This window comes from Pseudomonas sp. KH_021 (assembly GCF_057838865.1).
In genome coordinates, this window is the sequence record NZ_CM174477.1 from 6,073,604 (window position 1) to 6,130,368 (window position 56,765).

Here is a 56,765-nt window from a genome sequence, read left to right on the forward strand (position 1 = left end):
ATCGCGCCTGTCGAATTGGGGAGAGCATCCATGTCGCGCCACTTGCTGCTGTCGTTTTTCCTGCTGTTGCCGCAGGCGTATGCCGATGAAAAAGCAGCCACGCCAAGTTCTCGGGACTTGGCTTACAGCCTCGGTGCAAGCCTTGGCGAACGCCTTCGCCAAGAGGTCCCGGACCTGCAATTGATGGCCTTGATCGAAGGTCTTCAGGCGGCCTATCAGAACAAGCCATTGCGCCTGAGCGATGCACGCATCGGGCAGATCCTCAAGGATCATGAAGCCCAGGCCAATCAGTTGGCGGTTGATGCGCAAACTGAAAAAGCACTGAGTGAAGAACATCACTTCATGGCCAGCGAACGCGCGCATGCGGGTGTGCATGAATTGCCCAACGGCATCCTCATGACCGAGCTACGGGCAGGTCAGGGATCGCTGCCAAATGCAGATGGCCGAGTGCAAGTGCGTTATGTGGGCAAGCGTCCCGACGGCAGCATTTTTGACCAGAGTACTCAGCCGCAATGGTTCCGCCTGGACAGCGTCATCGACGGTTGGCAGACAGCCCTGATGCAGATGCCAGTGGGAGCAAAATGGAAGCTGGTGATTCCTTCCGCGCAAGCCTATGGCGCTGAAGGGGCGGGCGATCTGATCGCGCCGTTCACACCGTTGGTGTTCGAAATTGAATTACTGGGAGTCGCCGAGTGAGGCGAGGGGACGCGCTACGGTCAACCGAACCGTAGCGCCAAGGATCAGGCCAGCTCGTTAGCCTCTTCCTTGTGGGCGTTGTGCAGGACTTCGATCAGGTAGTTTTCCAGTTTGAAGCGCTCCTCAAGCAGCTCTTCCAACTTGCGCAGCTCGGTCGTAAACCGCTCGGAGCTCTTGCACTTACCCTCCGCGCATTCATCATTGAAGGCCAAGGCGTTTTCAGTGATTTCATCAATGCGTGGATAAATTTCTTCAGCCAGCCTCAAAGCATCCTTGTCATTGAAAGCCTTGGCTTCGTTGACCAACTGCTCGTAGACCTCGAAGTGCCAGGCCGACACGTAGTCGACGAGGATTTCACAGAAGCGTTGGTGCTTGGACTTGTCGGAGAACGTGAGGCCTTCCTTGCGCAGTGCCTGGAGTGCCTGGAGGGCCGTCACCAGATCTTTGCGCTCAGCCAGCCAGCGATCAATCAGCTTGTGAACTCCACCCCAACGTTCCTGAGCATTCTGACAACTTTCTAGCATGATCTTCTCTTCCCTTCTGGGTCATGCCGCTGACTAGCCGCTCCAGAAATTCCTGGAACAAGGGCTCACCAGCAAGTCGGCATTGAGTAGCCTGTTTTCATGAGTGCGTGGAGGGAGATTATGCCCCCACGCTGATGGCTTCAAGGTACTCAGACGACAAGTTTCATACAAGCGTTTAAACCCGACGGCGCCATGAACCGGCGTAGCCAGGCTTGCCGGAATGCCGGGCCACCGCGATGGCCTCACCGCGATATGCCAGGTACACCGCGGTGAGGCCATCGCGACCAAGGGCTAGGCGCCCCCGGCTAGGCGCCCCCGTCGCTCCTACATCCAAGGTAGGAGCCAGCCTTGGCTGCGATGGTCGCACCGCGAGCAAGTCGAAGCGCCGAACCGTCAGTTCGGGTGGGCGGCGTCGGGCAGGGGCAGCGCCAGCAGGCGTGCGTCTAGCATGCCAAGGCCTTCCTGGAACAGGTGATTGCTGCGTTCGGTGTCGCCTAGCCGCGCTAACAGGCGTGCAAGTTCGGCGCAGGCTTCCGGGTTACGCTCAAAACGCAGGCTGCTTTCCAGGTAATCCCGAGCTTTGCCCCACAGGCGATTCTGCAGACTCAGGCGGCCCAGCGTCAGCAGCAGGCTTGGGTCTTCAGGATGCTGCTTGAGCCAGCCTTCGGCCATTTGCAGTTGTCGCGCCGGGTCAGCGCCGCGAACCAGTCCATAGAGCCTGGCCAGATGGCTGTCGTAGCTACGCTTGAGGGCGGTGCGCAAGGCGTCTTCAGCCTTTGCTTCGGCGCCCAATTGACGCAATTGCTCAGCATAGGCCGCCACCAGCGCTGGCTCTTGGCGCTGTGCGGCCGTCAGCTGTTGCCAGGCGCGCTCCAGGGACTGTTGGCCGGCTTCGCTTTCGGTTTCACGCTGGGCTGCCAATGCCAGGTTTTCACCCCAGGCGCGACGCTCCAGCTCAGCCAGTTGTGACGCCGGCAGGGCCTTGTTCTTGCGCAACTCGGGCATCAGGCGGATCAGCGCCGGCCAGTCATTACGCTGCTGATGGGCCCGGTGCAACAGACGCAACACTTGAACGTTGTGCGGGTGACGCTCATGCATGGCCTGCAGGGTGACCAGGGCACCTTCGGTGTCCCCACGGTCCATTTGCAATTGCGCATGGCTCAGGGCGATTGCCAGCTCCGCGTGGGGTTGGCGATCCAGGGCTCGCTCCAGCAGGGCATCACATTCTTCAGTCTTGCCCTGCTCGTTTGCCGCACGGGCGGCACCCAGGTAGTACAGCAATGGCTGGCGCTCGGCTTCGGCGGCACGCTGCAAATGGCGTTGGGCACTGGCCCAGCGACCTTCAGCGAGGTCGAGCTGGCCCTGCTCGATTGCCAATTGCACGCGTCGGCTGCGATTGCGCCGCGACCAGGGATTGACCACGCCACCCGAGGTGGTCATGAGGCTGATCAGCACTCGCACCGCATACACCAGCAACCAGATCACCGCCAGCAGGGCCAGGGTGGCCCACAGGCTGGACTCGTAGCGGAAGCTGTCATAGGCAATCAACACGTAGCCTGAGTGCCTGGCGATGGCAATGCCAATCACCGCTGCCACGGCAATGGCGATGACCAGAAGGATATAGGCCTTCTTCATGGCTGCGCCTCCTCGCCCGCCGGGGCAGGAGTGTTTTCAGCTGGTAGGTGGCGACGCTCCAGGTAAGCCTGGACCGCGCTCAGACTTGAGGCCAGGTCCGGGGTCACCACTGAAACCGGTTGTTGCTTGAGCGCGTCAATGCGCTCAAGCATGACTTTGCTCTGGGCGTCATCGGGGTTGAAGTTGCCCAGCAGGACACTGCGTGCCTCATCCAGCGCCTGGACATAGACTTTTGCCTCACCATTGAGCGCCGCCCACTGGGCCTGCTCAAGCGTCAGATTCAGCGCCAGGCGTACCTGGTTCAAAGCCTGCCCCGCCAACAGTGGTTTTACATTTTTGTCCGCATTGAAATCGATGCGAATGTAATGGGAAATCTTCTCCCACCACTCGGACCAGCGACTAGCGCCATCACCCTCGGACGTCAGGCCAAACAGCGAGTCGCCCTTGTCCTTGTATTCCGGCGTCGTGGCGTTGAGCTGGACCACCTGTTCACGCAGGGCCGCCAATTGCAGGTAAAGGCCGGTGCGATCCGGTTGTTCGACGCTGTGCAGCGCCGCCATGCTCTTGGCCAACTGTTCACGGGCAGCGAACGAGCCGGGGTCATTCTGCTCGCGCAGGATTTCGTCGGCGCCCTGAACCAGCGCGCGAGCGCTGTCGATGTCCTGCAGCGCAGACAGGCGCAGGCTGGCAAGACGCAGCAGATGCTCGGCCTCGGCCAGGCGCCAGTCCTTGCGGCTGGCCCCCAGTACAGTTTCCAGACGCTGGTTCAATCGTTGCTGGTCGCCTTGCAGTTGTGCGACCAGACGACGGCGCTCTTCCAGTTCATCCGCCGCCGGCAGACGCGACAGGCTGGAGGTCAGTTGCTGTTCGCCCTGTTTGATGATCTGGGTCTGGGCGCTCAGGGCTTCCAGTTGACTGGACTGGGCCTGGTGACTCGCTTGCAGGTGACGCACCTGCCACACACCCCAGCCAGCAGCGGCAATACCCACCACGCCGACCAGCAGGGCAACCACCGCAAGCCCGTTGCCGCCTTTACGCGGAGCAGGGGCTGGCACAGCTTCAGTAGGCGCCTCGGGCGCGGTTGCAAGATCATCTTTGGGCAAGGCTGTTTCGCTCACGTATCCATCCTTTGCTTTACGACGCTTCACCCCTATGGGGCCACGTCTTGGAGGGCAGGTGCGGGCGTGTCCCGCAACGCTGCCAGCAGGGCCGCGGCACTGGCACCGCGACAATCCACAACATTCAGTGCGCCGGCCTGGCGCGCCATCTGGGCAACCCGAGGGCTTGGAACGAACAGCGGCAACTGCGCCAACCGGGGCCATTGGTTCGAGGCCAGGTGGAGCAGGTGTTCAAAACCCTGCCCACTGCTGACCACCAGCCCATTCAAGCGTTCCGCCTGGACGCGCTGCAACAGGGCCCCGGGAGGATATTCCGGCAGGCACCGCCGATACAATTCCAGATAGTCGACCCTAGCACCGCGCACGCGCAAGCGCTCTGCCAGCAGCTCGCGACCGCCCTGCCCGCGCAGGATCAGCACGCGCGCATCCGGCCGGTCGATGGCCTGTTCAAGGGCATTGAGGTGCAGCAAGGCTTCACTGTCATCGCCTTCGCTTGGGCAATGAACGGTGAGGCCATAGTCATCGAGAATCTGCGCGGTCGCCGCCCCCACCGTGAACCAGTCCTGCAGGGGCGGTTGCGGCCAATAGGTGTCGATCAACTCAAGCCCCAGGCGGGCGGCCGGCTTGCTGACACAAATGACCGCGCTGTAATGGGCAAGGCCCAGCACCTGGGTCACCATAGCCGCTTCGATCGGCAATGGCTCGATCGCAAGCATCGGCATGGCGCTGCTGAACACATTGGCGTCGCGCAGGTTATCGGCCAGGGCCTGGCATTCGTCCTGCGGCCGGGTCAGCAGCAGACGCCAGCCGTTCACGGATGGCCATCCTCGCCGTAAACCGCCTTGAGGATATCGCCTGCTCCCTGAGCCAGCAGGTCTTCGGCCACCTGGATGCCCAGCCCTTCGGCGTCGCTTCGCAGGCTGCGGCCTTCAGCGTGGAGTAGCACACCACCGTCGGGATCACCCACCAGGCCGCGCAGCCACACCTGATCGCCTTCCAGCACGGCATAACAGGCGATCGGCACCTGGCAGCCACCATTGAGGTGCTTGTTCATGGCCCGCTCAGCCGTCACACACACAGCGGTGTCGGCATGATGAAGCGGGGCAAGCAAGGTGTGGATATCACGGTCGGCACTGCGGCATTCAATGCCCACTGCGCCCTGTCCGCCGGCAGGCAAGCTGTCTTCGGCACTGATCGCACTACGGATGCGATCTTCGAAACCCAGGCGGATCAGGCCGGCAGCGGCCAGGATAATGGCGTCATACTCACCCGCATCGAGCTTGGCCAACCGGGTGTTGACGTTGCCACGCAAAAAGCGGATTTCCAGGTCTGGACGACGGGCCAGCAGTTGGGTCTGGCGGCGCAGGCTGGAGGTGCCCACGATCGCACCCAGGGGCAAGGCCTCAAGGCTTTCGTAGGTATTGGAGACAAAGGCATCACGCGGATCTTCGCGCTTGCAGATGCAATACAGCCCGAGGCCTTCGGGGAAATCCATCGGCACATCCTTCATCGAATGCACGGCGATGTCAGCCTCGTTCTCCAGCAGGGCTGTTTCCAGTTCCTTGACGAACAGGCCCTTACCGCCGATTTTCGACAACGGCGAGTCGAGTAGCTTGTCGCCACGACTGACCATCGGGACCAGGTTTACCCGTAGCCCAGGATGGGCTTGCTCCAAACGAGCCTTGACGTATTCGGCCTGCCAAAGGGCCAGGGCGCTTTTTCGGGTGGCAATGCGAATTTCGCGAGAAGACATGGATCAATCCGTACTCAATAGATTGGACGGATAATAACAGTTCAACCGAGGCTGCTCGCACTTCTGTATCAGTGAAGTGGGCCTACCCTGGCCCGTAGTCGCTCCCTCTTCCCGCCCTAAAGCTGCTGCATCATTTTGCGCACGCCCGCCACATGGCGCCGGCTGACGATCAGCGCGTCGCCATTGAGGCCTTTGAGGTAGAGCTGAAAGTGCCCAAGCGGCGTGCGCTGCAGGCGTTCGATACGATTGCGCGCCACCAGTGCATTGCGGTGGATGCGCACGAAGCGTTCGCCAAACTCGTCTTCCAGGGCCTTGAGCGGCTCATCGAGCAAGACTTCGCCGCTTTCATGGCGCAAGGTCACGTATTTATGGTCCGCAATGAAATAGACCACCTGATCCAGCGGGATCAGCTCAATGCCTTTGCGGGTGCGGGCGCTGATATGGCTGCGCGGGCCGCTGCCACTTTCGGCGGCCGGCCGGGTCAGGGCTGCCAGTTGCACACGGTTAGGGCGCTCGGCCTTTTTCAGGGCCTGGAGTAAGTCTTCAGCGCGGACAGGCTTGACCAGATAGCCCGCAGTACTGGCGTCGAACGCGTCCAAGGGGAAGTCATCCCCGGCAGTACAAAAGACCACTGCTGGCGGCGCTTCCCGTTCGCACAGGCGACCAGCCACCTGAAGCCCATCCAGGCCAGGCATGCGGATATCGAGCAGGACAATGTCCGGCTTGAGGCTGTCAATCAGGGCCAAGGCTTCCTCACCATTGGTGGCGCTGGGCTCCAGGACAGAGTATCCCTCGAGTTCGCTGACCAATCGGCTCATGCGCTCGCGGGCTAGGGGTTCGTCATCAACGATCAGGACATTCATATTGCGCTGGATTCCTGCGTGAGTCTCGCACATAGATAGCGTAGACAGGTGAAGTGACGACCGTCACGGCGATCCACGCTCAGACTCGCGTGAGGGCCAAAAAGTGCCGCACGTCGGGCGCCGATATTTCTCAGTGCCTGCTCAATACCGCTCAAAGCCTGTTGAATCAGGGCTTCATCGTAGGGATTGCTGACGCACAATATGAACACTCCCCTTTCATAGGGTCGGCTTTGACCGTGACCATTCCACCCTCGACACGAACGAGGATGCTTAACCAACAATGTTTGTAAGGTTAGCTGCGGATTCGCCACCCGATCAGGAATTGTGGAGAACCTCTGTGCAACTGTAGACGCTCGCCGCAACGATATTGCTCAATTGACAACAAATTCCGCCGACCACTGTGCTCCGACGGGTCTGGCAACCCTGTTATCATCTGCGCACTTTCCCGAAAACGCCTTCTACGAGCGATTCCATGAGCACTGACAAGACCAACCAGTCCTGGGGCGGCCGTTTCAGTGAACCTGTCGACGCCTTCGTCGCCCGCTTCACTGCCTCCGTCACCTTCGACCAGCGCCTGTACCGCCACGACATCATGGGCTCGATTGCCCACGCCACGATGCTGGCCAAGGTCGGCGTGCTGACCGATGCCGAGCGCGACACGATCATCGATGGCTTGACCACCCTCCAGGCAGAAATCGAAGCCGGCAACTTTGACTGGCGCGTCGACCTGGAAGACGTGCACATGAACATCGAAGCTCGCCTGACCGACCGTATCGGCATCACCGGCAAGAAGCTGCACACCGGCCGCAGCCGTAATGACCAAGTGGCAACCGATATCCGCCTGTGGCTGCGCGACGAGATCGACCTGATCCTGGCCGAGATCACCCGCCTGCAAAAGGGCCTGCTGGAGCAGGCCGCGCGTGAAGCCGAGACCATCATGCCGGGCTTCACCCACCTGCAGACCGCGCAACCGGTGACTTTCGGCCACCACCTGATGGCCTGGTTCGAAATGCTCAGCCGTGACTACGAGCGCCTGGTGGACTGCCGCAAGCGCACCAATCGCATGCCGTTGGGCAGCGCCGCACTGGCAGGCACCACCTACCCGATCGACCGCGAGCTGACCTGCCAGTTGCTGGGTTTCGAAGCCATCGGTGGCAACTCGCTGGACAGCGTTTCGGATCGCGACTTTGCCATCGAGTTCTGCGCAGCGGCGAGCGTTGCCATGATGCACCTGTCGCGCTTCTCCGAAGAGCTGGTGCTGTGGACCAGCGCCCAGTTCCAGTTCATCGACCTGCCAGACCGTTTCTGCACCGGCAGTTCGATCATGCCGCAAAAGAAAAACCCCGACGTGCCGGAGCTGGTACGTGGCAAGACCGGCCGCGTGTACGGTGCGCTGACCGCACTGCTGACCTTGATGAAAGGCCAGCCGCTGGCCTACAACAAGGACAACCAGGAAGACAAAGAACCCCTGTTCGACGCCGCCGACACCCTGCGCGACTCGCTGCGCGCGTTTGCCGACATGATCCCGGCCATCAAGCCACGCCACGCCGTGATGCGTGAAGCAGCCCTGCGCGGCTTCTCCACCGCTACCGACCTGGCCGATTACCTGGTTCGCCGCGGCCTGCCGTTCCGTGATTGCCACGAAATCGTCGGCCATGCCGTGAAATATGGCGTGGAATCGGGCAAAGACTTGGCCGAGATGAGCCTGGATGAACTGCGCCAGTTCAGCGACCAAATCGAGCAGGACGTGTTTGCAGTGCTGACCCTGGAAGGTTCGGTCAATGCCCGTAACCACATCGGCGGCACCGCCCCTGCCCAGGTCAAGGCCGCGGTAGCGCGCGGCGAGGCACTCCTAGCCGCCCGCTGACCTGGACGCGGTCTTCCTGATACACCGGTAGGAGCAGACCTTGGTCGCGATTGCATCACCGCGGTGTCCCCGGCATACCGCGGTGAGGCCATCGCAGCCAAGGCTGGCTCCTACCTTGGATGTAGGAGCAGAGCTTGCTCGCGATGGTATCTCCGCGGTGTCCCTGGCATATCGCGGTGAGGCCATCGCAGCCAAGGCTGGCTCCTACATATACACAAAGCGTCGGTTCAGTTGACGGTTTGGACTCGAGCCAAGAAGGCGGGTAGCTCGGCCTGTTGATCTTGCGCCACCGTGCGCACATGGGGCCGGGCTTTGAGGCGCTCAAGCAACTGCCTCGCAGCTGGCAGCTGTTCCAGATAATCCACCTGGAACAGCTTGCGGCCCACCTCGCAGGCCAGCTCAACGCTGTAGAGAAAATACAGGTCTGCCACGCTCAAATGCTCGCCCGCCACATAGGGGGCGAATTCCCCGCGTTTGGCCAAGGCTGCAAAGCCCTTTTCCAGATCTCGCCTGGCCTTGGCCTTCAATGCCTCTGGCGTGGGGCGCCCGCCAAAAAACACTTCGACATAGCAATAGCGCGCCGGAAGTTCGATATAGAGTTCGATTTCCTTGGCCAGCGCTCGCACCTGTGCCCTGGCAAATGGCTCTGCAGGCAATAAGGGCGAGCTCGGCTGAGTTTCCTCGAGGTAATCGAGAATGGCATCGGTCTCGCTGATAAACCCCTGCTCTGTCTCCAGTACCGGGATCTTGCCGCGCGGGCTGACATTGAGCACATCAGGATTTTGGCAGCCGTGAAAAGGCACGACCGTGAATGACAGGTTCTTTTCCAGTAAGGCCAACTTGACCATGTTGAAGTAGTTACTGGCAGCAAATCCGTAGAGTTTAAGCATTGCAGGCCTCCAGGCCTCTAAAAAGACCATTGGGAAGCTATGGTCTTTTTAGGGGGCCGCGAACCAGATAATGCTTCGCCTTAGCGTAGGAAGTGGGCTACAGATTTTGTAAACCTTTCCTCAAGACAGACCTCAGTCATCGCTTGACGGTGCGCACCATGTCAAGAAACGCTGGCATCTGCGCCTCTTTATCGGCGGCAATCTTCTTGGCATGTTCTGATTGCTGCAGACGTTCCAGCAGCGCCTTGGCCTGGGGGAAATCCTTAAGCAGGTCTACTTCAAAGACACTCTTGCCGACAGCACAGGCCAGGTCGACGCTGTAGCAGAAGAAGATGTCGGCAATGGTCAGGCTGAAGCCCGCCACATAAGGCTCAAACTTACCGTGACGTTTCAAGGTGGCAATGCCGGCCTGCAGTTCAGCCAGCGACTTGTCAAGTATCGCCTGCGGCACTTCAGCGCCGAAGAACGCCTTCGGGTAGCACGCACGCGCCGGCAGCTCGATATACAGCTCCATCTCCTTGATCAGCTCACGTACTGCGGCCCGTGCAAAGGGATCTTTGGGCAGCAATGCCTGGCCCGGTTGGGTTTGCTCGATATAGTCGAGGATCACTTCGGTTTCACTCAGAAAGCCGTGCTCGGTTTCCAGCACCGGGACCTTGCCCCGCGGGCTGATCTCCAATGCTTCGGGGCTCTGCCCCCCGAAGAACAGTTTCTCCTCGAAGGGCACGCCCTTCTCCAACAGTGCCCGCTTGACCATGTTGTAGTAATTGCTGACCGCGAATCCATGAAGTTTGAGCATCAGGCGGCCTCCAGGCCGAAAAGGGTTGGCCGGACTTTTATAGACCCTTCACCGGTAACTGGCCAGATGTATCGGGCGGCTGAATACCAACACAGCAATGCGAGCACTGGCGTGGCAAACTGAGCGCTCATTCAAAGGAGCCTGCCATGAGCGAACCCACCCCTACCGAAAACAGCGACGAAGAAGAATTCGCCGAGGCCACCCTCACCCAGGCCATCGAGAATCAGATCGAAAGTGACAACCCACCTGCTGCCAAGGCCACCTTCAACAAGCTGACCCTGGTGGGCTATGAACGTGAGGACATTCTCAACCTGATGGCCCACGTGCTGGCGATCGAAATCGACGCCATGCTCGATGAGGACCGGGCGTTCAATACCGAGTGGTACGAAGCGGCATTGCGCGCCCTGCCAGAGCTGCCGCCAGAAGAAAAACAACAATAGAAAAGTAACGGCGCAAACCGCCCGCGACGTGACTACACTGCAAGAGCCCTGCTGCCGGAACACCCTCGGGGCCGCTATGCCATACGCCTTCATCAGGTGTGTTGTCGTCCATTTCAAGAAAGTCTGGAGTCTCTATGTCGTATACCCCTGAGCTGGTTGCCGAACTTGAAATCCTTGCACTCTTCAATCTGGACAGCTCCCAGGAGGGCCTAAAAGTACATGGAACCGCGTCGCCGCAAGCGATTGCCGCGGCCAAACGCCTGTTTGAAAAAGAACTGACTGACCAGCCCGACGGCGGCTACCTGACCAGCCTGGGTCGGGATGCTGCGCAGCACGCACAAACCCTTCTGACCATTCTTAAGGCCGACTCGAAAGAAACCGCATGATTCCTCCGCGCTTGAGGCTGCAGGAAGGCAGCCTCAAGTTTTGCCGTATCTGTGCGAACTTATTTTGACGTCAAACATCAAACTGCACTTAAACCCGCCCCGGCTTGCGCAGTAAACTGCTCAATGTTTGGTCTTTCCCTTTGGCGGGTCCGGCCGGTCCGAGTCTGATATGACGTTTAGCCGTGAAATTCGCCCTGACATGGATGAGGGCATTGATCGCAAGGAGCTCGGCCAACTGCGCGGGCGATTCTTGCAACTCAATCAAGGCCGCCTGGCGCGCACTCGCGAAGGCCTGTCGACGCGACAACAGACCGTCCTGAACCTGATCCCCCTGCTGTTCCACGTCAACCACCCGATGTTGCCGGGCTACGTCTCAGGCACCACGCCTGCCGGTGTTTCCCACTACGAACCCGACGCCCTGGCGATAGCCGAAGCGCAACGCCTGACACGTTCGTTTTCCCACAAGCCGCGCCAAGGCAACGCTGCGCGACCCATTCATGGATTGTTCCTGATGGGCAGCCTGGGGACGCTGGCCCAAGCCGAGCAAAGCGACATGGATGTCTGGGTCTGCCACGCCCCGGGCCTTGAGCTCGATGCCCTGCAGCAGTTACGCAAGAAATCCCAGGCTCTCGAAGCCTGGGCCGCCAGCCTGGGCACCGAAGCACACTTTTTCCTGATCGACCCGCAACGCTACGCCAGGGGCGAACGTGACAGTCAGCTCAGTTCCGACGACTGTGGTACTACCCAGCATTACTTGTTATTGGATGAGTTCTACCGGACGGCTATCTGGCTTGCCGGCCGCACGCCCCTTTGGTGGCTGGTGCCGGCTTATGAAGAGTCACGCTACGAGGCTTACACACAAGCGCTGGTCTCAAAGCGTTTTGTGGCGGCCGAAGAAGTGCTCGACCTTGGCCACCTGGCGCATATTCCAGCGGACGAGTTTATCGGGGCCGGGTTGTGGCAACTGTTCAAGGGCATCGAATCGCCCTACAAGTCATTGCTCAAGCTGCTGCTGATCGAGGTGTATGCCAGTGAATACCCTCAAGTCCAGTGCCTGAGCCTGCGCTTGAAACAGGCTGTTTATGCTAACCACCTGAACCTCGACGATCTCGACCCCTACGTGATGGTGTATCGACGTATCGAGGAGTACCTCAATGCCCGTACTGAGCGCGAGCGCCTGGAGCTGGTACGGCGCAGTCTGTACCTTAAGGTGAATAGAAAGCTTGGCAGCGTACCGCGCCAAATCGACCGCGGCTGGCAACGTCCGCTGCTTGAGCAGCTGGCCAGCGAGTGGGGGTGGGACGAACGACAACTGGCGCTGCTCGACAGCCGCAGCCAGTGGAAAGTCCGCCAGGTCAGCACCGAACGCCGTGCCGTGGTCAACGAACTGAACTACAGCTACCGGTTTCTGACTCGCTTTGACAGCCATCAGAATGCCTCCAGCCAAATAGACAAGCGTGACCTCAATATCCTGGGCCGACGCCTCTATGCAGCCTTCGAGCGCAAGGCCGGCAAGGTCGAGCGCATCAACCCCGGCATTGCCCCGGACCTTGCCGAAGACACGGTGACGTTGCTGCAGTCACCGATCCTCAACGAACCCAGCCAGGCTCACTGGGGTCTGTATAGCGCAAACCTGACCGCCCAGGAATGCACGCACTTTGCCCCCCTCAAACGCAGCCGCGGGCTGGTTGAGCTGCTGGCATGGAGTCATTGCAACGGCGTGATCGACAGCCGTACCCGCATCGCACTGCATCCCGGCGGCAGCGATCTGGGAGAGCACGAGCTCCTCAATCTGCTGGCCAGCCTGCAGAAAAACCTCCCCGTGCCACTGGCAGCGGCCAGCGACGATGACCTGCTCCGCCCTGCGATCCCCAGGACCGTGCTGATGCTGATCAACACAAGCCTGGACCCGCTCAAGCAATATCGCGACCTGGCACGTGCCGTCAGCGGTGAGCACACAGACTCCCTGAGCTTTGGCAGCCATCGGGAAAACCTTGCGCAGACGCTGGACCTGGTCATGCTCAACAGCTGGAATGAAGTGCAGGTCCAGCGCTATGACGGCGTGCATGGTTTACTCGACGGCTTGCGCGACTGTCTCAGCGCCCTGCCCTGCGAAGCCCCTGCAGCCACCCTGCGAGTGCATTGCTTCGGCAACCCGCGAGCCCGGTCGATTGCCCAGCGCGTGGAACGAGTGCTGGCCACCGCGCAAGCCTTGCTGGCGCAAAACGCTCATTACCGTTACCTGCTGCACATCGGACAGCGTTATCACGCCCTGGAGCTTGAACCTGGCAATGTTTGCCATGTAGCGCTCGATGATATGCACGCGGTGTTCGAGTACCTCGGGCAGGAACGCAATCACTACAGCCCGGTGTACCTGGACGGTCAGGCCCTGCAAGACCACGATTTGGCCATGCTGCTGCCACAGGGTCGGCCGGGCTGCATTCAGGTGTTCTACCGGGTCGGCCAAAACACGGCGCAGCTATACGTGCTGGATGAATTCAATGCGCTATGGCAACAACAGCTGCCCTATCACGATGAGCACAGCCTGCTGGCGCCGCTGCAACGGTTTTTCCATTCGATCGTATTCCGGCGCGTGAGCAAGATGACGCTGGACAGCCTGCCGGTCGCAGAGGGGCCACCGGTGTTTTATTACCAGCTATTGGCCGATGGTGACACCAGGGCCTACCGAGTCGAGCCCCGTCCCAGCCCGCAGAGCCAGGCAGACAAACCTTTCTATGCCGTCCAGGCGATCATCGAGCGGGCCGTTGGCGGACAGATGCATACCGCCCTGTATTGCAATCAGCAGGAATTTGCCGAGTTTGACCATGGCGACCAGCTGTTTTTCAAGGTGGCCGAACAAATCGTCAGCCAGCGCCGAGAGGCACAGCGCTACCGCTGCTACATCACAGACCTGGACCTGTCCGGGCTGATCGGGGATGGGCCGGGCTCGACCGGCCTGTACCTGCGCTACAAGGCTGAACTGGAACGCGCCTTGAACCATGCGCTGGCAGCGATCTAATACGCCTTACAGGTCGAAATCGCCGGCAGCTTCAGGCTGGTATTCGATTTCCAGCAACGTGAGCTTGAGGGTCTTGCCACCGGGAGCGGGCCAATCTATTTGCTCACCGACGCGCAAGCCCAGCAGAGCACAACCGATAGGAGCCAGGATCGAAACCTTACCTTCAGGGCCGGCATCCTTGGGGTAAACCAGGGTCAGGTGATAGTCCTTGCCGCTGCTTTCTTCGCGGCAATGCACCCGCGAATTCATGGTCACGACACCGGCTGGCACTTCCTCGTGCCCGACCACGTGTTCGGCGCGATCCAGCTCGGCTTGCAGGGCAGCAACCCCTGGTAAGTCTTCATCCAGGCCTTCGAGCAAACGCTCCAGGCGCTGAACATCCAGGCGAGTCAGGGTGAGGGAAGGGGCAGTGCTCATGATCCAGTCAGGCTCCTTTTTTAATGGGCTAAATAAAGCAAAACCCCGCCCAAAGAGGCGGGGTTTTGACAGCAAACTAACTGGACACTACCACAGACAGGCAAATACTCAAGCGGGCGGGTGGTTTCCTGCCGCACGGCGTTGATCTGCCTCACGACAGATCTGTCGACGCTGCTCATCATCGGCCGAGCGCCAGGCACGAATGTCCTCCACATGCCGGAAACAGCCCAGGCACACCCGCGCTTCATCCAGACGGCAAAGGCTGATGCACGGTGACTTCACCGCCGGGCTGACGTTGCTATAGAGCGGTTTGGCAGGCCGAGGAGCGGTCACGTTCAAATCTCGTCGAAGTCGAGCTCGATGCCCGCCTGTTCTTCGACCAGACGCGCCAGCATCTCGCCCAACTGCTCATCGGATTTATCGCACATCCACTTCTTGCTGTCTTCGTCGTAGTCGAAATGGAAACCACCGGAGCGAGCTGCCAGCCATAACTGGCGCAGTGGTTCCTGGCGACTGAAAATCAGCTGGGTGCCGTTCTCGAATTTCACGGTCAGGACGCCGGCGGACTTTTCCACATCCAGGTCCAGATCGCTTTCATCGAACAGATCCTCCAATGCCTCTTGGGTGGCATCGACCAGATCGTGAAAGCGGGCTTCGGACAAACTCATTGCAAGAACCTCGAAAAGTGACTGTTCACGCTTAAGCGCGGGAAGATACGAGGCTGGGGCGCTTAATGCAAAGATTACTGACCAGCCACAAGCCCACAAGACGGGCTGCATAGGCAAGCCGTCGGGTGGTCGGTATACTCGGGCACAATTACTGCTTACCCAAGGATTTCGCCATGAAGCGCCTGATTTCCTCTCTTGCTGCGCTCGTCGCGGTCGCCTGCCTTGTCTCCGCGTGTGGCCAAAAAGGCCCGCTGTATCTCCCCGATGACAGCAAATCGCCCGAAGACCAAGCCAAGTCGCAACAGCACAAGCACTACTAAGGGAACACCATGGACGCTTTTGACTACCGCGACGGTACGCTGTTCGCGGAAGGTGTGGCATTGCCTTCTATCGCCGAGCGATTCGGCACGCCCACCTACGTGTATTCCCGCGCCCACATCGAAGCGCAGTACCGCGCCTATGCCGACGCCCTGGAAGGCGTTGACAGCCTGGTTTGCTTCGCCGTCAAGGCCAACTCCAACCTCGCCGTCCTGAACGTCCTGGCCCGCCTGGGCGCAGGTTTCGACATCGTTTCCGGTGGCGAGCTGGAGCGCGTATTGGCGGCCGGTGGCCGCGCCGACCGCATTGTGTTCTCCGGTGTCGGCAAGACCCGCAACGACATGCGCCGCGCCCTGGAAGTGGGCGTGCACTGCTTTAATATCGAGTCGACCGACGAGCTTGAACGCCTGCAGGAAGTAGCTGCCGAGATGGGCAAATATGCCCCCGTCTCCCTGCGCGTCAACCCGGACGTGGACGCCGGCACCCACCCGTATATTTCCACCGGTCTCAAAGAGAACAAGTTCGGTATCGCCATTGCCGATGCCGAGGCGGTCTACGTGCGCGCCGCGCAGTTGCCGAACCTGGAAATCATCGGTGTCGACTGCCACATCGGCTCGCAACTGACCACGGTCGAGCCGTTCCTCGATGCACTTGATCGCCTGCTCGACCTGGTCGAACGCCTGAGCGAATGCGGCATCTACCTGCGTCACCTGGACCTGGGCGGCGGTGTCGGCGTGCGTTATCGCGATGAAGAGCCACCGCAAGTAGCCGACTACATCAAGGCAGTGCGCGAGCGTACCGAGGGCCTGGGCCTGGCACTGGTTTTCGAGCCGGGCCGCTTTATCGTCGCCAACGCCGGCGTGCTGCTGACCCGCGTCGAGTATCTCAAGCACACCGAAGACAAGGATTTCGCCATCGTCGATGCGGCCATGAACGACTTGATCCGCCCAGCCCTCTACCAGGCCTGGATGGACGTCAAGGCCGTGCAACCTCGCGACGAGTCCGCTCGCACCTACGACATCGTCGGGCCGATCTGCGAAACCGGTGACTTCCTGGCCAAGGAGCGCGAACTGGCGCTGGCCGAGGGCGACTTGCTGGCCGTGCAGTCCGCGGGCGCCTATGGTTTTGTCATGAGTTCGAACTACAACACCCGTGGCCGTTGCGCCGAAGTGCTGGTTGATGGTGAACAGGCTTTTGAAGTCCGTCGCCGGGAAACCGTGGCCGAGCTGTATGCAGGCGAAAGCCTGTTGCCGGAGTAAGCCCATGCTGCTGCGTTTTACCAAAATGCATGGGTTGGGCAATGACTTCATGGTCCTGGACCTGGTCAGCCAACACGCGCACATTCTGCCCAAACATGCCAAGCAATGGGGCGATCGTCATACGGGGATCGGTTTCGATCAACTACTGATCGTCGAGGCGCCGAGCAACCCGGACGTGGACTTTCGCTACCGGATCTTCAACGCCGACGGCTCGGAAGTCGAACAGTGCGGCAACGGCGCGCGCTGCTTTGCCCGCTTCGTGCTGGACAAGCGCCTGACCGCTAAAAAACTCATCCGGGTTGAAACCAAAAGCGGCATCATCGAACTGGACATCCGCAACGACGGTCAGATCTGCGTCGACATGGGGCCGCCCCGCCTGGTGCCGGAGCAGATTCCGTTCCAGGCCGACGAGCAAGCCCTGAGCTATGAGCTTGATGTCGACGGCCTGAGCGTTCAACTGGCCGCCGTGTCCATGGGCAACCCGCATGCGGTGCTGCGCGTAGAAGAGATCAACCAGGCGCCCGTGCATGAGCTGGGGCCGAAAATCGAAAACCACCCGCGCTTCCCACAGCGGGTTAACGTCGGTTTTCTCCATGTGGTCGATCGCCACCGCGCGCAACTGCGTGTATGGGAGCGCGGCGCCGGGGAAACCCAGGCCTGCGGTACCGGGGCTTGTGCAGCGGCTGTCGCGGCTATTAGCCAAGGCTGGATGGATTCGCCATTGTTGATCGACTTGCCCGGCGGGCGGTTGTCTATCGAGTGGGGTGGCCCTGGCCAGCCAGTACTGATGACAGGCCCAGCCGTACGGGTTTACGAAGGACAGGTTCGTTTATGAGTGAGCACAGACAATGACTGACCAGCCTCAGGTTCCAGCCGACAAGCCCAGCGAGCAACCCTCTGAAAGCTTTACGCCAGCCCTTGAGGCTGAAGCTGTCGCCGCTTACCTGCGCGAACATCCCGAGTTCTTCGCCCAGCACGATGACCTGCTGGTGGAAATGCGCATCCCCCACGAGCGCGGCGACGCCGTCTCGCTGGTGGAGCGCCAGCTCAAACTGCTGCGCGAACGCAATATCGAGATGCGCCATCGCTTGTCCCAACTGATGGACGTCGCCCGGGACAACGACCGGTTGTTCGAGAAAACACGCCGCTTGATCCTGGACCTGCTGGATGCAACCAGTCTGGAAGACGTGGTGATCACGGTCGAAGACAGCTTGCGCCAGGAGTTCCAGGTGCCCTTTGTCAGCCTGATCCTGTTCAGCGACATTGCCACCCCTGTCGGCCGCTGGGTCAACGGCGCCGAAGCCCAGCAAGCCATCGGCGGCCTGCTGTCGGGCGGCAAGACCGTCAGCGGAACCCTGCGTGAGCATGAGCTGGACTTTTTGTTCGGTGAAGAACAGCGCAAACAGGTCGGTTCAACGGCTGTTGTCGCACTGAGCCACCAGGGCCTGCATGGGGTATTGGCGATCGGTAGCCGAGACCCACAGCACTACAAAAGCTCAGTGGGTACTCTGTTTCTCAGCTACATCGCCGAAGTGCTGGCGCGCATTGTGCCCCGCTTCACCACCACCCTGCGCCCGGTGCGCTGAACATGCTCGCCGCCCTGGACGCTTACTGCACGCACCTGCGCAGCGAGCGCCAGGTCTCGCCGCACACTTTGCAAGCCTATCGCCGCGATCTCGACACGGTGCTTGGCTACTGCACCAAGGAGCAGGTCCCAAGCTGGGATGCACTGCAAATCCAACACCTGCGCCGCCTGGTGGCTCGCCTGCACCAAGAGGGGAAATCCTCTCGCAGCCTGGCGCGGCTGCTGTCGGCAGTGCGCGGTTTCTATCGCTACCTGAACCGCGAAGGCCTCTGCAGCCACGACCCGGCCAATGGCCTGTCGCCGCCCAAGGGTGAACGCAAACTGCCCAAGACGCTGGACACTGATCGTGCCCTGCAACTGCTGGAAGGTGGCGTCGAGGATGATTTTCTGGCCCGTCGCGACCAGGCTATTCTCGAATTGTTCTACTCCTCCGGCCTTCGCCTGTCCGAGCTGACGGGCCTGAATCTCGACCAACTGGACCTCGGCGCAGGGCTGGTGCAAGTCCATGGCAAGGGCAGCAAGACCCGCGTACTGCCAGTGGGTCGCAAGGCCCGCGAAGCACTGGAGTTGTGGCTGGACATGCGCCTGATGAGCAACCCGGTGGATGATGCCGTGTTCGTCAGCCAAAAAGGCCGCAGGCTGGGCCCTCGGGCCATTCAAGTGCGGGTCAAGTCTGCTGGCGAGCGCGAGCTGGGCCAGCACTTGCACCCCCACATGCTGCGGCACTCGTTTGCCAGCCACCTGCTGGAATCCTCACAAGACCTGCGCGCCGTGCAGGAAATGCTCGGGCATGCCGATATTGCCACCACCCAGATTTACACCCACCTCGATTTCCAGCACCTGGCCACGGTGTACGATAGCGCTCACCCACGAGCCAAACGCAGCAAGAGCAGCGACTCATGACCATTAAGCTGATCACTTTCGACCTCGACGACACCTTGTGGGACACCGCGCCCGTGATTGTCAGCGCCGAGGCCACCCTGCGTGACTGGCTGGCCGAGCACGCCAGCAAACTGGGGCCAATTCCGGTCGAGCACCTGTATGCCATCCGCGAGCGCCTGGTGCAGGCCGAGCCCGAAATGAAGCACCGCATCAGCGCCTTGCGCCGCCGCGTGCTGTTCCACGCCCTGGAAGATGCCGGCTACGGCCATGCAGAAGCGCAAGAGATGGCCGACACGGCCTTTGAAGTGTTTTTGCAGGCGCGCCACCAGATCCAGGTCTTTCCCGAAGTCCAGCCGCTGCTTGAAGTGCTGTGCCAGCACTACACGCTGGGGGTGCTCACCAACGGCAACGCCGATGTGCGCCGCCTGGGCCTGGCCGACTATTTCAAGTTCACGCTGTGCGCCGAGGACCTGGGGGTCGGCAAACCCGACCCGCGCCCATTCGCTGAAGCCTTGCGCCGCGGCGGTGCCGATGCCCGCAGTGCTGTGCATATCGGTGACCACCCCGGTGATGACATTGCCGGGGCCCAGCAAGCTGGCTTACGCGCGATCTGGTTCAACCCTCAAGGTAAGGTCTGGGAGGCGGACAACCGCCCCGATGCCGAGATTCGCAACTTGACCGAACTTCCCGCACTGCTCAAGCGCTGGGCCTGAACGCCAGGCATGAAAAAGCCCGCAGCGGGCTGAGGTGATTCGTGATGTCTAGAGGGATTTCGGATCGACAGAAAGCAAAAACCCCGCATTTGGCGGGGTTCTTACTCAGGGTACAAGGGCACGACCAATAATGGAAAACCCCTGTTTCGACGCAAATACTATTGAAATAAAACAAGAGTGGCAAGGGGCTTCATGCTGAACCATCTTACCAAGCCTCGACTTACAACCGTTGAAAGCTTCTTCCGGACGAGAAGCGATGCTGAGCTGCTGGGATGCTACGCCTGGTCCCAGGCTGTTGGGGCCAGCTTGCTCCCGATTCTAGGTGACTTCGAGGTTAGCCTTAGAAACGCTCTGCATCGCGGGCTCTCTCAATACTACGGCCAAGTAGATAATTTTGACTGGATGTTGAAGACCAGGCCGAATGCGGCGAAGCTGAAGAATCCTGCCGCGCCTGATCTGGCTTGGCACCGCCTGACGACACAGACACACGATGAAATACAAAGAGCGGTAGCCAAAATCAACGGTCGAAAAAAGACCAGCTCAGCGTCAATTGATGACATCGTGGCGAAGCTCTCGTTTGGTTTTTGGGAGACGGTCATACGAGGCATGAACCACAGCAGCCATCCGGCCGATTTGAAAGGCAGAGTACTCACTGTTGCGTTTCCTAATGCACCAGATCTAGCAACTATCCCATACGCAGATGCTGCCTTCATTCGAAGGTTGAGTAATCTTCTATATCAGGTGCGGGATGTGAGGAACCGGATCGGCCACCACGACCAAATTTGGAAGACACCCGAATTCGACTCCCACGGACGGTTAGGTTTTATTCCAAGAAGGCCAAGACACACCATTAAAAGCCTTCGTATGCTCTGCGACCGAATTTCTTGGCTTGCAGGGTGGATTGATGCAGGAATCAACGCTTATATCAGGTCATCTGATCACTGGTGGTCCATGCAGACTCTGTTGAGTCAAGAAGCTCTAGCCGTGTACAGGAAGAATGGAGGGCAGATTGGTACTTACGACGCTATCATCCGAACTGCACCATCACATGGATTCGTGGCTTGGCCCAGACATCAGTTTGGAACTCCTATGAAAGCGCAACAAATCAACAATCGAATCATCACCAAACGATTCCACTTCTGATAGTCCAGCACTTGCGCGTTACGTTGTAGCCGGGGGCTCACGTTTAGGAGACGCATATTTAGCGACATACAGAATAAAAAAGGTTCTTCACGGAATCCTGGGAAATAGACAAAAAAGAACGGCGATTTGACCGATGATGTTCGTGCGAGCAAACCCATCAACCAAACCGCCGTTCTCATGCCAGATATTAATACGATCCTGCCTTTTTGGGATGGATTTTCTGTGGCTTCCGCCCAAGTCGTTGGCGGCTCTCTCCAGATCAACCTAACCCCTCGACCTAATCAGATTCCTCTTTGCAGCGGCTGCCTCAAGCCCTGCCTTGCTGTCCACGACCAGTCAGAGCGATCCATTCGGGATCTGCCAATTCTTGGCCACCCTGTCACGCTTACCGCTGTTTTTAGACGCCTGCGTTGCCTGGACTGCGGGACTCGGATGGAGTCGGTCAGTTGGCTTGATCGGTACGCCAGGCTTAGCGCAAGGCTTTGCCAAGCGGTCATCAAAGCCTGTCGCCAGATGGCAACGCTCCATGTCGCTCAACTCTTTGGCCTGCACTGGGAAACAGTGCGCGTCCTGGAGCGTCGCGCGCTTGAGCAAACATTGCATGAACTACCCGAGGCCGAGCCCAAGCGCTTGGTGATGGATGAGTTCGCCTTGTTCAAGGGGCATCGCTACGCCAGCGTGATCTTGGATGCCGATACGCGTCGCGTTTTGTGGGTGGGTGAAGGGCGCAGCCGGATAGCTATACGCTCGTTTTTCGAGGATCTGGGGCCAGAGCGGTGTTCACAAATCGAAGCGGTCGCCATGGATATGAATACGGCCTTCGATCTGGAAGTGAAACATCACTGCCGCAATGCGCGAGTGGTCTACGACCTGTTTCATGTCATCGCCAAATACGGTCGTGAAGTCATCGACAGGGTACGAGTCGACGAGGCTAACCGACTGCGCCATGACAAACCGGCGAGAAAGGTGGTCAAGCAGGCCCGCTGGCTCTTGCTGCGCAACCCCGAAAATCTGAAGAGCCAAGAGCAGCAGGTACATCTGCAGGATTTATTGGATGCCAATCAGTCGCTGATGACGGTCTATATCATGAAGGCTGAGCTCAAAGCGCTATGGTCGAGCGAAACAGCGTGGGAATGGCGTAGGGCGTGGAAACAATGGATGGGGCATGCCAAGCAGAGCGGCATTCCTTCGTTGATCCAGTTCGCGAAAAGGCTGAGCGGTTACTGGCGAGGCATTTTGAGCAGAGTTCGATGGCCAATGCACACAGGCCAACTAGAGGGGATCAACAATCGGATCAAGGTCATCAAGCGAATGGCTTACGGCTACCGGGACAGCGCATTTTTCTTCTTGAAGATCAAATGCGCTTTTCCCGGCAATCCGTGAAGAACCATAAAAAAGCCCGCAGCGACGGCGGGCTTTTTCAAAAAGCGCGGGCAATCAGATAGGGCGGCTGCCGTATTTGTTGTCGGGCTTCTTGGGTGGATCAGCCACCACATTGGCCTCGACCTCTTGCACCTTACCGCCTCGAGACAGGAACTCTTCCATGGCGCGGGCAAGCGCATCGCGCTCTTTGTTTTTAGCTTCTACGCTGGGTAGGTCGTCGACCGAGACCGCAGCCTTGGCCTTGCCCTTGGCCGTCGGGGCAGGTACATCACTGCCATCATCTTCCGCGACATCTTCAGCGGCAGCTTCAAGACCTTCTTCGGTGTCGTCCTCGTCACCTACTTCCAGGTCGTCGTTTTCCAGATCGTCGTCGCTCATGTTCAACCTCATGACTTTCGAAAAGCAGATTAGTTATAGCCCAGCCACGCCTTCTTATAGAAGATCGCCAGGGAAAATTCAAAATCCGCTGCCAGGCAGCGGCTCAAGCACCCTCGCCGTACAAGGTGACGAGGACCTTGCGAACACCGCCATGATCGCGATGTTCGCCCAAATAGACACCTTGCCAGCTACCTAACGCCAATCGCCCTGCCGTTACCGGCAGGCTCAATTGACAGCCTAGCAAACTGGCCTTGAAGTGTGCGGGCAGGTCATCTTCACCTTCGTCGTTGTGTTCGTAACCGGTCGATCCTTGTGGGACCAGCCGGTTGAAAAACCGTTCGAAGTCACGACGCACCGCCGGATCGGCGTTCTCGTTGATGGTCAGCGACGCCGAAGTATGTTGCAACCACAAATGCAGCAAGCCAATGCGACAGCCACGCAACTGTGGCAGGCCGGCAAGCAATTCGTCGGTTACCAGATGAAAGCCCCGGGGCCGAGCCCGCAGGGTGATCAGGGTCTGTTGCCACATACCGTTCTCCACACCTTCGGCGCGCATTCTAGCGCGCTATGGAAAAAAGCAAAGACCTATTAAACACTCCGTGTTGTAAGTCTTTGACCTACCTTCGCGGCGCGTGGCGACTGGCCCGAAATCGTCGATGAAAAATCGTTTGCGCCTGTACGAACTGACAAAACGCAGACAAAAAAATGCCCGGCGAACCGGGCATAGATTACTGACAAATCAGCAGCAGATCTCAATTGTAGCCGCTGCCGACAGGCTGCGATCGACCGCACAGCGGGCGCAGGATGTTAAAACCGCATAGGCGCCCCTGACGGGCCGCATCGCAGCCTTCGGCAGCGGCTACAGGGTTTGTCAGCAATCTATGCCCGGCGAACCGGGCCATTTTTTGCGGCGACGGCTTACAGGTTGTAGCCACGCTCGTTGTGTTGCGCCAGATCGAGGCCGACGGATTCTTCTTCTTCGTTGACCCGCAGGCCCATGACCGCATCCAGCACCTTGAGGATGATGTAGGTCACGATTGCGGTGTAGATCACGGTGAAACCGACGCCTTTGCACTGAATCCAGACTTGGGCTGCGATATCTTCAACCGTGCCGAAGCCGCCGAGTGCCGGAGCTGCGAATACGCCGGTCAGGATCGCGCCGACAATACCGCCGATCCCATGCACACCGAAGGCATCCAGGGAGTCGTCGTAGCCCATCTTGCGCTTGAGGCTGGTTGCGCAGAAGTAGCAGACCACACCGGACACCAGGCCAATCACCAGGGCCCCCATCGGGCCGACGGTGCCAGCTGCCGGCGTAATGGCAACCAGGCCTGCCACCACGCCCGAAGCGATACCCAGGGCGCTTGGCTTACCGTGGGTGATCCACTCGGCGAACATCCAGCCCAGGGCTGCAGCCGCGGTGGCAATCTGAGTCACCAGCATGGCCATGCCAGCGGTGCCGTTGGCGGCAGCGGCCGAGCCTGCGTTGAAGCCGAACCAGCCGATCCACAGCATGGCCGCGCCCATCAGGGTGTAACCCAGGTTGTGCGGGGCCATTGGGGTGGTCGGGAAGCCTTTGCGCTTGCCCAGCACCAGGCACGCCACCAGGCCTGCGATACCGGCATTGATATGCACCACGGTACCGCCAGCGAAGTCCAGCACGCCCCAGTCCCACATCAGGCCGCCGTTACCGCTCCAGACCATGTGAGCAATAGGGGCGTAGACCAGGGTGAACCAGATGGCCATGAAAATCAGCATCGCGGAGAACTTCATCCGCTCGGCGAAGGCACCGACGATCAGCGCCGGAGTGATGATCGCGAAGGTCATCTGGAAGGTAATGAACACGGCTTCCGGGAACAGCGCGGTGGCTGACGTCAAGCTGGCAGGCGTTACACCGGCGAGAAAAGCCTTGGAGAAACCACCAATGAACGAGTTGACGTTAACGACGCCCTGTTCCATGCCCGTGGTGTCGAAAGCGATGCTGTAGCCGTAGATAACCCACAGCACACTGATCAAGCCTGTGATCGCAAAGCACTGCATCATCACCGACAGAATGTTCTTGGAGCGCACCATGCCGCCGTAGAACAGGGCAAGGCCGGGGATGGTCATGAACAGCACCAACGCCGTCGAGGTCAACATCCAGGCGGTGTCGCCGGAGTTGAGTACAGGGGCTGCCGCCTCTTCTGCCATGGCCATGCCAGGCATTATGAGGGACAAAAGGGCTCCTAGCCCTGCGAAACGACGCAGAGTCATGTTGTTATCTCCTGGGGCGTTGGGTTTGGGGCTACTTTTTAGATCGCGTCGGTATCGGTTTCGCCGGTACGGATGCGGATGGCCTGTTCCAGATTGACCACGAAAATCTTGCCGTCACCGATCTTGCCGGTGTTGGCCGCCTTGGTGATCGCTTCGATGACCCGATCCAGATCCTTGTCATCGATAGCGACGTCGATCTTCACCTTGGGCAGAAAATCGACCACGTATTCCGCACCACGATACAGCTCGGTGTGTCCCTTCTGCCGACCGAAGCCTTTGACTTCAGTGACGGTAATGCCCTGTACGCCGATTTCAGACAGCGACTCGCGCACGTCGTCCAACTTGAACGGCTTGATGATGGCAGTGACTAGCTTCATGAAACTCTCTCCCGAATTGGTGGACTTGCCCCAGGAAAACAAACCCGTCTCAAGTCTAAGCGCAAGTGTCTGGCTTTGTAACGCTCCGTCGGCCTCACATCCCCCGACCAACACCAGAAACCCCATGACAAACACTTCTCGCGGCGCCAATGCACTGCTTCATCACAGTGACTGCATCAGTGCATGAGTTATGTTCGTATAAGCAGAAACCTTGCCAGCTCCAGCAAACGCTTGAATTTCAGCAGCTTGCTAACAAAATGCCACCTATGCCTGTAATCGGGGCACGCTTGACGCACAATTACGGTGCACACCGCCCGTTAGCAGTGCTCAAAAAACGTGCAGCCTTGCAGTGCTCCAGACACCGGTATTGCGCGTGATACACTCGTCCCCATTCTGTTTTCTGGACAACCCCACCATGCTCGCCCCCAAAGCCTTTCTCGATGCCCTGAGCGATCAAGCCTCGCGTCTGTTCAGCAGCGACACCTCCCAGCCTCGCAACGAACTGGAAAGCCAGTTCAAGGCCCTTTTGCAGAGCGGCTTCAGCAAGCTGGAGCTGGTCAGCCGTGAAGAGTTCGACAGCCAGATGGTTGTCCTGGCCCGCACCCGCGCCCGCCTTGAGAGCCTGGAAGCCAAGGTCGCGGAAATGGAAAGCCGCTTGAACGCAACGGCCGAGTAAGGCCAGGCGGTATTATCTGGACGGCGCTACCGGCGCCTTCCTACACTGCCTTGGCAGACATGGGCGAAAAGGCAGGTAGGGATGAACCGCAATGAGCTGCGCAAGGCTGACATCAATCTGATGGTGGTCTTTGAAACACTGATGCAGGAACGCAACGTCACCCGGGCCGCAGAAAAGCTGTTTCTAGGCCAGCCCACCATCAGTGCCGCACTCAATCGCCTGCGTAATATGTTCAATGACCCCTTGTTCATTCGCGTCGGCCACCGCATGGAACCGACGGCGCGCGCCGAAGAACTCATCCGCCATCTTTCCCCGGCACTGGACGCCATGTCCGTCGCCCTGAGCCTGACCCACGACTTCAACCCCGCCGAAAGCACCATGACCTTCCGCATCGGCCTGTCCGATGATGTGGAATTCGGCCTGCTGCCGCCGACCCTGCGCGCCTTGCGCCAGGAAGCCCCGCACGTGGTCTTCGTGGTCCAGCATGTGGATTACTGGCGCATCCCCGACCTGCTCGCCAGCGGCGACATTACCGTGGGCATCACCCAGACCCGCGGCCTGCCAGCCAACGCCAAGCGCAAACTGCTGCGACGCATCCATCCGCGCGTGCTGCGAGCCGATGCATCCGATACGCCCCTGACCCTGGACGAGTTCTGCGCCCGCCCGCATGTGCAGGTGTCACACACCGCCAACACCAGCGGCGTGGTCGACGAATGGCTGCAAGAGATCGGCCGCAAGCGCCACGTGGTGTTGTCTGTCCCGCAATTCAGCTCCCTGCCTGCATTGCTCGCGGGTACCGACCTGCTCGCCGGCCTACCGGACTACGCCGCCGATGCCATGGCGACCACGGGCTTGGTGTTTGCCGAGCCGCTGCCGTTCGATACGCCCACGCTCGACCTGTCGATGGTGTGGTTGAGCATTCTGGATACCGACCCTGCGGAGCGGTGGTTGCGGTCGCGGTTGGAAGCACATATGAGTGATCGCAAACGCTAACCCTGTAGGAGCCGACCTTGGTCGCGATAGCATCACCGCGGTTCCGCTCTAGTATCGCGGTGAGCCCATCGCGACCAAGGTCGGCTCCTACATTAGGTAATTGCCGGCCCGAAACAAGCAGTCGCACATACCCCCTCCCTCATCTTCACATCCGCTCTATCGTTACCCAGCCGCAGGAAGCGGCTCACGGTCACTCATGGAGCGAACATGTCCCTTGCCATCGTCCACAGCCGCGCCCAGGTTGGCGTGGGGGCCCCGGCGGTCACCGTCGAAGCGCATTTGGCCAACGGCCTGCCTTCGCTGACGCTGGTCGGCTTGCCCGAGACCACGGTCAAGGAGAGCAAGGACCGGGTCCGCAGCGCCATTCTCAACTCCCGGCTTGAGTTTCCCGCCCGGCGTATCACCCTCAATCTGGCCCCGGCTGATTTGCCCAAGGACGGCGGTCGTTTCGATCTGGCCATTGCCTTGGGCATTCTTGCCGCCAATGGGCAAATGCCGATAGCGGCGCTGAATGATGTGGAATGCCTGGGCGAACTGGCGCTTTCCGGGGCGCTCAGGCCCGTACAAGGTGTGCTGCCCGCTGCACTGGCCGCACGCGAAGCCGGCCGCAGCCTGATCGTGCCGAAAGCCAATGCCGAGGAAGCATGCCTGGCCTCTGGCCTGAAAGTGTATGCGGTGGATCACTTGCTGGAGCTGGTCGCGCATTTCAATGCTCAACCTGAGCTCAGCCCTTACAAGGCCAACGGTCTGCTGCTGATCAGCAAGCCTTACCCTGACTTGAGCGAGGTCCAGGGCCAACTGGCCGCCAAACGCGCCTTGCTGGTGGCAGCGGCGGGCGCCCATAACTTGCTGTTCAGCGGCCCACCCGGTACTGGCAAGACTTTGCTCGCCAGCCGCCTGCCCGGCCTGCTGCCACCACTGGATGAATATGAAGCGCTGGAAGTAGCAGCGATTCATTCAGTGGCCAGCCACGTGCCGCTCGACAGCTGGCCACAGCGTCCCTTTCGCCATCCTCACCATTCGGCATCCGGCGCGGCGCTTGTCGGCGGTGGCAGCCGACCACAACCGGGTGAAATCACCCTGGCTCATCATGGCGTACTGTTTCTGGATGAGCTTCCCGAATTTGATCGCAAGGTACTGGAGGTACTGCGCGAACCCCTCGAATCCGGCGAGATCGTGATTGCCAGGGCGCGGGACAAGGTTCGCTTTCCCGCCCGCTTCCAATTGGTAGCCGCGATGAACCCCTGCCCTTGCGGCTATCTGGGCGATTCCACCGGCCGTTGTCGTTGCGGCAGCGACCAGATCCAACGTTATCGCAACAAACTCTCCGGCCCCCTGCTCGACCGCATTGATCTGCACCTGACCGTCGCCCGTGAGGCCACAGCCCTTAGCCCGCCTCGCGCAGCCGAAGAAACCAGTGCCGATGCGGCAGCGCTGGTCGCCCAAGCACGCTGCACACAGCTCCAGCGCCAAGGCTGCGCCAATGCCTTTCTCGACTTACCCGGCCTGCGCACCCATTGCCGGCTTGACCCAGAAGATGAGAAGTGGCTGGAAACAGCCTGTGAACGGCTGACCCTTTCACTGCGTTCAGCCCACCGGTTGTTGAAGGTCGCGCGCACCCTGGCCGACCTTGAGCATTGTGAATCCATAGCGCGGGGGCATCTGGCCGAAGCATTGCAATACCGCCCTAACAGCCCGCAATAGGCCGTCCGAAACGCTATTCTCCAATGAATACAAGGCCTTCGTGGCCTTACAAACAACCCGTATTACATATATACGTGGTACGTACCACAGTACTAAATCGATACGGAGACTGCATGCTCACCCTTATTCAAGACCATCCTCTGGCGATTGGTGCGGGCCTGCTGGCTCTGGATTTGTTGATCTGGCGCGCTTTAACGGACAGCCAGAAACCGCTGCGGATTTTTACCCGCCTACTCGCCTTCCTGCTGTTCAGCTGGGTATTGATCAGCGCAGGCATGAGCCCGCTGCAACCGGCGCCTTGGGTCGAAGATGTATCGCGCAACTTGCTAGCGACGGTGCTGGAGATTTTCTGGTGGCTGTTTGCGGCGCGAACACTGACGGTGGTGCTGGGACTGATGCTGATTTCCCGTGCCGGGCACACTGGGCGGCTGCTTCAGGATGTGATGGGCGCGGTGATTTTCCTGATCGCCATCGTGGCCGCCGCAGCCTATGTGATGCAGCTGCCGGTAAAGGGTTTGCTGGCGACTTCCGGGGCGATGGCGATCATCGTCGGCCTGGCACTGCAGAGCACTTTGAGCGACGTGTTTTCCGGGATTGTGCTGAACACCACCAAGCCCTATCAAATCGATGACGTTATCTCCATCGATGGCACCGAGGGCAAGGTGACCGATATCGATTGGCGCGCCACCCGCCTCTTGACCAACAACGGCAGCATGGCCGTTATCCCCAACTCGGTGGCCGCCAAGGCCAAGATCCTCAATTTCAGTCGGCCGAGCAATATCCACGGCGTATCGATCAGCGTGGTAGTGCCGTCCCAGGTCCGACCGCGCAAGGTACTCGATGCGCTGGAAAAAACCTTGCAGGGCACCAGCGCCCTGCTGTCTGTGCCCGCCCCCAGGGCCAGTATCAAATCCACGTCACTTGAATCCACCGAGTATGAGGCCACCGGTTTCGTCGCCAGCATGGATCAGAAAGGCAGCGTGCGTAATCACCTGTTTGACCTCGCCCACCGGCACCTGGAAGCCAGTGGCGTGGCCTGGAGTGCCGACCTTGCGGCTCGCCCCTGGACCCGTCAGCGCGGCCTTCTGGAAGACGTAAAAATCTTTCGCTCCCTCAGCAACGAGGAAAAGGATCAGCTCGCCCAGAACATGACGCCCATCGAGTACCCGGCCAACCAGGTCATTCTCGGCGTCGGTGAGTCCGCCGAATACCTGCTGGTGATTGGTACTGGCGTGGTGTCCGCTTCGATTCAAAAGGGTACTGAATTAGTGGAAGCCGGGCGCATGGGCCCTGGGGAGATTCTCGGCTCCGAAAATTTTGTCGAAGGCGAAACGTCGAGCGCCGAATTCAAAACGCTAACCAGTTGCGTGCTGTTCCGTGTCGACAAAGAAGTCGTGCGCAGTTGCCTTGAGAGCCGCGGTGAGGTCAAGAATGCACTGACCAAACTGCATCGTTTCCGCCAACAGGCCAGCCAGTCGCTGCTGCTGCAAAAACCGGCAGCCATCAAGAAAGCAGGCTTTCTCGACTGGCTGCACCGCAAGGTTTAAAGCACGACGCGCAGGCACTGCCCAGCGTGATACAACGAAAACCCGGTCTCGTAGAAGCCGGTACGCAGCGAAGCGACTGACACAGGCTTCATCGGCGAGAACGGAATCGGCAAATCATCGGGCTTGTCTTCGATCAGATAGCGCGCAAAGGCTTTGCCTATGACGGTACCGGTGGTGTTGCCACGGCCGTTGTAGCCGGTGACCGCAACGATGCCCGGAGCCGGTTCGAACAGGCGCATCAAATGGTCCGGCGTGAAGTCGATGCAACCTGTCCAGTGCATCTCCCAGTCGATCTTGCCCAACTGTGGAAAATAGTGGTGCTGGATTCGGTCTGCCCAGCTGCGGATAAACCAGGCCGGCTTGTTATCCACCCGCCCAAGACTACCCAGCAACAGGCGGCCCTCATCATCACGGCGAATGCTACTCAGCACCGTGCGGGTATCCCATGAGCCCTGGCCATGCTTGAGCACGTTGTCGGCCGCAGCACCGCTCAGGGGCTTGGAAGCGACCTGATAGTAATAGCCACGGAAGTAGTTACGCTGCAGATCAGTCCAGTCGCCTTCGGTATAAGCACCCGTCGAGATCACCACCTTATCGGCCAGCACGGCACCTTGGGCGGTGACGACCTGCCAGCCTGCACCCTGTCGCTGCAATCCGGTCACGGCGGACTGCTGATAGATCCTGCCGCCCAGACGGATAACAGCAGCCGCCAGGCCTTGGGTGTAGGCCATGGGGTTGATGGTGCCGGCGCGGCGATCAAGCAGCGCAGCGGAGATTTTGTCGGTACCGCAATACTCCTGGCAGCGGGCACCGGTCAGCAGTTCTACATCGGCGCCGCGACGGCTCCATTGCGACTGGCGGGCCTCGAGGTCAGCCACGCCACTGGCGTTGTGCGCCATGTGCAAAGTGCCCTGGTTGTGTGCCTGGCAGTCGATGCCCAGGCGCTCAATCATGGCGAAGACTTCTGCCGGGGCTTCACCCAGCAGCTTGTTCAAGCGACTGCCCTGAGCCTGACCCAAGGTTGCCTCGACATCGTCGGGGCGAATCCAGGTGCCGGCGTTGACCAGCCCGACGTTACGACCCGAACCGCCATGACCCAGCTTCCAGGCTTCCAGCAATACGACGCTTTTGCCCTGCTCGAGCAAATGAATCGCAGTGGACAGGCCGGTGATACCACCACCGATCACACACACGTCAGCCTTTTGCGCTGACGTGAGGACCTCCACGTTTGCCTGGGGTGGCGTTACGTGTTCCCACAGACACTCTCGACGCAATTCAGTCATGGCAGGCGTTACTCCATCAAATCACTCTGTCCTTTCGGGACGACACACCGCCCTGTAGGAGCAGACCTTGGTCGCGATGGGGGCAACACAGTCCTCAATGATCGCGGAGCCCCCATCGCGACCAAGGGCTAGGCGCCCCCGTCGCTCCTACAAGCAAATCAGATCATCAATCGAAAACGATGCCCTGGGCCAGTGGCAGCTCGCGAGAATAGTTCACGGTGTTGGTCTGACGACGCATGTAAGCCTTCCAGGAATCAGACCCGGACTCACGACCACCGCCCGTTTCTTTTTCACCCCCGAACGCCCCCCCAATTTCAGCGCCACTGGTGCCGATGTTGACGTTGGCAATGCCGCAGTCACTGCCAGCCGCGCTCTGGAAGCGCTCGGCTTCACGCAGGTCGGTGGTGAAAATGCACGATGACAGGCCTTGTGGCACTTCGTTGTTCAGGCGCAGGGCTTCTTCGAAATCGTCATAGGCCAGCACGTAGAGGATCGGCGCGAAGGTTTCGTGACGCACCACTTCCGACTGCGCAGGCATCTCGACGATGGCCGGGGTCACGTAGTAGGCGTTGGGGTACTGGTCTTGCAACTGGCGCTCGCCGCCGAAGACGTTGCCACCTTCATCACGGGCGTGAGCCAGGGCATTTTGCATGGCGTCGAAGGAGTGTTTGTCGATCAGCGGGCCGACCAGATTGTCCTGGCGTGGGTCGCCGATACGCACCTTGGCGTAGGCAGCCTTGACCCGGGCAACCACTTCATCCTTGACCGAGCGATGAGCAATCAGGCGGCGCAAGGTGGTGCAACGCTGGCCGGCGGTGCCGACGGCGCTGAACAAAATGCCGCGCACGGCCAAGTCCAGGTCGGCACTCGGGGCCAGGATCATGGCGTTGTTGCCGCCCAGTTCCAGGATAGTGCGACCAAAGCGAGCGGCAACACGCGGGCCAACTTCACGCCCCATGCGGGTACTGCCGGTGGCGCTGATCAGGGCAACGCGAGGGTCATCGACCAAGGCTTCGCCGGCATCGCGATCACCGATGATCAGTTGGCTCAAGCCCGCCGGAGCATCAGCGAATTTGGCCAAGGCTTTTTCGAACAGCGCCTGGCAAGCCAGTGCGGTGAGCGGGGTCTTTTCCGAAGGTTTCCACAGCACGGCGTTACCGCACACCAGCGCCAGGGTGGTGTTCCACGCCCAGACAGCCACCGGGAAGTTGAAGGCGCTGATCACGCCGACCAAACCCAGCGGGTGCCAGGTTTCACGCATGTGGTGGCCAGGGCGCTCGGAGGCGATGGTCAGGCCGTACAGCTGGCGCGACAAGCCGACGGCGAAGTCGCAGATGTCGATCATTTCCTGCACTTCGCCCAGGCCTTCCTGAGTGATTTTGCCCGCTTCAATGGAGACCAGTTCGCCCAGCTCAGCCTTGTACTCACGCAGCACTTCACCGAACAGGCGAATCAGCTCGCCACGGCGCGGCGCCGGTACGTTACGCCAGGCCTGGAAGGCTTTGTCGGCCGCTTCGATCTTGGCCAGCACCTGGCCCTTGCCTTCGAGGGTGACGGAGGCAATGGCACTGCCATCGATTGGGGTATGAACGGGATGGTTACCGCCGGTGAATGCATTTGCCGAGACACCGAGTTTTTTAAGCAGTCCATCAACCATTTTCTTCTCCTGCAGCCGATCAGTGATTGAAATTAGGGTGTGGATCAGTATTAATCCGATGACTACCCGGCAACAAACGACCTTTATTCAGCACATCATTCCTTAGCGTAATGATTTGCCCTGCAAAACCGAGCCCCGACATGTCCAAACGTCTAGCGCCATCAATGGCCGCTCTGCAATGTTTCGAAGCCGCCGCCAGACACCTTAGCTTCACTCGCGCCGCCGAGGAACTACACCTGACACAAAGCGCCGTCAGCAAACAGGTGGCCACGCTCGAAGAGATGCTGCGCCATCATCTGTTCTTGCGCATTCGTCGGCGCCTGCAACTGACGCCCGCCGGATCCCTGTACCTGGCCGAAGTGAACAAGATCCTGACCCAGATCGACATCTCCAGCCGCTACATCATGTCCTACGGTCAGGAAACCGAAGTACTCAAGGTGGCCACCCAGCCCAGCTTTGGCGTGCGCTGGCTGATTCCGCACCTGAAGGGGTTCGGCAAGCGCCACCCCAATATTCACCTGGACATCTGCAACGAGATGGAGCCCTTTGCCTTGCTGCAGGCCAAGGCCGACGTGGTGTTTTTTTTCGGCCAGGGCACCTGGCCTGGCGCCACCTGTATCGAGCTGTTCGGCGAGGAAATGATTCCAGTCTGCGCTCCCGACCTGCTGCGCGAACATACGATCACGAGCGCCAATGATTTGGGCGCGCAAGTGCTGCTGCAAAGCACTTCGCGCCCCGAAGCCTGGCATGAGTGGTTTCTGGAACAGGGCCTGCACTCCGAGCAGAGCTACCACGGCCCTCGCTTCGACACCTTCTACATGTGCCTGAGTGCCGCCCAGTCCGGTTGCGGTATCGCGCTGGTGCCACGCTATCTGGTGGAGCAGGAACTGGCCGAAGGTAAGTTGGTGGTGCCCTGGGATTACGCCATGCGCAGCAGCGGCGCGTATTTCGTGGCATTTTCAGAACATGCCGCCGAGGTGCCCAAGGTTCGCAGCCTGGTTCGCTGGATTACCGAGCAAGCGGGCAAAGGTTCAGAATTTACGGAATGACTGTCTGATTTTTTTTCGCTTGCACGGGTAGGGCATTCCTCGCTTTCATAAAGATACCCACTCGCCAGGAGTTTCTAGATGCCCACCCAAGCGTTCGTCAGCCCGGACAACATTCGTGCCCAGTTTTCCTCGGCCATGTCCGCCATGTACAAGCAGGAAGTGCCGCTTTACGGCCAACTGCTGGATCTGGTTGATGAGGTCAATCAGCAAGCCATGGACCAACATCCGCAGCTTGCCGAATCCCTGCACTTGACCGGCGAAATCCAGCGGCTGGATCAAGAGCGCCATGGCGCGATTCGAGTGGGTACCGCTGAAGAACTGGCCACTATCGGTCGCCTGTTTGCCGTAATGGGCATGCAGCCTGTGGGCTACTACGATCTTTCCTGTGCAGGCGTGCCGGTGCACTCGACGGCCTTTCGCGCGGTTCACGAGCAATCGTTGCAGGTCAGTCCGTTTCGCGTGTTTACCTCCCTACTGCGCCTGGAACTGATCGAGTCACCGGCCCTGCGTGAGCTGGCGGCGTCCATTCTGGCCAAGCGGCAGATCTTCACCCCGCGGGCCGTGGCCCTGATCGAGCAATTCGAGCGTGATGGTGGCCTGAACGCCACAGATGCCAACGACTTTGTCGAACAGGCGTTGGAAACGTTCCGCTGGCACCGCCAGGCCACCGTGACGGCGGAGCAATATCAACAACTGCACGATCAGCACCGCTTGATTGCCGATGTGGTCGCCTTCAAAGGCCCGCACATCAACCACCTGACACCGCGCGTACTGGACATCGACGCCGCTCAAATTGGCATGCCGAAAAAAGGCATTCCGCCCAAAGCTGTGATCGAAGGCCCACCCCCGCGCCGCGTGCCGATCCTGCTGCGTCAGACCAGCTTCAAGGCCCTGCAGGAAGAGGTCGCCTTTACCGACAGTGGCAACCAGGCCGAGGGTCGCCATACCGCTCGCTTTGGCGAAATTGAACAGCGCGGCGCAGCGCTGACACCCAAGGGCCGTGCACTGTATGACCGCCTGTTGGAGGCTGCTCGCGAGGCACTGGGCGGCGTACCTGCCGAAAGCAATGCCGAGCATTACATGAAACTACTGGGCGAGACGTTCAGCGAGTTCGCCGACGACGCCGACCAGATGCGCCAACAGGGCCTGGCTTATTTCCGCTACTTCGTCACCGAGCAAGGCCTGGCTGCGCGCAATGTGGCGGGGCGCCCCACCACGCTTGAGGCGCTTATCGACGCTGGGCATATTCGCTTTGAAGTGCTGGTGTACGAGGACTTCCTGCCGGTCAGTGCAGCGGGCATCTTCCAGTCGAACCTGGGCGATGACGTGCAGAGCCACTATGGCAGCAATGCCAACCAGCTAGCCTTCGAGCAGGCACTGGGCACGCCTGTGCTGGATGAGTTGAAGCTGTATGCCGAAACCGAGCAGCGCTCGTTGCAGGCTTGTGCGCAGCAGCTGGGGTTGGATCGTCTCGCATCGGTGTGAGGCCATTCGCGGTGTCGAGGCTTTCAGGCGCTTGTCTTGGGTTTTGCGCTGTTGCGTAGATCGAGCGCCGCCCGCGCGGCGCATTCGCCGGCTAAAGCCGGCTCCCACATTTGTTGCAACGTGCCATGGCCTGTGAGATTGGAGTTGCCAGCCACGCGCGCGCCCCCGAAACCACAAAGACCCAAAGCCGAACCACCAAGGGCTAACAACGCCGATCCCGCAGGAAATGGCGCGTTGCAACCAATGTGGGAGCCGGCTTTAGCCGGCGATGCGCCGCGCGGGCGGCGCTCGATCTCAAGAGCAAAGGAAAAACCAAGGCAGGCACCTTGTGGGGCTCATGCGATCTGTTGACAGGCACCCTACGGGTTCACCCTGAGAATGGCTGAAAGCCCCACCACCGCGAAGCCCTTGATCTCAGCGCAACATCTGCACCGCCGGCAACTGCATATTCGCCGCCTCCCCCTGCAAAAAATCGCTCAACCGCCGCATGCGCTCACCGCCAGGCCGTGCCTTGGGCCAGACCAGGTAGTAATTCAACCCGCTGGCCACCGCCGTTGGCCATGGCAAACTCAAACGACCTTGGGCCACGTCCTCGGCAACCATCAGTAAATCACCCATCGACACGCCATACCCCCGCGCCGCCGCAATCATGCCCAGCTCAAGGGTGTCGAACACCTGCCCACCCTTGATCGACACCCGCTCGGACAGCCCCATGCGCTCCAGCCAACTACGCCAGTCACGGCGATCCGGGGTCGGGTGCAGCAGTTCAGCGCTGGCCAGCCGATCGACATCCCAGGCCGGGCCATCCAACAAGTTCGGCGCCCCCACCGGGATCAGCCACTCGGGAAACAGCAGCGTCGCCTCCCAGTCCACGGGAAAGCTGCCATCGCCCAGCAACACTGCACAATCGAAAGGCTCGTGATGAAAGTCGACGTTGTCCACATCCATCCAGGCGCTGGTCAGTTGCACCTCGTTGCCGGCCTGCAAATGTCGGTAGCGGCTCAGTCGTGCCAACAGCCAGCGCATGGTCAGGGTCGAGGGGGCTTTCATGCGCACGATGTCGTCTTCGTGGCGCAAGGTATTGCACGCACGCTCCAGCGCGGAGAAACCCTCGCGAACTCCCGGCAACAGCAGCCGTGCGGCGTCGCTGAGTTGCAAGTGCCGACCGCTGCGCAGGAATAGTCGGCAACCAAAATGCTCTTCCAAGGTTCGGATATGCCGGCTCACCGCACTTTGAGTAATAGACAGTTCTTCACCCGCTCGAGTGAATGACGTATGCCGCGCAGCCGCTTCAAAGGCTCTCAAGGCATAGAGTGGCGGGAGATTACGGGACATTACGAAATTTCCTTCATTGCAAAATGAATACGCTTTCGCGCTGGCCAAGGATGAGTATTACTCATGGGATGAATCGTTTTTATCCTTTTGTGCATTGCTTGGTAAAGGCCGAAAATAAGCGGCTAAATTCTTCCTTCACTTGAGCGCGACCCCATGCAACCTGCCGTACGTACCGAACTCTGGGCCCTTTTACGGCTGGCAGGGCCGCTAATCGCCTCGCAGCTAGCCCACATGCTGATGGTGCTGACCGACACCCTGATGATGGCTCGCATCAGCCCCCAGGCATTGGCAGGCGGCGGCCTGGGTGCGGCCAGCTACTCATTCGTGTCGATCTTCTGTATTGGCGTCATCGCGGCGGTGGGCACTTTGGTGGCGATTCGTCATGGCGCCAATGACAAGGCCGGCGCCACACGCCTGACCCAGGCTGGATTGTGGCTGGCCTGGATGATGGCAGTTGCCGGGGCGCTGCTGTTGTGGAACCTGTCCCCAATCCTGCTGGGCCTCGGCCAAACACCCGAAAACGTTGCGGCGGCCAGCCAATTCCTGTTGCTATTGCCGCTCGCCCTGCCCGGCTACTTGAGCTTCATGGCATTGCGCGGCTTTACCAGCGCGCTGGGCCGCGCTAAACCGGTCATGGTGATCAGCCTGGGCGCGACGGTGGCGAACTTCCTGCTTAACTATGCCCTGATCGAAGGGATGTTCGGCTTGCCTAAACTCGGGCTGGTGGGGATCGGCCTGGTCACGGCGATTGTCGCCAACTGCATGGCGCTGTTGCTGGCCTGGTATATCCGTCGCCAAGCCGCCTACGACGCCTATCCGATCCGCAAGGGGCTGTCGCGCCCGAATATCCCCGCATTGCGCGAGCTATGGCGGCTGGGCTTGCCGATTGGCGGCACCTACGCCGTGGAAGTCGGGTTGTTTGCCTTTGCTGCGTTGTGCATGGGCACCATGGGCAGCACCGAACTGGCATCGCACCAGATCGCCCTGCAAATCGTTTCGGTCGCCTTCATGGTGCCCATGGGGCTTTCCTATGCGGTCACCATGCGCATAGGCGCCCATTACGGCGCCGGTCAATTGCTGGCAGCCCGTCAGACCGGGCGAATCGGCATCGGTTTTGGCGCAGTCGTGATGATGGGTTTCGCCGTGTTGTTCTGGGTTGCGTCCGACGGGTTGGTGGGCTTGTTCCTGGACCACAACGACCCAGCCTTTGCCGATGTCATCCGTTTGGCGGTGAGCCTACTGGCGGTAGCGGCCTGGTTCGAGCTGTTCGATGGCGTGCAAACCATCGCCATGGGCGCGATTCGCGGCCTGAAGGATGCCAAGACGACCTTTCTGGTGGGGCTGGGCTGCTACTGGCTGATCGGTGCGCCAGCTGCGTGGTTGCTCGCGTTCACGCTGGAGTTGGGGCCGGTCGGTGTCTGGTGGGGGCTGGCGTTGGGGCTGGCCTGCTCGGCGGTCAGCCTGACATTGGCGTTTGAATGGCGGATGGGGCGGATGTTGGGGCGCGCACAGGCAGCGCCGCTTGAGGGTGCCGTGCTTTGACTGAAAAACCGCGTCATCTTCATCGCAGGCAAGCCTAGCTCCTACACGGTCGGTAGGAGCCCAGCTTGCTGGCGATGGGATCACCGCGGTGCATCAGGTAAACCGCGGTGATGCCATCGCGACCAAGGTCTGCTCCTACAGGGCCACCGGCGTTATCTGTTGGGCGGCGCCCAGCATCAGGTAATCCACCAGTTGCTCCAGCGCCAAAGGCTTGCTGATCCAGTAGCCCTGGATCTGATCGCAGCCGAAACTGCGCAGCAGCTCAAGCTGCTCAGGCGTTTCCACGCCCTCGGCCACCACTTCGAGGTTGAGGTTGTGCGCCAGGTTGATCATGGCATGCACCAGTTTGCGGTTTTCTTCGCGCTGTTCCATCCCTGCAACAAAGCTCTTGTCCACCTTGAGCAAGGTGATTGGCAAGCTGTTCAGGTGTACGAAAGACGAAAACCCGGTGCCGAAGTCATCCAGTGAGAAGCGCACACCCAGCCGCCCCAGGGCGTCCATGGTCTGCTGCACCAGATCGTTGCGACGCATCACGGCGGTTTCTGTCAGTTCGAACTCCAGCCAGCGCGCATCCACGCCGTGCTCGATGATCAAGCGGCTCAAGGTTGACAGCAATTGGCTGTCCTGGAACTGGCGGAACGAGAGGTTGACGGCCATGTGCAGCGGCCCCAGCCCCTGTTCGCGCAGGGCCTGCATGTCGCGCAGGGCGCGGGAAATCACCCAGTAGCCCAGCGGCACGATCAGGCCACTCTGCTCTGCCAGTGGCACAAACTCGCTCGGTGGCAGCAAGCCCCGCTCGGCGTGACGCCAACGCACCAGCGCTTCCAGGCCGACGATACGCCCGCTGGCCAAGTCCATGCGCGGCTGGTAGTGCAACTCGAGTTCGTCGCGGCGCAGGGCCCGGCGCAATTCGCTTTCCAGATCGGCCAGGCTGCGTGCATTGCGGTTGATCCGCTCATCGAACACATGGAAGGTGCAACCCTGAATGCTCTTGGCTTGTTGCATGGCGATGTGGGCGTGCCACATCAGCGGATCGGCACCGTTTTCAGCACGGGCATAGGCCACACCCAGGCTGCAGCCAATCAGCAGGCTTTCGCCGTCAATCCAATAGGGTTCAGCCATCACTTCGGTAATGCGCTCGGCCAGGTGCTCGGCGCGCTGAGCATCCCGACGCGTGTCGATCAACAAGGCAAACTCATCGCTGCCCAGCCGGGCAAGCTGATCGCCCGCCTCCAGCAGGCTCTTGAGCCGCGCCACCACTTGCAAGATCAACCGGTCACCCGCCTGGTGGCCCAGCGCATCGTTGGCGTGACGGAAGTTGTCCAGGTCCAGATGACCCAACGCCAATCCACGGCCCTGGTGCTCGGCCAGCCGGGCCGTGAGCAGGGTTTGAAAACCCTGCCGGTTGGCGATCCCAGTCAGAGGATCCTGCTCGGCCAGGCGCTGCAAGGTATTTTCCAGCACGCCTCGTTCACGCACATGGCGCAGGCTGCGACGGAGGGTGTCGGCGCTCAGCTGCGTGCGTACCCACCAGTCGCTGGCGCCCGGGGGCCGCTCCAGCGGTTCGTGCTCGAGCAACAAAACCACCGGTAGTTCACAACGCCCCGGCGCAGGCTGTTGCGAAGGCGTGGCCAGCACCACTGCATTGCGATCCTTGGCGAACAGGCTGTCCACCGCCTCCCAGGACGGGGCACTGAGCAGCTCGGCCGTACCCGCCAGCGGTACCAGGCACTCACGCAATGCCACCGCCCACTCTGGCGTTTCGGCCAGGAGCAACAGACGCAAGGGTTCGACAGACGTAGACAAGCTTGCTCCTTAAGACGTGTTTACAGTCGCTGGTGGTGGCCCGGGTGCCGGTCATCGACGGGGCGAGCCCTGCATCCTGCGCGAAAGTATCAAAACCGGCAAATTTAGATACAGGCGCAACACACGGTCAGACGGTCGCGGCAGAATCCTGCGAGCCTGTTAAAATGCCCGGCCATTTTCCCAGGCGACCCCTTTTTCGTCATGTCCCGACTCAATCCCCGGCAACAAGAAGCCGTGAACTACGTCGGCGGCCCTCTTTTGGTGCTCGCCGGTGCTGGCTCCGGCAAGACAAGCGTCATCACTCGCAAGATTGCCCACTTGATCCAGAACTGCGGGGTCCGCGCCCAGTACATCGTCGCCATGACGTTTACCAACAAGGCCGCGCGGGAAATGAAAGAACGGGTCGGCTCCCTGCTGCGCGGTGGCGAAGGTCGGGGCCTGACGGTGTCGACTTTCCACAACCTGGGCCTGAACATCATCCGCAAGGAGCACGTGCGGCTGGGCTACAAGCCGGGCTTCTCGATCTTTGACGAGACCGACGTCAAAGCCCTGATGACCGACATCATGCAAAAGGAATACTCGGGCGACGACGGTGTCGACGAGATCAAAAACATGATCGGCTCGTGGAAAAACGACCTGGTGCTGCCAGCGCAGGCCCTGGAAAACGCCCGTAACCCCAAGGAACAGACTGCCGCCATCGTCTACACCCACTACCAGCGCACGCTCAAGGCGTTCAACGCGGTGGACTTCGACGACCTGATCCTATTGCCGGTCAAGCTGTTCCAGGAACACGCCGACATTCTGGAAAAATGGCAAAACCGCGTGCGCTACCTGCTGGTGGACGAATACCAGGACACCAACGCCAGCCAATACCTGCTGGTGAAACTGCTGATCGGCACGCGCAACCAGTTCACCGTGGTAGGCGATGACGACCAATCGATCTATGCCTGGCGCGGTGCGCGGCCGGAAAACCTGATGCTGCTCAAGGACGACTACCCGTCCTTGAAAGTGGTGATGCTGGAGCAGAACTACCGCTCCACCAGCCGCATCCTGCGCTGCGCCAACGTGCTGATTTCCAACAACCCGCACGCCTTCGAAAAGCAGCTGTGGAGTGAAATGGGCCACGGCGACGAGATCCGCGTGATCCGCTGCCGCAACGAAGACGCCGAAGCCGAGCGGGTGGCGATAGAAATCCTCACCCTGCACCTGCGCACCGATCGCCCCTACAGCGACTTTGCCATTCTCTATCGTGGCAACTACCAGGCCAAGCTGATCGAGCTGAAGCTGCAGCATCACCAAGTGCCCTACCGCTTGTCGGGCGGCAACAGCTTCTTCGGCCGCCAGGAAGTGAAGGACCTGATGGCCTACTTCCGCCTGCTGGTGAACCCGGATGACGACAACGCTTTCTTGCGGGTGATCAACGTGCCGCGCCGCGAAATCGGCTCGACCACTCTGGAGAAGCTGGGCAACTACGCCACCGAGCGCAAGGTCTCGATGTACGCCGCCACCGACGAGCTGGGCCTGGGTGAGCATCTGGACAGCCGCTTCACCGACCGCCTGCAGCGTTTCAAGCGCTGGATGGATGGCGTGCGTCAGCAAGTGGCACAGAACGACCCCATCGCCGCCCTGCGCAGCATGGTCATGGACATCGATTACGAGAACTGGATTCGCCAGAACAGTTCCAGCGACAAGGCCGCCGATTACCGCATGGGTAACGTCTGGTTCTTGATCGAAGCGCTGAAGAACACCCTGGAAAAAGACGAAGATGGCAATATGACCATCGAAGAGGCCATCGGCAAGCTGGTGCTGCGCGACATGCTCGAGCGCCAGCAGGAAGAGGAAGACGGTGCCGAAGGTGTGCAGATGATGACCCTGCATGCCTCCAAGGGGCTGGAGTTTCCCTACGTGTTCATCATGGGCATGGAAGAGGAAATCCTCCCGCACCGCTCCAGCATCGAGGCCGACACCATCGAAGAGGAACGCCGCCTGGCCTACGTGGGCATTACCCGCGCTCGCCAGACGCTGGCGTTCACCTTCGCCGCCAAGCGCAAGCAGTATGGCGAGATCATCGAGTGCACGCCCAGTCGCTTCCTCGATGAACTGCCGCCGGACGACCTGGCCTGGGAAGGCAACGACGATACCCCAACAGAAGTCAAAGCCGCCCGCGGCAACAACGCATTGGCCGATATCCGCGCCATGCTCAAACGTTAATCAATCCGGCCCCGCCCTTTGCGCCGGGGCCCTTTAGCAAGAGTTCGAGGAAAAAACGCCGTGGAAGCACTGCACAAGAAGATTCGCGAAGAAGGCATCGTGCTTTCCGATCAGGTATTGAAGGTCGATGCGTTTCTCAACCATCAGATCGATCCAGCACTGATGGATGCCATCGGCAACGAGTTCGCGCGATTGTTCGCCGATTCGGGCATCACCAAGATCGTGACCATCGAAGCCTCAGGTATCGCGCCTGCGATCATGACCGGTTTGAAACTGGGTGTACCGGTGATTTTCGCCCGCAAGCACCAGTCGCTGACCCTGACTGAAAACCTGCTGACCGCGTCGGTGTATTCCTTCACCAAGCAGGTCGAAAACACGATTGCCGTGTCGCCACGTCACCTGAACAGCAGCGACCGCGTGCTGGTCATAGATGACTTCCTGGCCAATGGCAAAGCCTCCCAGGCGCTGATTTCGATCATCAAACAGGCCGGCGCCAGCGTTGCCGGGCTGGGCATCGTGATCGAAAAATCGTTCCAGGGCGGCCGCGCCGAGCTGGACGCCCAAGGCTATCGCGTTGAATCGCTGGCACGGGTCAAGTCGTTGGCTGGTGGTGTCGTGACCTTTATCGAGTGAACGCGCCGCCGTTTGCCTGATGTATTTGCGGGGCGTTCATCGCGGTGGTCCGGCATTCCGGTAAACCCGATTCCTATACGGGTCTGTACATGGACTCGCCCCAACCGAGGCGTCTATGCGCCACGGTGGCATCTATAAAGAAGCCAACGACAGCGAGGGCGAGCCCATGAAAAAGCATACGACCAACAATCACTCTTTGTCTTCAGCCGACCTAGCAACCTGTTCGACCGTCTCGGTAGATCTTGCCAAGAGGGTCTTCCAGGTGGCCGGGGAAAACGCCCTGGGCCAAGTGGTGTACGAGGACCGAATCAAATCGCGCGAAGCCTTCCAGGCGTTTCTTCGCCAACTGCCCATGAGCGTCATGGTGCTGATGGAAACAGGCCCAGGCGCTCAGGCATGGGCGCGGTTGCTGCAGGCCCAAGGCAACCCGGTGCGGATCCTGCCTGCGCAGCATGTGGCCGATCATCGCAGCGGGCCGAAGAATGATCGCAACGATGCACATGCGATCTTGCGGGCGGGTCGAGATAGTCGGATTGTCTCAGTGCCGGTCAAAAGTGCCGCGGCGCTGGCCATGCAGGCACTGCATCGCGCCCGCCAGGGCTATGTGCGGCGGCGCACGGCCATGGGTAATCAGATGCGTGGCTTGCTGCTCGAGCATGGCGTGGCCTTGGCGCAAGGTGAGGCGGCGATCAGCCGGGTGGTGCCGCGGATACTCGAGGATGCCACCCAGCCGCTGCCGGATCTGCTGCGCGAGCTGATTGCTGAGCTGCTCGGCGAATGGAGCCAGTTGGGCGAGCGCGTCAGCGTGTTGACCGGCCGACTGGAAACGGCCGCACAGCAGGATGAGACGGCGAAAAGGTTGATGACGGTGCGTGGCATCGGTCCGATCATCGCCACCGCGCTGCTGGCCAAGCAGGTCGAGCCTGAGCGCTTCGCCAACGCACGCCAGTTTGCCGCCTACTTTGGTTTGGTGCCCACTCAGCACAGCAGCGGACAGAAAATCCGGCTGGGCAAGATGAGCAAGCAGGGCGACGCCTACCTACGCAGCCTGGCGATCCAGGGCGCGCATGCGGTCTTGAGACAGGTGCGGCCTGATTCGGAACAACCCGATGACCGGCGCTTGCTGCGCTGGCTGTGTCGCTTGGGTCGCAAGGAAACGGCCGTCCGATTGGCCAACCGTACCCTACGCATCGTCTGGGTATTACTGAAAACCGAGCAGACCTATCGTCGCCACATGGGCAATGTCCAGGAGGCGACGATGAGTCACTGATCCACAGAGTTCTGCCACCGGGGCGTTAAAGCGCTCCAACCCTTGCTAAAGAACATTGACCCCAGGTCAGACCGTCGCGGATTGATGCCTGTGCTCCTACTGGCCCTTGAGGCCTTAACGTAATTGGCATACCGCGAGCTTATTGAATGTTGGCCAGAAGCCGATCAGGCTTCCTCGAGTAGGCCTTATACATAGATGCAGCCGGGTAGCAGTGTTCAAAAGCGGGTTGATAGTGGGGGCGAGTCCATACATAGGAGCCGGGTTTACCCGCGATGAAGACGACGCGGTCTGCCTGATACACGGCAGTGTAGCCATTGCTGTAGGAGCAGAGCTTGCTCGCGATGGCATCGCTGCGGTCATTCTGAAAATCGCGGCGATGCCATCGCGACTAAAGTCTGCTCCTACAGGGTTGCCTGCAACCCTGCCAACAGCAACCGCTGGTACAGATCCTCCCGTAGCCCCTGCGGATCGTCTAGCCGCATACGCTTCAGATGCTCGGCAAATGCCTCAGGCGCCGGCGCGTCCAGTGCCGCCTTGCCCAGCTCGAAAATTTCACTGAGCTTGAATTTGCTCTTGAGCCAGTTCAGCGCCCGCAACAGGTCTCGCTCCTGGTCGGAGAAGTCGCTACCCAGCGGATATTCGGGAAACAGTCGTGCATGACGGCCGGCAATCGCCTGCAGGCGCTCTGGCGTGTTATCGGTAAACCGCGGATCAAGCCTGAAATCCTTGGGCAATTTGCCGGCCTTCTGCGCCTGCTCGATCAGTTCCGGTTGGAACCGCGAATCACTGATATTGAGCATCGCCTCAATCACTTTGGCGTCGGTCTGGCCGCGCAGGTCGGCGATGCCGTATTCGGTCACCACGATATCGCGCAAGTGCCGGGGAATGGTGCAATGTCCATATTCCCAGACCAGGTTTGAAGTCACCTCCCCGCCCGACTCACGCCAACTGCGCAGCAGCAAAATCGAGCGAGCTCCCTCCAGCGCATGCCCCTGCACCACAAAGTTGTACTGCCCGCCCACACCGCTGAGCACCCGGCCATCTTCCAGCTGATCAGATACCGCGGCGCCCAGCAGGGTGGCGCAAAACGTTGTGTTGATAAACCGCGCATCCCGCCGCTGCAGACGCTTGAGCGACTCCTGCCCATACAGCTCGTTGATGAAACTGATCGCCGTCATATTGAACCGCGCCAGGGACTCTGGCGGCAGCTCACGCAGACGCTGGTAGAACGCGCGCGGGCCGAGGAAAAAACCGCCATGCACCAGCACACCGTCCGTTTGCGCCGCTTCATCCAGGGTGCCGGCATTGGCCGCCCGCTGGCGGGCTTCATCGGGGTACACCCGGCGGCGCACAATCCCGGCTTCGACCAGCGCCAACAAGCCGTTGACGAACATTTCGCTGCAGCCGTACAGGCCCTGGGCGAAGGGCTCCAGGCCGCCCTCACGGGCTATCAGCGTACTCCAGGGCAGCACATTCAATTCATTGAGCACCGCGCGGTAGCCATCGTTGTCGGCTTGGCGCGCCATCAGCGCGGCGGTCAGTGCATCGCCCATGGCGCCGATGCCAATCTGCAAGGTGCCGCCATCTCGCACCAGCGTACTGGCATGCAAACCAATGAAATGGTCCTGAAAGCCCACCGGCATATTGGGGGTGGAGAACAAGGTGCGATGCTCGGACTCATCGAGCAGGATGTCGAAGTCGGCGCTGTCCAGCTCCGAGTCGCCGGGCATATAGGGCAAGTCCGAGTGGACCTGGCCCAGCAGCAGAATGGCTTCGCCCTGGGCTCGGCGCTTGGCGAGCATTGGTAGCAAGTCCAGGGTAATGTCCGGGTTGCAACTCAAGCTGAAGCGATCGGCACGCCCAGGGGCTTGCGCCACCAGCTGCGCTACCAGGTTGAGGCCCTTGGCATTGATATCGCGGGCGGCGTGGCTGTAGTTGCTGCTGACATAGTCTTGCTGGGCACACTGGCTATTGAGCAGGCTGCCGGGCTGCATGAAGAACTGCTCGATATGGATGTTGGCCGGCAACTGGTCCCGGTGCAGATCAGCGAGGTAATCGAGCTCCGGGTAGTTACCAAACACCCGTTCCACAAAGGGTTCCAGAAAACGCTCCTGCAGCCCGTCACCGACGGCAGGCCTGCCCAGGCTCAGCGCGGTATAGATCGTCAGGCGGCGATCCGGCAGTGCCTTGACCCTGGCATACAAGGCGTTGACGAATCGGTTGGGTTTGCCCAACCCCAACGGCAGGCCCATGTGGATATGCGCCGGCAAGCGCGCCAGTACTTGATCCACGGCACCTTCGATCGAACAGGTTTTCACCATCTTGCCCTCCTGCAAAAACAACAAAGCCCGCTCACGGCGGGCTTGCTGGCTATTACACGCCCGGTAGGAGCCAGCCTTGTGCGATGGCTACACCGCGGTAATCATTCAGGACCGCGTCGCCTGCATCGCGAGCAAGCTCAGCTCCTACAGACCAGACATTTTCTTGATCGCGCCCTTGAGCTCGTCATCCGAGCAGTCGGCGCAGGTGCCTTTGGGCGGCATGGAGTTGATGCCGGATATGGCCTTGGCAAGAATGCCGTCCAGGCCACCCTGGTGGTCGGCACGCGCTTTCCAGGCCGCCGCATCGCCGATCTTCGGCGCGCCCAACAGGCCGGGACCGTGGCAAGCGTTGCAGTGTTTGGCAATCACTTCGTCCGGGGTCTTGGCACCACCGCCACCACCTGCGCTGGCAGCGACTTCCATCCCTTTGCATTCCTTGCCTTGTACGCAGACCTGACCTACCGGCTCCAGCCGTTTGGCGATCTCATCGTTGGTTGTAGCCTGTGCGCTGACTGCCCAAAGGGCCAATACGACTGCTGGTGCGGCCAGCATATTTTTGATTAGGTTCACGCGTACACCCTCATGGTGGCTGTTCACGCCCGCGGCCACGGAATCGCAGGCGGCGCAAGTATAACGACAACCCTGCCCCACTGAAACAACCCTATAGTCGCAGGGGGCATTCCCCTGCAAAACTGCCCATTGGGGTGCCGTTTTCCCTAGAAATTCGCAGGCGTTGCGGCACTGATCAAGCGCGCCGGCACGTCATAAGGATTACGGAAGCGGTGAGGCTTGGTACTTTCAAAGTAGTAGCTATCGCCAGCTTCGAGTATGAATGTTTCCAGGCCAACCACCAGTTCGAGACGGCCTTCGAGCAGAATCCCGGTCTCTTCACCCTCGTGGGTGAGCATTTCTTCGCCGGTGTCGGCGCCTGGCGGGTAAATTTCATTGAGAAAGGCAATGGCGCGGCTCGGGTGGGCCTTGCCGACCAGTTTCATGGTCACGGCACCATCGGAGATGTCGATCAGCTCATTGGCCTTGTAGACGATCTGAGTCGGGTTCTGGGGTTGCATCTCTTCAGAGAAAAACTCGACCATCGACATGGGAATGCCGCTGAGTACCTTTCTCAGGGAACTGATCGAGGGGCTCACGCTGTTTTTCTCGATCATCGAGATGGTGCTGTTGGTGACGCCCGCACGCTTGGCGAGCTCACGCTGGGAGAGACCCTTGAGTCTTCGAATGGCTTGCAGTCGTTCACCGACGTCCAATGCTGGAGCCTCCTGAGGTGCGCAATAGGTCGAAATTGAACGTTATCATCGCAACAGCGTTCAGTATTTACAACACTTCGACCTACGCCCCACTTCAGCCGGTCGCTATTGACCGGAATAGAGCAGTGGCACCCGACGCAAGTTGCAAAAGATTTGGTACGGGATGGTGCCGGCCTTGATCGCCACATCGCTGGCCAGTACGTTCTTGCCCCACAATTCAACGGTGCTGCCCAGCCCCGCCTGGGGCACGTCGGTCAGGTCGATGCAGAGCATGTCCATGGACACCCGCCCCAGCAGCTGACTGCGTTGGCCGGCAACCAGGACCGGCGTACCGGTAGGCGCCAGGCGTGGATAACCGTCGGCATAGCCCATCGCGACCACGCCAATGCGGGTCGGGCGCTGAGTGACGAACCGGGCGCCATAACCTACCGCTTCACCGGCCGGCAGTTCACGCACGCTGATCACCTTGGATTCCAGCGTCATCACCGGCTGCAGGCGCGAAGCCTCGCGCTGCTGCTCCTCGAACGGCGTCGCGCCATACAGCATGATGCCGGGGCGCACCCAATCGCTGGGGATATTCGGCCAGCCCAGCACGGCCGGCGAATTGCGCAGGCTGACCTCGGCAGTCAGGCCCTCGCGAGCAGCCTGGAACACCGCCACCTGATCATTGCTGCTAGTGCAATCGAGTTCATCTGCCCGAGCAAAGTGGCTCATCAAAACGATCTTGGCGACCTTGCCGCTGGCCAGCAAACGCTGGTAAGCGACCTGATAATCCTTGGGATGCAAGCCCACCCGGTGCATGCCCGAATCCAGCTTCAGCCACACCGTCAGCGGCTTGCGCAGGCTGGCCTGCTCAATGGCCTCAAGCTGCCACAACGAATGCACCACACACCACAAGTCTTGCTCGACAATCAGCGCCAACTCAGAGGCTTCGAAAAAGCCTTCAAGCAACAACACTGGCGCCTTGATGCCTGCAGCGCGCAACTCCAGCGCCTCTTCGATACAGGCCACGGCAAAGCCGTCCGCCTCGGGTTCCAGCGCCTGGGCACATTGAACTGCACCGTGCCCATAGGCATCGGCCTTGATCACGGCCAGGGCTTTGGCATTGGAGAGTTCACGGGCAAGGCGATAATTGTGACGCAGCGCTTCAAGATCGATCAGGGCACGGGCAGGACGCATGTCGGTAGTCTTCTCGGCGGGCTGTTTGAGTAAAAACCCGGCGCCAAGCTGCAGCGTGTGGGCCGCAAGCGGCGCCGGGAGAGGGATATCAATTACGGTAGAGCAGCAACAATCGACACCTCGACCAGGATTTCCGGCCTGCACAGCTTGGCTTCAACAGTGGCCCGAGCCGGCGCAACGCCTTTAGGCAACCATTGGTCCCAGACTGCATTCATGCCCTGGAAATGAGCGTCGATATCTTTCAGGTAAATGGTGGCCGACAACACACGAGTCTTGTCGGTGCCTGCCACTTCCAGCAAACGCTCGATATTGGCGAGCGTTTCGTGGGTTTGCTGCTCGACACCCGCGCTCATGTCATTGCCCACCTGGCCTGACAGGTAGACGGTGGTGCCGTGAACGACGACCTGGCTCATTCGGTCATTGGTGAGCTGGCGCTGGATTGCCATGTTTTTCAGTCTCCTGACTTTTACCGTAGCGAGAAATATCGAGGCCTTCAGCGCTGATCTGCGGCTTGCGCCGTGCCATCAGGTCAGCCAGCAAACGGCCTGAGCCGCACGCCATGGTCCAGCCGAGGGTGCCGTGACCGGTGTTCAAGAACAAATTACTAAAGGGTGTGGCGCCGACGATAGGCGTGCCATCCGGCGTGGTTGGGCGCAAGCCGGTCCAGAAACTGGCCTGGCTCAGATCGCCGCCCTGAGGATAAAGATCGTTGACGATCATCTCCAGCGTTTCGCGCCGATGCGGGTTGAGCGACAGGTCAAAACCGGCGATCTCCGCCATGCCGCCGACACGAATGCGGTTGTCGAAGCGCGTGATCGCAACCTTGTAGGTTTCATCCAGAATGGTCGAAGTCGGGGCCATGGCCGGGTTGGTGATCGGCACGGTCAGCGAGTAACCTTTCAGAGGGTAAACCGGCGCCTTGATGCCCAGTGGCTTGAGCAACTGCGGCGAGTAACTGCCCAGCGCCAGTACGTAGCGATCAGCGGTTTCCAGCTTGCCATCGATCCACACGCCATTGACCCGGTCACCGGCAAAATCCAGGCGCTCGATATTCTGGCCGAAGCGGAATTCCACACCCATCTGCACGGCCATTTCGGCAAGCTTGGTGGTAAACATCTGACAGTCGCCGGTCTGGTCGTTCGGCAGGCGCAGGGCACCGGCCAGAATGTCGGTGACATTCCCAAGCGCCGGCTCGACGCGAGCGATGCCAGCACGGTCGAGAAGCTCGTAGGGCACACCGGATTGCTCCAGCACGGCGATGTCCTTGGCGGCGTTGTCCACCTGCGCCTGGGTGCGGAACAGTTGGGTCGTGCCCAAGGTCCGGCCTTCATAGGTAATACCGGTTTCAGCGCGCAGTTCATCCAGGCAGTCACGGCTGTATTCGGACAGGCGAACCATGCGCTCTTTGTTTACCGCATAGCGACTGGCGGTGCAGTTGCGCAGCATTTGCGCCATCCACAGGTATTGATCGATGTTGGCGGTGGCCTTGATGGCGAGTGGTGCGTGGCGTTCGAGCAGCCACTTGATCGCTTTGAGCGGTACACCTGGCGCCGCCCATGGCGAGGCATAGCCTGGAGACACTTGGCCGGCGTTGGCAAAGCTGGTTTCCATGGCCACGGCCGGTTGACGGTCGACCACAACGACTTCAAAACCTTGGCGCGCCAGATAATAGGCACTGACGGTTCCGATTACGCCGCTTCCTAGCACCATAACTCGCATGATCTATCCCCCAACGCGGCTAACCGCTGACATTTGTTGTATTTAGCGATGATGGGCGCAGTATAAAAACTCCAGACCAGTGCATTTCACTATATAAAAGCCTATATTTGGCGAGAATTCTCGGCATCAAAGGCTTTTACGGAGCGGCATCCACTATGAGAACCCAGCACCAAAGCAAGCGCGAGCTGGACAAGATCGATCGTAATATCCTGCGGATCCTGCAGGCTGATGGGCGTATTTCGTTCACTGAACTGGGGGAAAAGGTTGGCCTGTCGACCACCCCCTGCACCGAGCGGGTTCGGCGACTGGAGCGCGAAGGCATCATCATGGGCTACTACGCCCGGCTCAATCCGCAGCATCTGAAGGGCAGTTTGCTGGTATTTGTCGAGATCAGCCTGGATTACAAGTCCGGCGACACCTTCGAGGAATTTCGCCGTGCAGTGCTGAAACTGCCGCACGTGCTGGAGTGCCACTTGGTTTCCGGCGACTTCGATTACCTGGTCAAGGCACGGATTTCCGAGATGGCTTCGTATCGCAAGCTGTTGGGCGATATCTTGCTCAAGCTGCCGCACGTGCGCGAATCCAAGAGCTATATCGTCATGGAAGAGGTGAAGGAGAGCTTGAACCTGCCGATTCCAGACTGAGGTTCAGACCAGCACCTGGCGAGTGCTGGCGATAAAGTGATGGACGATCTTTTCCGCCTGCGGGTCGATCATTTCCTCAGGGCCACGGCCGCGCGGGCAAGGCAGGCGCGGCGTGGTGCCGAACAGCCGGCAGATCAAGGGCCGTTCCTCATACACCGTACAGCCCTGGGGCCCCAGGTGCACGCAATCCAATGCGGCTAGCGCAGCTTCCTGCTCGGCAGCGGTTTTTCGCGGCAGCCGGGCCATTTCTTCCGACGACGTCGTCACCGGTCCACAGCAATCGTGGCACCCGGGTACGCACTCGAATGAAGGAATCTGCTCACGCAGAAAGCGGATTTTGTGGCTGTTGCAACTCATGAAAAACGCCGGGCAGTGATCGAAGCCCAAAGTGTGCCGTATGCGCCGCGCCGATAACAGTCGCATTGCCTGCCTGGGGACGTGCGGCTTATGCTGCGTCAAATTTTCCACACATTTCCCAGGATCCTGCATGCCCGTCCACGCCTTGCACACCGCCTCCTATTACGCCGCCAGCAGCGCTCCGCAGCCGGACCATCCGGTGCTGCAAGGTGAGCTGAGCGCCGATGTGTGTGTGGTCGGCGGTGGCTTTTCGGGGCTCAATACGGCTATCGAGCTGGCCGAGCGCGGCCTTTCGGTGGTGTTGCTGGAATCGAACAGGATCGGCTGGGGCGCCAGCGGTCGCAATGGCGGCCAACTGATTCGCGGGGTCGGCCACGGGCTCGATCAGTTTGCGCCTGTCATCGGCACAGACGGCGTGCATCAACTGAAGTTGATGGGGTTGGAAGCGGTAGAAATCGTTCGCCGCCGGGTCCAGAAGCACAACATCGACTGCGACCTGACCTGGGGCTACTGCGACCTGGCGAACAAGCCGGCCGACCTGGCCGGCTTTGTCGAAGACGCTGAAGAGCTGCGTGGCTTGGGCTACCGCCATGAGCTGCGCGTGTTGCAACCCGACCAGATGCATGAGGTCGTGGGCTCAGATCGCTACGTTGGTGGCTTGATCGACATGGGCTCCGGTCACCTGCATCCGCTCAACCTGGCCCTGGGTGAAGCCCGCGTAGCGGCCCAGCTTGGCGTGCGATTGTTCGAGCAGTCGGCCGTCACTCGCATCGATTACGGCACGCAGGTCAAAGTCCATACCGCTCAAGGCTCGGTTCGCGCCAAGACGCTGGTGCTGGCCTGCAATGCCTACCTCAATGGCCTTAACCCCGAACTGAGCGGCAAGGTGCTACCGGCAGGCAGCTACATCATTGCCACCGAGCCTTTGAGCGAAGAACGCGCGCACCAGCTGTTGCCGCAGAACATGGCCGTCTGCGACCAGCGGGTCGCGCTGGATTACTATCGCCTGTCGGCTGACCGACGCCTGCTGTTTGGCGGCGCCTGCCATTACTCCGGGCGTGATCCGGCAGACATCGCCGCCTATATGCGGCCCAAGATGCTCAAGGTATTCCCACAGTTGGCAGACGTGCGCATCGACTACCAGTGGGGCGGCATGATCGGCATCGGTGCCAATCGCCTGCCGCAAATTGGGCGCCTCAACGAGCAACCCAATGTCTACTACGCTCAGGCCTACTCCGGCCATGGCGTGAACGCCACCCACCTGGCCGGCCAGTTGCTGGCGCAAGCCATCGCCGGCCAGCACAGCACCGGCTTTGACCTGTTCGCCCAGGTGCCGCACATCACCTTCCCCGGCGGTAAATACCTGCGCTCCCCGCTGCTGGCACTGGGGATGCTCTGGCATCGGCTCAAGGAACTTGGCAGCTGATGCGGTAACTTTTCTACGCTCGCAATGGTCAATATTTTCGTGCCCTGCGCCTTAAGGATGTGCCTTTGAGAATCAGTCGGGTCCTGACACTGCTGTTGCTCACGCATCTGGCAGGCTGCGCTTCAATCCATGCGCCCAGAGACGTCAGCCAGGCGCTGCCGGCCAGCCAGTCCGCGCTGGGGCGCTCGATCCAGGCAGAGGCCATCATTCATGAAGGCAAATCGGGATTTCGCCTGTTGCCCAACAGCGGCGAAGCCTTCAGGGCTCGGGCAGAACTGATCCGCAACGCCCAGTCGAGCATCGACCTGCAGTACTACATCGTCCACGACGGCTTGAGCACCCGAGCGCTGGTGCAGGAACTGCTGCTGGCGGCTGATCGCGGGGTGCGTGTACGCATCCTGCTTGACGACACCGCCAGCGACGGGCTCGACGATGTCATGGCCACCCTCGCCGCCCACCCCAGTATCCAGTTGCGCGTCTTCAACCCGCTCAACCTTGGGCGCAGTACCGGTATCACCCGGTCGCTGGGCAGATTGTTCAACCTGTCCCAGCAGCATCGGCGCATGCACAACAAGCTATGGCTTGTGGATAACAGCCTGGCAATCGTCGGTGGTCGCAATCTGGGCGATGAGTATTTCGATGCCGAGCCCAATCTGAATTTCACCGATATCGACATGCTGTGTGTGGGGCCGGTGGCAGAGCAACTGGGGCACAGCTTCGACCAATACTGGAACAGCGCCTTGAGCCGGCCGATTGGTGATTTTCTGTACCGACAGCCGACCCAGCAGGACTTGCTTGAAACCCGCCAGCGCCTGGAACAGTCGCTAATCGAAGCCAGGGGCAAGCGCAAGGCACTGTATGACCGCTTGATGGCTTATCAGACCGAGCCTCGCCTGGACACCTGGAGACGCGAGCTGATCTGGGCACACAATCAGGCACTGTGGGATGCACCGAGCAAGGTGCTGGCCAATGATGAGCCCGACCCGCACTTGCTGCTTACCACGCAACTGGCGCCTGAGCTGCAGAATGTTTCTGAAGAGCTGATCCTGATCTCGGCCTACTTCGTGCCCCGCGAGCAGGGCCTGCTGTACCTCACCGGCCGCGCGGATGCCGGCGTCGCGGTCAGCTTGCTGACCAATTCGCTGCAAGCCACCGACGTACCGGCCGTTCACGGCGGCTATGCGCCTTACCGCAAAGCCTTGCTGGAGCACGGGGTGCGACTGTTCGAACTGCGCCGGCAACCGGGAGATCCGGGTGGCGGCAGCGCACCCTATCGCTTTCGCGGGGGTTCGGACTCCAGCCTGCACAGCAAGGCGATCATCTTCGACCGAAAAAAGTCCTTTGTCGGCTCGTTCAATTTCGACCCTCGCTCGGTGCTCTGGAACACCGAAGTCGGCGTTCTGGTCGACAGCCCGGAACTGGCCGCCTATGCCCGTGAACTGGCCTTTGAAGGTATGGCCCCAGCCCTGAGCTACGAGGCCAAATTGCAGGACGGCAAGGTCGTCTGGGTGACCGAAGACGATCACCACCTCCATACCCTGGAGACTGAACCGGGCGGCGCCTGGCGGCGCTTCAATGCCTGGATCAGCCAAGCGGTGGGCCTGGAGAAAATGCTTTAGACCGGGGCTACCGAACCGAAAGCATCCCGCCGTCGCGCCAGCAACACCAGGCCCATGGCGCCAGCGGCCATCAGCCAGAGCAAGGCATGGCCGTTGACCCATTGGCTGCCCGCACCGGCCACCAACGGCCCGATCAAACAACCCACACCCCACAGCTGGGCCACGTGAGCATTGGCGCGCACCAGCGCATCATCGCGAAAACGCTCGCCGATCAGCACCAGCGACAACGTGAACAAGCCCCCGGCACTGGCGCCGAACAGCACCCACAAAGGCCAGATCAGCAGGGTATGCAACAACAGGGGAATCGCCAGGCTCGACAGCAATAGCATGATCGCGCAGCCGAAGAACAACGTGCGCCGCGACATCCGGTCCGCCAGCATGCCAATCGGCAGTTGCAACAAGGCATCGCCCACCACCACGGTGGCCACCATGTACAAGGCGGTTTGCTCATCGAACCCCTGGCGCAGGCAGTACACCGGCAACAGGGTCAGGATCATCGCCTCGAACGCCGCAAACAGCGCAATGGCCCAGGCAATGACCGGCAGACGGCGACAGAAGCCGACCAACTCGCTCAGGGTCACACTGCAGGCATCGCTACTCGGTGCTCCGCTGCGACCTAACAGCAAGAGTGGCGCGACCACTAGCAACCCGACGCCGACCCAAAAGCCCATATCATCCTCGGCGCCCACCGCACCCAGAAGCAATGGCCCCGCCAACTGGCTCAGGGCATAGCTGCTGCCATACAACGCCACCAGACGCCCGCGCCACTGCTCGACCACCAACTGGTTGATCCAGCTCTCACCCAGAATGAAGACAATGGTCAGGATGACCCCGATCAGCAAGCGCAGCACCAGCCACACCGGGTAACTGGGCAACAGTGCCAACAGGCCAATGGACAAGGCGCCGGCCCACAGGCACAGGCGCATCAACGCCGGGGTGCCGAAATGGGCGGCCAGGCGGCTGGACACTTTGGCGCCCAGCAATACACCCAGTGCCGGCATGGCCGCCATGACGCCAATGGCGAAGGAGTCATACCCCCAACTCTCCAGGCGCAACGATACCAACGGCATACTGACGCCCAGTGCCAGGCCGACGCTTAAAACAGCGGCCAGCACGGCGAAATAGGTGCCCCAACGCATCTCGACACTCCTGTGACAGATCGCCGCTGCCGCTCTGTGGTCGACCTGTAGCCGCTGCCGCCAGGCTGCGATCGACCGCAACGCGGTCGCAGAGACCTAAGACCCGCATTAGCGCCCCTGACGGGCCGCATCGCAGCCTATCGGCAGCGGCTACAGGCCAGGGGCGATGGACGTTACAGCTTGATCCAGGTCGCTTTCAGCTCGGTGTACTTGTCGAACGCGTGCAACGACTTGTCACGGCCGTTGCCCGATTGCTTGAAGCCGCCAAACGGCGCGGTCATGTCACCCGCATCGTACTGATTGACCCAGACGCTACCGGCGCGTAGCGCCTTGGCGGTCAGGTGGGCCTTGGAGATATCCGAGGTCCAGATACCGGCCGCCAGGCCGTAGGCCGTATCGTTGGCGATGTCGATAGCCTCTTTGACGCTGTCGAAGGCGATCACCGAAAGCACCGGGCCGAAGATTTCTTCCTGGGCGATTTTCATGGCATTGCTGACGCCATCGAAAATGGTCGGCTCCACATAAGTGCCGCCGGTTTC

The 56,765-nt window shown here is 60.2% G+C and carries 54 protein-coding genes and 1 pseudogene (1 of these 55 cut by a window edge); 26 read left to right on the plus strand and 29 right to left on the minus strand.

The genetic code is table 11. From position 1 onward, the window contains the following. Positions 1-30 precede the first annotated feature (30 nt). Positions 31-696 carry an FKBP-type peptidyl-prolyl cis-trans isomerase gene (locus tag AC3IX4_RS27970; protein WP_489258529.1) on the plus strand — a complete coding sequence of 222 codons (666 nt, stop codon included), beginning with the start codon at positions 31-33 and terminating at the stop codon, positions 694-696. Between the two features lie 44 nt (positions 697-740). On the opposite strand, the gene rsd is transcribed toward AC3IX4_RS27970, so the two are convergent. The 7 genes and pseudogenes from rsd to AC3IX4_RS28005 all read right to left on the minus strand — a co-directional run. After that, a complete protein-coding gene (gene rsd / locus AC3IX4_RS27975; RefSeq protein ID WP_489258530.1) occupies positions 741-1,220 on the minus strand; it encodes a sigma D regulator in 480 nt (159 codons plus the stop codon). A 393-nt stretch (positions 1,221-1,613) separates the two neighbouring features. After that, positions 1,614-2,855, minus strand: coding sequence for a heme biosynthesis protein HemY (locus tag AC3IX4_RS27980; protein ID WP_489258531.1), 1,242 nt, complete (start codon positions 2,853-2,855; stop codon positions 1,614-1,616). Further along, entirely contained in the window at positions 2,852-3,973 is a 1,122-nt protein-coding gene (locus AC3IX4_RS27985; RefSeq protein WP_489258532.1) for a uroporphyrinogen-III C-methyltransferase, read from the minus strand. Before AC3IX4_RS27985 ends, AC3IX4_RS27980 begins: the two co-directional genes overlap by 4 nt. Positions 3,974-4,005: 32 nt before the next feature. Continuing rightward, complete coding sequence (locus AC3IX4_RS27990; RefSeq protein WP_489258533.1) at positions 4,006-4,788, minus strand: uroporphyrinogen-III synthase; 783 nt, start codon at positions 4,786-4,788, stop codon at positions 4,006-4,008. Continuing rightward, positions 4,785-5,726 (minus strand): hydroxymethylbilane synthase, encoded by a 942-nt coding sequence (gene hemC, locus AC3IX4_RS27995; RefSeq protein ID WP_489258534.1) that lies wholly within the window; start codon positions 5,724-5,726, stop codon positions 4,785-4,787. Before hemC ends, AC3IX4_RS27990 begins: the two co-directional genes overlap by 4 nt. Positions 5,727-5,842: 116 nt before the next feature. Next, positions 5,843-6,589, minus strand: coding sequence for a LytR/AlgR family response regulator transcription factor (locus tag AC3IX4_RS28000; protein ID WP_489258535.1), 747 nt, complete (start codon positions 6,587-6,589; stop codon positions 5,843-5,845). Continuing rightward, positions 6,586-6,980 (minus strand): annotated as a pseudogene (locus AC3IX4_RS28005) (sensor histidine kinase); the annotation flags it as partial. The pseudogene AC3IX4_RS28005 and the gene AC3IX4_RS28000, both read right to left, overlap by 4 nt. Positions 6,981-7,061: 81 nt before the next feature. Here AC3IX4_RS28005 and argH point away from each other — a divergent pair. After that, entirely contained in the window at positions 7,062-8,456 is a 1,395-nt protein-coding gene (gene argH, locus AC3IX4_RS28010; RefSeq protein WP_489258536.1) for an argininosuccinate lyase, read from the plus strand. A gap of 227 nt (positions 8,457-8,683) precedes the next feature. Here the strand turns inward: argH and AC3IX4_RS28015 are convergent, their stop codons facing one another. Together AC3IX4_RS28015 and AC3IX4_RS28020 are read right to left on the minus strand one after the other, a co-directional pair. Then, on the minus strand, positions 8,684-9,346 hold the full coding sequence (locus AC3IX4_RS28015; protein ID WP_489258537.1) for a glutathione S-transferase family protein: 663 nt from the start codon (positions 9,344-9,346) through the stop codon (positions 8,684-8,686). Between the two features lie 136 nt (positions 9,347-9,482). Beyond that, positions 9,483-10,145, minus strand: a complete 663-nt coding sequence (locus tag AC3IX4_RS28020; RefSeq protein ID WP_489258538.1) for a glutathione S-transferase family protein — start codon at positions 10,143-10,145, stop codon at positions 9,483-9,485. A gap of 146 nt (positions 10,146-10,291) precedes the next feature. On the opposite strand from AC3IX4_RS28020, the gene AC3IX4_RS28025 reads away from it, so the two are divergent. The 3 genes from AC3IX4_RS28025 (at position 10,292) to AC3IX4_RS28035 (ending at position 13,990) form a co-directional block, all read left to right on the plus strand. Further along, on the plus strand, positions 10,292-10,585 hold the full coding sequence (locus AC3IX4_RS28025; RefSeq protein ID WP_489258539.1) for a hypothetical protein: 294 nt from the start codon (positions 10,292-10,294) through the stop codon (positions 10,583-10,585). 134 nt (positions 10,586-10,719) lie between these two features. Then, positions 10,720-10,971 (plus strand): TIGR02647 family protein, encoded by a 252-nt coding sequence (locus AC3IX4_RS28030; RefSeq protein WP_489258540.1) that lies wholly within the window; start codon positions 10,720-10,722, stop codon positions 10,969-10,971. Between the two features lie 169 nt (positions 10,972-11,140). Then, positions 11,141-13,990 carry a class I adenylate cyclase gene (locus AC3IX4_RS28035; protein ID WP_489258541.1) on the plus strand — a complete coding sequence of 950 codons (2,850 nt, stop codon included), beginning with the start codon at positions 11,141-11,143 and terminating at the stop codon, positions 13,988-13,990. 6 nt (positions 13,991-13,996) lie between these two features. Here AC3IX4_RS28035 and rnk read toward each other — a convergent pair whose 3' ends face one another. From rnk to cyaY, 3 genes are all read right to left on the minus strand, one after another. After that, positions 13,997-14,407 (minus strand): nucleoside diphosphate kinase regulator, encoded by a 411-nt coding sequence (gene rnk, locus AC3IX4_RS28040; protein WP_489258542.1) that lies wholly within the window; start codon positions 14,405-14,407, stop codon positions 13,997-13,999. 108 nt (positions 14,408-14,515) lie between these two features. Next, positions 14,516-14,746: a DUF1289 domain-containing protein gene (locus AC3IX4_RS28045; protein WP_489258543.1), complete on the minus strand. Its 231-nt coding sequence runs from the start codon at positions 14,744-14,746 to the stop codon at positions 14,516-14,518. Next, positions 14,743-15,075: an iron donor protein CyaY gene (gene cyaY, locus AC3IX4_RS28050; RefSeq protein ID WP_489258544.1), complete on the minus strand. Its 333-nt coding sequence runs from the start codon at positions 15,073-15,075 to the stop codon at positions 14,743-14,745. The genes AC3IX4_RS28045 and cyaY overlap by 4 nt, the downstream gene beginning before the upstream one ends. 173 nt (positions 15,076-15,248) lie before the next feature. On the opposite strand from cyaY, the gene lptM reads away from it, so the two are divergent. The 8 genes from lptM to AC3IX4_RS28090 all read left to right on the plus strand — a co-directional run bounded on the left by lptM (position 15,249) and on the right by AC3IX4_RS28090 (position 22,358). Continuing rightward, the gene (gene lptM, locus AC3IX4_RS28055) at positions 15,249-15,395 is read left to right on the plus strand and encodes an LPS translocon maturation chaperone LptM (protein ID WP_489258545.1); all 147 of its coding nucleotides are present in this window, start codon (positions 15,249-15,251) and stop codon (positions 15,393-15,395) included. A gap of 9 nt (positions 15,396-15,404) precedes the next feature. Further along, complete coding sequence (lysA, locus tag AC3IX4_RS28060; protein WP_489258546.1) at positions 15,405-16,652, plus strand: diaminopimelate decarboxylase; 1,248 nt, start codon at positions 15,405-15,407, stop codon at positions 16,650-16,652. A gap of 4 nt (positions 16,653-16,656) precedes the next feature. Continuing rightward, positions 16,657-17,487, plus strand: a complete 831-nt coding sequence (gene dapF, locus AC3IX4_RS28065; RefSeq protein WP_489258547.1) for a diaminopimelate epimerase — start codon at positions 16,657-16,659, stop codon at positions 17,485-17,487. A 13-nt stretch (positions 17,488-17,500) separates the two neighbouring features. Beyond that, positions 17,501-18,238, plus strand: coding sequence for a DUF484 family protein (locus AC3IX4_RS28070; RefSeq protein WP_489258548.1), 738 nt, complete (start codon positions 17,501-17,503; stop codon positions 18,236-18,238). A gap of 2 nt (positions 18,239-18,240) precedes the next feature. Further along, the gene (gene xerC, locus AC3IX4_RS28075) at positions 18,241-19,140 is read left to right on the plus strand and encodes a tyrosine recombinase XerC (RefSeq protein WP_489258549.1); all 900 of its coding nucleotides are present in this window, start codon (positions 18,241-18,243) and stop codon (positions 19,138-19,140) included. Next, entirely contained in the window at positions 19,137-19,832 is a 696-nt protein-coding gene (locus AC3IX4_RS28080; protein ID WP_489258550.1) for an HAD family hydrolase, read from the plus strand. Before xerC ends, AC3IX4_RS28080 begins: the two co-directional genes overlap by 4 nt. A 192-nt stretch (positions 19,833-20,024) precedes the next feature. Continuing rightward, positions 20,025-20,975, plus strand: a complete 951-nt coding sequence (locus AC3IX4_RS28085; protein WP_489258551.1) for an Abi family protein — start codon at positions 20,025-20,027, stop codon at positions 20,973-20,975. 177 nt (positions 20,976-21,152) lie between these two features. Beyond that, entirely contained in the window at positions 21,153-22,358 is a 1,206-nt protein-coding gene (locus AC3IX4_RS28090) for an ISL3 family transposase (protein WP_489256731.1), read from the plus strand. Between the two features lie 54 nt (positions 22,359-22,412). Here AC3IX4_RS28090 and sutA read toward each other — a convergent pair whose 3' ends face one another. The 4 genes from sutA to glnK all read right to left on the minus strand — a co-directional run bounded on the left by sutA (position 22,413) and on the right by glnK (position 25,366). Further along, positions 22,413-22,736, minus strand: a complete 324-nt coding sequence (gene sutA / locus AC3IX4_RS28095) for a transcriptional regulator SutA (RefSeq protein ID WP_489258552.1) — start codon at positions 22,734-22,736, stop codon at positions 22,413-22,415. A gap of 103 nt (positions 22,737-22,839) precedes the next feature. Next, positions 22,840-23,265, minus strand: a complete 426-nt coding sequence (locus AC3IX4_RS28100; protein WP_489258553.1) for a secondary thiamine-phosphate synthase enzyme YjbQ — start codon at positions 23,263-23,265, stop codon at positions 22,840-22,842. A gap of 389 nt (positions 23,266-23,654) precedes the next feature. After that, a complete protein-coding gene (locus tag AC3IX4_RS28105) occupies positions 23,655-24,989 on the minus strand; it encodes an ammonium transporter (protein WP_489258554.1) in 1,335 nt (444 codons plus the stop codon). 38 nt (positions 24,990-25,027) lie between these two features. Beyond that, positions 25,028-25,366, minus strand: coding sequence for a P-II family nitrogen regulator (gene glnK, locus AC3IX4_RS28110; RefSeq protein WP_002555808.1), 339 nt, complete (start codon positions 25,364-25,366; stop codon positions 25,028-25,030). Between the two features lie 415 nt (positions 25,367-25,781). Between glnK and AC3IX4_RS28115 the strand changes: the two genes are divergently transcribed. From AC3IX4_RS28115 to AC3IX4_RS28130, 4 genes are all read left to right on the plus strand, one after another. After that, entirely contained in the window at positions 25,782-26,042 is a 261-nt protein-coding gene (locus tag AC3IX4_RS28115; RefSeq protein WP_489258555.1) for an accessory factor UbiK family protein, read from the plus strand. Between the two features lie 81 nt (positions 26,043-26,123). After that, positions 26,124-27,035 (plus strand): LysR family transcriptional regulator, encoded by a 912-nt coding sequence (locus AC3IX4_RS28120; RefSeq protein WP_489258556.1) that lies wholly within the window; start codon positions 26,124-26,126, stop codon positions 27,033-27,035. A gap of 207 nt (positions 27,036-27,242) precedes the next feature. After that, on the plus strand, positions 27,243-28,739 hold the full coding sequence (locus AC3IX4_RS28125; RefSeq protein WP_489258557.1) for a YifB family Mg chelatase-like AAA ATPase: 1,497 nt from the start codon (positions 27,243-27,245) through the stop codon (positions 28,737-28,739). A gap of 113 nt (positions 28,740-28,852) precedes the next feature. Next, positions 28,853-30,286 (plus strand): mechanosensitive ion channel domain-containing protein, encoded by a 1,434-nt coding sequence (locus AC3IX4_RS28130; RefSeq protein WP_489258558.1) that lies wholly within the window; start codon positions 28,853-28,855, stop codon positions 30,284-30,286. Here AC3IX4_RS28130 and amaA read toward each other — a convergent pair. Both amaA and amaB read right to left on the minus strand, forming a co-directional pair. Further along, a complete protein-coding gene (amaA, locus tag AC3IX4_RS28135; protein WP_489258559.1) occupies positions 30,283-31,569 on the minus strand; it encodes an L-pipecolate oxidase in 1,287 nt (428 codons plus the stop codon). The genes AC3IX4_RS28130 and amaA overlap by 4 nt on opposite strands. A 166-nt stretch (positions 31,570-31,735) precedes the next feature. Continuing rightward, complete coding sequence (gene amaB / locus AC3IX4_RS28140) at positions 31,736-33,226, minus strand: L-piperidine-6-carboxylate dehydrogenase (protein ID WP_489258560.1); 1,491 nt, start codon at positions 33,224-33,226, stop codon at positions 31,736-31,738. 140 nt (positions 33,227-33,366) lie between these two features. On the opposite strand from amaB, the gene AC3IX4_RS28145 reads away from it, so the two are divergent. Together AC3IX4_RS28145 and hglS are read left to right on the plus strand one after the other, a co-directional pair. Further along, positions 33,367-34,275, plus strand: coding sequence for a LysR family transcriptional regulator (locus AC3IX4_RS28145; protein ID WP_489258561.1), 909 nt, complete (start codon positions 33,367-33,369; stop codon positions 34,273-34,275). A 78-nt stretch (positions 34,276-34,353) separates the two neighbouring features. Continuing rightward, complete coding sequence (hglS, locus tag AC3IX4_RS28150) at positions 34,354-35,760, plus strand: 2-oxoadipate dioxygenase/decarboxylase HglS (protein WP_489258562.1); 1,407 nt, start codon at positions 34,354-34,356, stop codon at positions 35,758-35,760. Positions 35,761-36,174: 414 nt separating this feature from the next. Here hglS and AC3IX4_RS28155 read toward each other — a convergent pair whose 3' ends face one another. After that, a complete protein-coding gene (locus tag AC3IX4_RS28155; RefSeq protein WP_489258563.1) occupies positions 36,175-37,095 on the minus strand; it encodes a LysR substrate-binding domain-containing protein in 921 nt (306 codons plus the stop codon). Between the two features lie 153 nt (positions 37,096-37,248). Between AC3IX4_RS28155 and AC3IX4_RS28160 the strand changes: the two genes are divergently transcribed. Beyond that, on the plus strand, positions 37,249-38,637 hold the full coding sequence (locus tag AC3IX4_RS28160; protein WP_489258564.1) for a NorM family multidrug efflux MATE transporter: 1,389 nt from the start codon (positions 37,249-37,251) through the stop codon (positions 38,635-38,637). 135 nt (positions 38,638-38,772) lie between these two features. Here AC3IX4_RS28160 and AC3IX4_RS28165 read toward each other — a convergent pair whose 3' ends face one another. Beyond that, the gene (locus AC3IX4_RS28165) at positions 38,773-40,443 is read right to left on the minus strand and encodes a putative bifunctional diguanylate cyclase/phosphodiesterase (protein WP_489258565.1); all 1,671 of its coding nucleotides are present in this window, start codon (positions 40,441-40,443) and stop codon (positions 38,773-38,775) included. Between the two features lie 201 nt (positions 40,444-40,644). On the opposite strand from AC3IX4_RS28165, the gene rep reads away from it, so the two are divergent. The 3 genes from rep (at position 40,645) to AC3IX4_RS28180 (ending at position 44,557) form a co-directional block, all read left to right on the plus strand. Next, complete coding sequence (rep, locus tag AC3IX4_RS28170) at positions 40,645-42,654, plus strand: DNA helicase Rep (RefSeq protein ID WP_489258566.1); 2,010 nt, start codon at positions 40,645-40,647, stop codon at positions 42,652-42,654. A gap of 60 nt (positions 42,655-42,714) precedes the next feature. Continuing rightward, a complete protein-coding gene (locus AC3IX4_RS28175) occupies positions 42,715-43,287 on the plus strand; it encodes a xanthine phosphoribosyltransferase (protein ID WP_489258567.1) in 573 nt (190 codons plus the stop codon). Between the two features lie 166 nt (positions 43,288-43,453). Further along, positions 43,454-44,557 (plus strand): IS110 family RNA-guided transposase, encoded by a 1,104-nt coding sequence (locus AC3IX4_RS28180; protein WP_489261185.1) that lies wholly within the window; start codon positions 43,454-43,456, stop codon positions 44,555-44,557. Between the two features lie 401 nt (positions 44,558-44,958). Here the strand turns inward: AC3IX4_RS28180 and AC3IX4_RS28185 are convergent, their stop codons facing one another. The 6 genes from AC3IX4_RS28185 to dadA form a co-directional block, all read right to left on the minus strand. After that, positions 44,959-46,878, minus strand: a complete 1,920-nt coding sequence (locus AC3IX4_RS28185; protein WP_489258568.1) for an acetyl-CoA hydrolase/transferase C-terminal domain-containing protein — start codon at positions 46,876-46,878, stop codon at positions 44,959-44,961. A gap of 144 nt (positions 46,879-47,022) precedes the next feature. Further along, positions 47,023-47,448, minus strand: coding sequence for a c-type cytochrome (locus AC3IX4_RS28190; protein ID WP_489258569.1), 426 nt, complete (start codon positions 47,446-47,448; stop codon positions 47,023-47,025). Positions 47,449-47,594: 146 nt separating this feature from the next. Beyond that, positions 47,595-48,143 (minus strand): cupin domain-containing protein, encoded by a 549-nt coding sequence (locus tag AC3IX4_RS28195; RefSeq protein WP_489258570.1) that lies wholly within the window; start codon positions 48,141-48,143, stop codon positions 47,595-47,597. Between the two features lie 105 nt (positions 48,144-48,248). Continuing rightward, a complete protein-coding gene (gene alr, locus AC3IX4_RS28200) occupies positions 48,249-49,322 on the minus strand; it encodes an alanine racemase (RefSeq protein ID WP_489258571.1) in 1,074 nt (357 codons plus the stop codon). Positions 49,323-49,414: 92 nt separating this feature from the next. Further along, positions 49,415-49,768 carry a RidA family protein gene (locus tag AC3IX4_RS28205; protein WP_489258572.1) on the minus strand — a complete coding sequence of 118 codons (354 nt, stop codon included), beginning with the start codon at positions 49,766-49,768 and terminating at the stop codon, positions 49,415-49,417. Further along, positions 49,740-51,041 carry a D-amino acid dehydrogenase gene (dadA, locus tag AC3IX4_RS28210; RefSeq protein WP_489258573.1) on the minus strand — a complete coding sequence of 434 codons (1,302 nt, stop codon included), beginning with the start codon at positions 51,039-51,041 and terminating at the stop codon, positions 49,740-49,742. Before dadA ends, AC3IX4_RS28205 begins: the two co-directional genes overlap by 29 nt. Before the next feature lie 155 nt (positions 51,042-51,196). Between dadA and dadR the strand changes: the two genes are divergently transcribed. Beyond that, complete coding sequence (gene dadR / locus AC3IX4_RS28215) at positions 51,197-51,685, plus strand: transcriptional regulator DadR (protein ID WP_489258574.1); 489 nt, start codon at positions 51,197-51,199, stop codon at positions 51,683-51,685. 3 nt (positions 51,686-51,688) lie between these two features. On the opposite strand, the gene AC3IX4_RS28220 is transcribed toward dadR, so the two are convergent. Then, positions 51,689-52,042, minus strand: a complete 354-nt coding sequence (locus tag AC3IX4_RS28220) for a YkgJ family cysteine cluster protein (RefSeq protein WP_489258575.1) — start codon at positions 52,040-52,042, stop codon at positions 51,689-51,691. Between the two features lie 130 nt (positions 52,043-52,172). Here AC3IX4_RS28220 and AC3IX4_RS28225 point away from each other — a divergent pair, with 130 nt between their 5' ends. Together AC3IX4_RS28225 and AC3IX4_RS28230 are read left to right on the plus strand one after the other, a co-directional pair. Then, positions 52,173-53,468, plus strand: coding sequence for an NAD(P)/FAD-dependent oxidoreductase (locus AC3IX4_RS28225; protein WP_489258576.1), 1,296 nt, complete (start codon positions 52,173-52,175; stop codon positions 53,466-53,468). Positions 53,469-53,533: 65 nt separating this feature from the next. Beyond that, on the plus strand, positions 53,534-55,087 hold the full coding sequence (locus AC3IX4_RS28230; protein ID WP_489258577.1) for a phospholipase D family protein: 1,554 nt from the start codon (positions 53,534-53,536) through the stop codon (positions 55,085-55,087). Here the strand turns inward: AC3IX4_RS28230 and AC3IX4_RS28235 are convergent. Together AC3IX4_RS28235 and AC3IX4_RS28240 are read right to left on the minus strand one after the other, a co-directional pair. Continuing rightward, positions 55,084-56,226, minus strand: a complete 1,143-nt coding sequence (locus AC3IX4_RS28235; protein WP_489258578.1) for an MFS transporter — start codon at positions 56,224-56,226, stop codon at positions 55,084-55,086. The two genes, AC3IX4_RS28230 and AC3IX4_RS28235, sit on opposite strands and share 4 nt — an antisense overlap. Positions 56,227-56,399: 173 nt before the next feature. Next, positions 56,400-56,765, minus strand: partial view of an aldehyde dehydrogenase gene (locus tag AC3IX4_RS28240; protein ID WP_489258579.1) — the end only. Its footprint extends 1,128 nt past the window's final position; the window shows 366 of its 1,494 coding nt (coding positions 1,129-1,494); its start codon lies off the right edge, out of view; its stop codon occupies positions 56,400-56,402.

What these genes read in the sequence shown, in the direction of transcription:
- cyaY (WP_489258544.1), bottom strand. Translation starts at nt 15,075, where the DNA reads ATGAGTTTGTCCGAAGCCCGCTTTCACGATCTGGTCGATGCCACCCAA.
- AC3IX4_RS28125 (WP_489258557.1), top strand. Translation starts at nt 27,243, where the DNA reads ATGTCCCTTGCCATCGTCCACAGCCGCGCCCAGGTTGGCGTGGGGGCC.
- AC3IX4_RS28000 (WP_489258535.1), bottom strand. Translation starts at nt 6,589, where the DNA reads ATGAATGTCCTGATCGTTGATGACGAACCCCTAGCCCGCGAGCGCATG.
- hglS (WP_489258562.1), top strand. Translation starts at nt 34,354, where the DNA reads ATGCCCACCCAAGCGTTCGTCAGCCCGGACAACATTCGTGCCCAGTTT.
- AC3IX4_RS28155 (WP_489258563.1), bottom strand. Translation starts at nt 37,095, where the DNA reads ATGTCCCGTAATCTCCCGCCACTCTATGCCTTGAGAGCCTTTGAAGCG.
- AC3IX4_RS28235 (WP_489258578.1), bottom strand. Translation starts at nt 56,226, where the DNA reads ATGCGTTGGGGCACCTATTTCGCCGTGCTGGCCGCTGTTTTAAGCGTC.
- AC3IX4_RS28130 (WP_489258558.1), top strand. Translation starts at nt 28,853, where the DNA reads ATGCTCACCCTTATTCAAGACCATCCTCTGGCGATTGGTGCGGGCCTG.
- AC3IX4_RS28105 (WP_489258554.1), bottom strand. Translation starts at nt 24,989, where the DNA reads ATGACTCTGCGTCGTTTCGCAGGGCTAGGAGCCCTTTTGTCCCTCATA.
- AC3IX4_RS28080 (WP_489258550.1), top strand. Translation starts at nt 19,137, where the DNA reads ATGACCATTAAGCTGATCACTTTCGACCTCGACGACACCTTGTGGGAC.
- dadA (WP_489258573.1), bottom strand. Translation starts at nt 51,041, where the DNA reads ATGCGAGTTATGGTGCTAGGAAGCGGCGTAATCGGAACCGTCAGTGCC.
- AC3IX4_RS27970 (WP_489258529.1), top strand. Translation starts at nt 31, where the DNA reads ATGTCGCGCCACTTGCTGCTGTCGTTTTTCCTGCTGTTGCCGCAGGCG.
- AC3IX4_RS28090 (WP_489256731.1), top strand. Translation starts at nt 21,153, where the DNA reads ATGCCAGATATTAATACGATCCTGCCTTTTTGGGATGGATTTTCTGTG.
- AC3IX4_RS28030 (WP_489258540.1), top strand. Translation starts at nt 10,720, where the DNA reads ATGTCGTATACCCCTGAGCTGGTTGCCGAACTTGAAATCCTTGCACTC.
- AC3IX4_RS27980 (WP_489258531.1), bottom strand. Translation starts at nt 2,855, where the DNA reads ATGAAGAAGGCCTATATCCTTCTGGTCATCGCCATTGCCGTGGCAGCG.
- amaA (WP_489258559.1), bottom strand. Translation starts at nt 31,569, where the DNA reads ATGACTGAATTGCGTCGAGAGTGTCTGTGGGAACACGTAACGCCACCC.
- AC3IX4_RS28205 (WP_489258572.1), bottom strand. Translation starts at nt 49,768, where the DNA reads ATGGCAATCCAGCGCCAGCTCACCAATGACCGAATGAGCCAGGTCGTC.
- amaB (WP_489258560.1), bottom strand. Translation starts at nt 33,226, where the DNA reads ATGGTTGATGGACTGCTTAAAAAACTCGGTGTCTCGGCAAATGCATTC.
- AC3IX4_RS28085 (WP_489258551.1), top strand. Translation starts at nt 20,025, where the DNA reads ATGCTGAACCATCTTACCAAGCCTCGACTTACAACCGTTGAAAGCTTC.
- AC3IX4_RS28180 (WP_489261185.1), top strand. Translation starts at nt 43,454, where the DNA reads ATGAAAAAGCATACGACCAACAATCACTCTTTGTCTTCAGCCGACCTA.
- dapF (WP_489258547.1), top strand. Translation starts at nt 16,657, where the DNA reads ATGCTGCTGCGTTTTACCAAAATGCATGGGTTGGGCAATGACTTCATG.
- AC3IX4_RS28025 (WP_489258539.1), top strand. Translation starts at nt 10,292, where the DNA reads ATGAGCGAACCCACCCCTACCGAAAACAGCGACGAAGAAGAATTCGCC.
- AC3IX4_RS28145 (WP_489258561.1), top strand. Translation starts at nt 33,367, where the DNA reads ATGTCCAAACGTCTAGCGCCATCAATGGCCGCTCTGCAATGTTTCGAA.
- rnk (WP_489258542.1), bottom strand. Translation starts at nt 14,407, where the DNA reads ATGAGCACTGCCCCTTCCCTCACCCTGACTCGCCTGGATGTTCAGCGC.
- AC3IX4_RS28015 (WP_489258537.1), bottom strand. Translation starts at nt 9,346, where the DNA reads ATGCTTAAACTCTACGGATTTGCTGCCAGTAACTACTTCAACATGGTC.
- argH (WP_489258536.1), top strand. Translation starts at nt 7,062, where the DNA reads ATGAGCACTGACAAGACCAACCAGTCCTGGGGCGGCCGTTTCAGTGAA.
- AC3IX4_RS28100 (WP_489258553.1), bottom strand. Translation starts at nt 23,265, where the DNA reads ATGTGGCAACAGACCCTGATCACCCTGCGGGCTCGGCCCCGGGGCTTT.
- AC3IX4_RS28120 (WP_489258556.1), top strand. Translation starts at nt 26,124, where the DNA reads ATGAACCGCAATGAGCTGCGCAAGGCTGACATCAATCTGATGGTGGTC.
- AC3IX4_RS28020 (WP_489258538.1), bottom strand. Translation starts at nt 10,145, where the DNA reads ATGCTCAAACTTCATGGATTCGCGGTCAGCAATTACTACAACATGGTC.
- glnK (WP_002555808.1), bottom strand. Translation starts at nt 25,366, where the DNA reads ATGAAGCTAGTCACTGCCATCATCAAGCCGTTCAAGTTGGACGACGTG.
- alr (WP_489258571.1), bottom strand. Translation starts at nt 49,322, where the DNA reads ATGCGTCCTGCCCGTGCCCTGATCGATCTTGAAGCGCTGCGTCACAAT.
- AC3IX4_RS28185 (WP_489258568.1), bottom strand. Translation starts at nt 46,878, where the DNA reads ATGGTGAAAACCTGTTCGATCGAAGGTGCCGTGGATCAAGTACTGGCG.
- rep (WP_489258566.1), top strand. Translation starts at nt 40,645, where the DNA reads ATGTCCCGACTCAATCCCCGGCAACAAGAAGCCGTGAACTACGTCGGC.
- xerC (WP_489258549.1), top strand. Translation starts at nt 18,241, where the DNA reads ATGCTCGCCGCCCTGGACGCTTACTGCACGCACCTGCGCAGCGAGCGC.
- AC3IX4_RS28035 (WP_489258541.1), top strand. Translation starts at nt 11,141, where the DNA reads ATGACGTTTAGCCGTGAAATTCGCCCTGACATGGATGAGGGCATTGAT.
- sutA (WP_489258552.1), bottom strand. Translation starts at nt 22,736, where the DNA reads ATGAGCGACGACGATCTGGAAAACGACGACCTGGAAGTAGGTGACGAG.
- AC3IX4_RS28115 (WP_489258555.1), top strand. Translation starts at nt 25,782, where the DNA reads ATGCTCGCCCCCAAAGCCTTTCTCGATGCCCTGAGCGATCAAGCCTCG.
- dadR (WP_489258574.1), top strand. Translation starts at nt 51,197, where the DNA reads ATGAGAACCCAGCACCAAAGCAAGCGCGAGCTGGACAAGATCGATCGT.
- lptM (WP_489258545.1), top strand. Translation starts at nt 15,249, where the DNA reads ATGAAGCGCCTGATTTCCTCTCTTGCTGCGCTCGTCGCGGTCGCCTGC.
- rsd (WP_489258530.1), bottom strand. Translation starts at nt 1,220, where the DNA reads ATGCTAGAAAGTTGTCAGAATGCTCAGGAACGTTGGGGTGGAGTTCAC.
- AC3IX4_RS28070 (WP_489258548.1), top strand. Translation starts at nt 17,501, where the DNA reads ATGACTGACCAGCCTCAGGTTCCAGCCGACAAGCCCAGCGAGCAACCC.
- AC3IX4_RS28220 (WP_489258575.1), bottom strand. Translation starts at nt 52,042, where the DNA reads ATGAGTTGCAACAGCCACAAAATCCGCTTTCTGCGTGAGCAGATTCCT.
- lysA (WP_489258546.1), top strand. Translation starts at nt 15,405, where the DNA reads ATGGACGCTTTTGACTACCGCGACGGTACGCTGTTCGCGGAAGGTGTG.
- AC3IX4_RS28160 (WP_489258564.1), top strand. Translation starts at nt 37,249, where the DNA reads ATGCAACCTGCCGTACGTACCGAACTCTGGGCCCTTTTACGGCTGGCA.
- AC3IX4_RS28225 (WP_489258576.1), top strand. Translation starts at nt 52,173, where the DNA reads ATGCCCGTCCACGCCTTGCACACCGCCTCCTATTACGCCGCCAGCAGC.
- hemC (WP_489258534.1), bottom strand. Translation starts at nt 5,726, where the DNA reads ATGTCTTCTCGCGAAATTCGCATTGCCACCCGAAAAAGCGCCCTGGCC.